The organism is Pseudomonas alkylphenolica (assembly GCF_004025535.1).
Taxonomy (GTDB): Bacteria; Pseudomonadota; Gammaproteobacteria; order Pseudomonadales; family Pseudomonadaceae; genus Aquipseudomonas; species Aquipseudomonas alkylphenolica_A.
In genome coordinates this window covers 226231-281661 of record NZ_QJRG01000034.1, presented here as the reverse complement: position 1 = coordinate 281661, position 55431 = coordinate 226231, and the positions used below count along the sequence as shown (strand labels likewise).

General features: G+C 60.2%; 57 protein-coding genes and 4 tRNA genes (2 of these 61 cut by a window edge). 38 read left to right on the top strand and 23 right to left on the bottom strand.

Features of this window, described 5'->3' with window-relative positions; all coding sequences use genetic code 11:
- Together erdR and DM813_RS05385 are read left to right on the top strand one after the other, a co-directional pair.
- Positions 1–573: the 3' portion of a response regulator transcription factor ErdR gene (gene erdR / locus DM813_RS05390; protein ID WP_128322388.1), read on the top strand. Its footprint begins 78 nt before the window's first position; 573 of the gene's 651 nt are visible here — the last part of the coding sequence; its start codon lies beyond the left edge, outside the window; its stop codon occupies positions 571–573.
- Positions 574–650: 77 nt separating this feature from the next.
- On the top strand, positions 651–1016 hold the full coding sequence (locus tag DM813_RS05385) for a diacylglycerol kinase (protein ID WP_128322387.1): 366 nt from the start codon (positions 651–653) through the stop codon (positions 1014–1016).
- Here DM813_RS05385 and DM813_RS05380 read toward each other — a convergent pair.
- Positions 1013–1939 (bottom strand): LysR family transcriptional regulator, encoded by a 927-nt coding sequence (locus tag DM813_RS05380; RefSeq protein WP_128322386.1) that lies wholly within the window; start codon positions 1937–1939, stop codon positions 1013–1015. The genes DM813_RS05385 and DM813_RS05380 overlap by 4 nt on opposite strands.
- A 119-nt stretch (positions 1940–2058) precedes the next feature.
- On the opposite strand from DM813_RS05380, the gene fpr reads away from it, so the two are divergent.
- The gene (fpr, locus tag DM813_RS05375) at positions 2059–2838 is read left to right on the top strand and encodes a ferredoxin-NADP reductase (protein ID WP_128322385.1); all 780 of its coding nucleotides are present in this window, start codon (positions 2059–2061) and stop codon (positions 2836–2838) included.
- A 66-nt stretch (positions 2839–2904) separates the two neighbouring features.
- Here the strand turns inward: fpr and tsaA are convergent, their stop codons facing one another.
- The 5 genes from tsaA to rimO all read right to left on the bottom strand — a co-directional run bounded on the left by tsaA (position 2905) and on the right by rimO (position 6859).
- Entirely contained in the window at positions 2905–3600 is a 696-nt protein-coding gene (gene tsaA / locus DM813_RS05370) for a tRNA (N6-threonylcarbamoyladenosine(37)-N6)-methyltransferase TrmO (RefSeq protein ID WP_128322384.1), read from the bottom strand.
- A 7-nt stretch (positions 3601–3607) separates the two neighbouring features.
- Positions 3608–4069: a DUF1456 family protein gene (locus DM813_RS05365; protein ID WP_128322383.1), complete on the bottom strand. Its 462-nt coding sequence runs from the start codon at positions 4067–4069 to the stop codon at positions 3608–3610.
- 50 nt (positions 4070–4119) lie between these two features.
- The gene (locus DM813_RS05360) at positions 4120–4830 is read right to left on the bottom strand and encodes an rRNA pseudouridine synthase (RefSeq protein WP_128322382.1); all 711 of its coding nucleotides are present in this window, start codon (positions 4828–4830) and stop codon (positions 4120–4122) included.
- A gap of 130 nt (positions 4831–4960) precedes the next feature.
- Entirely contained in the window at positions 4961–5431 is a 471-nt protein-coding gene (locus DM813_RS05355) for a GNAT family N-acetyltransferase (RefSeq protein WP_128322381.1), read from the bottom strand.
- A gap of 90 nt (positions 5432–5521) precedes the next feature.
- Positions 5522–6859 (bottom strand): 30S ribosomal protein S12 methylthiotransferase RimO, encoded by a 1338-nt coding sequence (gene rimO / locus DM813_RS05350; protein ID WP_128322380.1) that lies wholly within the window; start codon positions 6857–6859, stop codon positions 5522–5524.
- Positions 6860–7128: 269 nt separating this feature from the next.
- Between rimO and DM813_RS05345 the strand changes: the two genes are divergently transcribed.
- Positions 7129–9027, top strand: a complete 1899-nt coding sequence (locus DM813_RS05345) for a potassium transporter Kup (RefSeq protein WP_128322379.1) — start codon at positions 7129–7131, stop codon at positions 9025–9027.
- Between the two features lie 18 nt (positions 9028–9045).
- Here the strand turns inward: DM813_RS05345 and DM813_RS05340 are convergent, their stop codons facing one another.
- The 4 genes from DM813_RS05340 to DM813_RS05325 form a co-directional block, all read right to left on the bottom strand.
- Entirely contained in the window at positions 9046–10341 is a 1296-nt protein-coding gene (locus DM813_RS05340; RefSeq protein ID WP_128322378.1) for a virulence factor family protein, read from the bottom strand.
- The gene (gene mprF / locus DM813_RS05335) at positions 10341–12983 is read right to left on the bottom strand and encodes a bifunctional lysylphosphatidylglycerol flippase/synthetase MprF (protein ID WP_128322377.1); all 2643 of its coding nucleotides are present in this window, start codon (positions 12981–12983) and stop codon (positions 10341–10343) included. The genes DM813_RS05340 and mprF overlap by 1 nt, the downstream gene beginning before the upstream one ends.
- 212 nt (positions 12984–13195) lie before the next feature.
- Positions 13196–13272: transfer RNA gene (locus tag DM813_RS05330), tRNA-Met, on the bottom strand.
- Positions 13273–13403: 131 nt separating this feature from the next.
- A tRNA-Met gene (locus tag DM813_RS05325) sits at positions 13404–13480 on the bottom strand.
- A gap of 223 nt (positions 13481–13703) precedes the next feature.
- On the opposite strand from DM813_RS05325, the gene dinB reads away from it, so the two are divergent.
- Positions 13704–14768: a DNA polymerase IV gene (gene dinB, locus DM813_RS05320; protein WP_128322376.1), complete on the top strand. Its 1065-nt coding sequence runs from the start codon at positions 13704–13706 to the stop codon at positions 14766–14768.
- Between the two features lie 48 nt (positions 14769–14816).
- Here dinB and DM813_RS05315 read toward each other — a convergent pair whose 3' ends face one another.
- The 3 genes from DM813_RS05315 to DM813_RS05305 all read right to left on the bottom strand — a co-directional run bounded on the left by DM813_RS05315 (position 14817) and on the right by DM813_RS05305 (position 18982).
- Positions 14817–15770, bottom strand: a complete 954-nt coding sequence (locus tag DM813_RS05315; protein ID WP_128322375.1) for a hypothetical protein — start codon at positions 15768–15770, stop codon at positions 14817–14819.
- Positions 15771–15789: 19 nt separating this feature from the next.
- Positions 15790–17505, bottom strand: a complete 1716-nt coding sequence (locus tag DM813_RS05310) for a proline--tRNA ligase (protein WP_128322374.1) — start codon at positions 17503–17505, stop codon at positions 15790–15792.
- Between the two features lie 169 nt (positions 17506–17674).
- Complete coding sequence (locus DM813_RS05305; protein ID WP_128322373.1) at positions 17675–18982, bottom strand: OprD family porin; 1308 nt, start codon at positions 18980–18982, stop codon at positions 17675–17677.
- 815 nt (positions 18983–19797) lie between these two features.
- Between DM813_RS05305 and DM813_RS05300 the strand changes: the two genes are divergently transcribed.
- Together DM813_RS05300 and DM813_RS05295 are read left to right on the top strand one after the other, a co-directional pair.
- A complete protein-coding gene (locus DM813_RS05300; RefSeq protein ID WP_128322372.1) occupies positions 19798–20223 on the top strand; it encodes an HIT family protein in 426 nt (141 codons plus the stop codon).
- Between the two features lie 3 nt (positions 20224–20226).
- Entirely contained in the window at positions 20227–20433 is a 207-nt protein-coding gene (locus DM813_RS05295) for a SlyX family protein (RefSeq protein ID WP_128322371.1), read from the top strand.
- Between the two features lie 68 nt (positions 20434–20501).
- On the opposite strand, the gene DM813_RS28775 is transcribed toward DM813_RS05295, so the two are convergent.
- Positions 20502–21092, bottom strand: a complete 591-nt coding sequence (locus DM813_RS28775; protein WP_128322370.1) for a cold-shock protein — start codon at positions 21090–21092, stop codon at positions 20502–20504.
- A gap of 321 nt (positions 21093–21413) precedes the next feature.
- On the opposite strand from DM813_RS28775, the gene DM813_RS05285 reads away from it, so the two are divergent.
- The 19 genes from DM813_RS05285 to DM813_RS05195 all read left to right on the top strand — a co-directional run bounded on the left by DM813_RS05285 (position 21414) and on the right by DM813_RS05195 (position 35840).
- On the top strand, positions 21414–21887 hold the full coding sequence (locus DM813_RS05285) for a Dps family protein (RefSeq protein WP_128322369.1): 474 nt from the start codon (positions 21414–21416) through the stop codon (positions 21885–21887).
- A 244-nt stretch (positions 21888–22131) separates the two neighbouring features.
- Entirely contained in the window at positions 22132–22461 is a 330-nt protein-coding gene (locus DM813_RS05280) for a ribbon-helix-helix domain-containing protein (RefSeq protein WP_241653137.1), read from the top strand.
- Positions 22462–22554: 93 nt separating this feature from the next.
- Positions 22555–22776, top strand: a complete 222-nt coding sequence (locus DM813_RS05275) for an FmdB family zinc ribbon protein (RefSeq protein ID WP_128322368.1) — start codon at positions 22555–22557, stop codon at positions 22774–22776.
- A gap of 94 nt (positions 22777–22870) precedes the next feature.
- The gene (gene aspS / locus DM813_RS05270) at positions 22871–24646 is read left to right on the top strand and encodes an aspartate--tRNA ligase (RefSeq protein WP_128322901.1); all 1776 of its coding nucleotides are present in this window, start codon (positions 22871–22873) and stop codon (positions 24644–24646) included.
- A 120-nt stretch (positions 24647–24766) separates the two neighbouring features.
- The gene (locus tag DM813_RS05265; protein WP_128322367.1) at positions 24767–25513 is read left to right on the top strand and encodes a YebC/PmpR family DNA-binding transcriptional regulator; all 747 of its coding nucleotides are present in this window, start codon (positions 24767–24769) and stop codon (positions 25511–25513) included.
- 116 nt (positions 25514–25629) lie between these two features.
- Complete coding sequence (ruvC, locus tag DM813_RS05260; RefSeq protein WP_128322366.1) at positions 25630–26154, top strand: crossover junction endodeoxyribonuclease RuvC; 525 nt, start codon at positions 25630–25632, stop codon at positions 26152–26154.
- Between the two features lie 108 nt (positions 26155–26262).
- Positions 26263–26871: a Holliday junction branch migration protein RuvA gene (ruvA, locus tag DM813_RS05255; RefSeq protein WP_038613864.1), complete on the top strand. Its 609-nt coding sequence runs from the start codon at positions 26263–26265 to the stop codon at positions 26869–26871.
- Positions 26872–27927 carry a Holliday junction branch migration DNA helicase RuvB gene (gene ruvB, locus DM813_RS05250; protein WP_128322365.1) on the top strand — a complete coding sequence of 352 codons (1056 nt, stop codon included), beginning with the start codon at positions 26872–26874 and terminating at the stop codon, positions 27925–27927.
- Between the two features lie 126 nt (positions 27928–28053).
- Positions 28054–28509: a tol-pal system-associated acyl-CoA thioesterase gene (gene ybgC / locus DM813_RS05245; protein WP_128322364.1), complete on the top strand. Its 456-nt coding sequence runs from the start codon at positions 28054–28056 to the stop codon at positions 28507–28509.
- Between the two features lie 2 nt (positions 28510–28511).
- Complete coding sequence (gene tolQ, locus DM813_RS05240; RefSeq protein WP_128322363.1) at positions 28512–29207, top strand: protein TolQ; 696 nt, start codon at positions 28512–28514, stop codon at positions 29205–29207.
- 14 nt (positions 29208–29221) lie between these two features.
- On the top strand, positions 29222–29674 hold the full coding sequence (gene tolR, locus DM813_RS05235) for a protein TolR (RefSeq protein ID WP_065761580.1): 453 nt from the start codon (positions 29222–29224) through the stop codon (positions 29672–29674).
- Complete coding sequence (gene tolA, locus DM813_RS05230; RefSeq protein WP_128322362.1) at positions 29674–30750, top strand: cell envelope integrity protein TolA; 1077 nt, start codon at positions 29674–29676, stop codon at positions 30748–30750. Before tolR ends, tolA begins: the two co-directional genes overlap by 1 nt.
- 53 nt (positions 30751–30803) lie before the next feature.
- Entirely contained in the window at positions 30804–32048 is a 1245-nt protein-coding gene (gene tolB / locus DM813_RS05225; RefSeq protein WP_232239803.1) for a Tol-Pal system beta propeller repeat protein TolB, read from the top strand.
- 66 nt (positions 32049–32114) lie between these two features.
- Positions 32115–32612 (top strand): peptidoglycan-associated lipoprotein Pal, encoded by a 498-nt coding sequence (gene pal, locus DM813_RS05220; protein ID WP_028943075.1) that lies wholly within the window; start codon positions 32115–32117, stop codon positions 32610–32612.
- A 6-nt stretch (positions 32613–32618) separates the two neighbouring features.
- Positions 32619–33434 (top strand): tol-pal system protein YbgF, encoded by an 816-nt coding sequence (gene ybgF / locus DM813_RS05215; RefSeq protein WP_128322360.1) that lies wholly within the window; start codon positions 32619–32621, stop codon positions 33432–33434.
- A gap of 158 nt (positions 33435–33592) precedes the next feature.
- Positions 33593–34240, top strand: a complete 648-nt coding sequence (queE, locus tag DM813_RS05210) for a 7-carboxy-7-deazaguanine synthase QueE (RefSeq protein ID WP_128322359.1) — start codon at positions 33593–33595, stop codon at positions 34238–34240.
- A 14-nt stretch (positions 34241–34254) separates the two neighbouring features.
- Positions 34255–34929: a 7-cyano-7-deazaguanine synthase QueC gene (queC, locus tag DM813_RS05205; RefSeq protein WP_128322358.1), complete on the top strand. Its 675-nt coding sequence runs from the start codon at positions 34255–34257 to the stop codon at positions 34927–34929.
- Positions 34930–34990: 61 nt separating this feature from the next.
- Positions 34991–35066, top strand: a tRNA-Lys gene (locus DM813_RS05200).
- A gap of 87 nt (positions 35067–35153) precedes the next feature.
- On the top strand, positions 35154–35840 hold the full coding sequence (locus tag DM813_RS05195; protein ID WP_128322357.1) for a peptidoglycan DD-metalloendopeptidase family protein: 687 nt from the start codon (positions 35154–35156) through the stop codon (positions 35838–35840).
- 13 nt (positions 35841–35853) lie between these two features.
- On the opposite strand, the gene DM813_RS05190 is transcribed toward DM813_RS05195, so the two are convergent.
- The 5 genes from DM813_RS05190 to DM813_RS05170 all read right to left on the bottom strand — a co-directional run bounded on the left by DM813_RS05190 (position 35854) and on the right by DM813_RS05170 (position 41109).
- Positions 35854–36702, bottom strand: coding sequence for a transporter (locus tag DM813_RS05190; protein ID WP_241653149.1), 849 nt, complete (start codon positions 36700–36702; stop codon positions 35854–35856).
- Positions 36703–36785: 83 nt separating this feature from the next.
- Entirely contained in the window at positions 36786–37193 is a 408-nt protein-coding gene (locus DM813_RS05185) for a hypothetical protein (protein WP_128322355.1), read from the bottom strand.
- A 109-nt stretch (positions 37194–37302) separates the two neighbouring features.
- Positions 37303–38598, bottom strand: a complete 1296-nt coding sequence (locus tag DM813_RS05180) for an NAD(P)/FAD-dependent oxidoreductase (protein WP_128322354.1) — start codon at positions 38596–38598, stop codon at positions 37303–37305.
- A 14-nt stretch (positions 38599–38612) separates the two neighbouring features.
- A complete protein-coding gene (locus tag DM813_RS05175) occupies positions 38613–39701 on the bottom strand; it encodes a polyamine ABC transporter substrate-binding protein (protein ID WP_128322353.1) in 1089 nt (362 codons plus the stop codon).
- A 49-nt stretch (positions 39702–39750) separates the two neighbouring features.
- Positions 39751–41109: a glutamine synthetase family protein gene (locus DM813_RS05170; RefSeq protein ID WP_128322352.1), complete on the bottom strand. Its 1359-nt coding sequence runs from the start codon at positions 41107–41109 to the stop codon at positions 39751–39753.
- 173 nt (positions 41110–41282) lie between these two features.
- Between DM813_RS05170 and DM813_RS05165 the strand changes: the two genes are divergently transcribed.
- From DM813_RS05165 to nadA, 4 genes are all read left to right on the top strand, one after another.
- Positions 41283–42194 carry a helix-turn-helix domain-containing protein gene (locus DM813_RS05165; RefSeq protein WP_128322351.1) on the top strand — a complete coding sequence of 304 codons (912 nt, stop codon included), beginning with the start codon at positions 41283–41285 and terminating at the stop codon, positions 42192–42194.
- Positions 42195–42286: 92 nt separating this feature from the next.
- Positions 42287–43156 (top strand): isocitrate lyase/PEP mutase family protein, encoded by an 870-nt coding sequence (locus DM813_RS05160; protein ID WP_128322350.1) that lies wholly within the window; start codon positions 42287–42289, stop codon positions 43154–43156.
- A 52-nt stretch (positions 43157–43208) separates the two neighbouring features.
- The gene (locus tag DM813_RS05155; RefSeq protein WP_128322349.1) at positions 43209–44696 is read left to right on the top strand and encodes a YdgA family protein; all 1488 of its coding nucleotides are present in this window, start codon (positions 43209–43211) and stop codon (positions 44694–44696) included.
- Positions 44697–44932: 236 nt separating this feature from the next.
- Positions 44933–45991: a quinolinate synthase NadA gene (nadA, locus tag DM813_RS05150; protein ID WP_128322348.1), complete on the top strand. Its 1059-nt coding sequence runs from the start codon at positions 44933–44935 to the stop codon at positions 45989–45991.
- Between the two features lie 195 nt (positions 45992–46186).
- On the opposite strand, the gene DM813_RS05145 is transcribed toward nadA, so the two are convergent.
- Entirely contained in the window at positions 46187–47620 is a 1434-nt protein-coding gene (locus tag DM813_RS05145; protein WP_128322347.1) for a M48 family metalloprotease, read from the bottom strand.
- A 108-nt stretch (positions 47621–47728) separates the two neighbouring features.
- Here DM813_RS05145 and DM813_RS05140 point away from each other — a divergent pair, with 108 nt between their 5' ends.
- A complete protein-coding gene (locus tag DM813_RS05140; protein ID WP_128322346.1) occupies positions 47729–47968 on the top strand; it encodes a sulfurtransferase TusA family protein in 240 nt (79 codons plus the stop codon).
- 21 nt (positions 47969–47989) lie between these two features.
- Positions 47990–49060: an AI-2E family transporter gene (locus DM813_RS05135; RefSeq protein WP_128322345.1), complete on the top strand. Its 1071-nt coding sequence runs from the start codon at positions 47990–47992 to the stop codon at positions 49058–49060.
- A 54-nt stretch (positions 49061–49114) separates the two neighbouring features.
- Here DM813_RS05135 and DM813_RS05130 read toward each other — a convergent pair whose 3' ends face one another.
- Complete coding sequence (locus tag DM813_RS05130) at positions 49115–49588, bottom strand: peroxiredoxin (protein WP_128322344.1); 474 nt, start codon at positions 49586–49588, stop codon at positions 49115–49117.
- Positions 49589–49599: 11 nt separating this feature from the next.
- The gene (locus DM813_RS05125) at positions 49600–50160 is read right to left on the bottom strand and encodes a glycine cleavage system protein R (RefSeq protein ID WP_128322343.1); all 561 of its coding nucleotides are present in this window, start codon (positions 50158–50160) and stop codon (positions 49600–49602) included.
- Between the two features lie 260 nt (positions 50161–50420).
- Between DM813_RS05125 and dapA the strand changes: the two genes are divergently transcribed.
- The 5 genes from dapA (at position 50421) to DM813_RS05100 (ending at position 54114) form a co-directional block, all read left to right on the top strand.
- Positions 50421–51299, top strand: a complete 879-nt coding sequence (dapA, locus tag DM813_RS05120) for a 4-hydroxy-tetrahydrodipicolinate synthase (RefSeq protein ID WP_128322342.1) — start codon at positions 50421–50423, stop codon at positions 51297–51299.
- A gap of 17 nt (positions 51300–51316) precedes the next feature.
- Positions 51317–52432 (top strand): outer membrane protein assembly factor BamC, encoded by a 1116-nt coding sequence (gene bamC, locus DM813_RS05115; protein WP_128322341.1) that lies wholly within the window; start codon positions 51317–51319, stop codon positions 52430–52432.
- The gene (locus DM813_RS05110) at positions 52433–53191 is read left to right on the top strand and encodes an MBL fold metallo-hydrolase (protein ID WP_128322340.1); all 759 of its coding nucleotides are present in this window, start codon (positions 52433–52435) and stop codon (positions 53189–53191) included.
- Positions 53192–53220: 29 nt separating this feature from the next.
- Entirely contained in the window at positions 53221–53931 is a 711-nt protein-coding gene (gene purC / locus DM813_RS05105; protein ID WP_038613804.1) for a phosphoribosylaminoimidazolesuccinocarboxamide synthase, read from the top strand.
- Positions 53932–54024: 93 nt separating this feature from the next.
- A tRNA-Ser gene (locus DM813_RS05100) sits at positions 54025–54114 on the top strand.
- 75 nt (positions 54115–54189) lie between these two features.
- On the opposite strand, the gene DM813_RS05095 is transcribed toward DM813_RS05100, so the two are convergent.
- Entirely contained in the window at positions 54190–54870 is a 681-nt protein-coding gene (locus DM813_RS05095) for a TetR/AcrR family transcriptional regulator (RefSeq protein ID WP_128322339.1), read from the bottom strand.
- 212 nt (positions 54871–55082) lie between these two features.
- Between DM813_RS05095 and DM813_RS05090 the strand changes: the two genes are divergently transcribed.
- Positions 55083–55431 carry the start of a TauD/TfdA dioxygenase family protein gene (locus DM813_RS05090; protein ID WP_128322338.1) on the top strand. 491 nt of this gene lie beyond the right edge of the window, so 349 of the gene's 840 nt are visible here — the first part of the coding sequence; the start codon lies at positions 55083–55085; the stop codon falls past the right edge of the window.

The window sequence follows — 55431 nt, the reverse complement described above, 5'->3', positions numbered from 1 at the left end:
CTTGGCCCAGAGGTTCGCCTGGTAGAAGTCGCCAGTATTGCCGAGCTGGAAACCCGTCTTGCCGAGAAGGCCGACTGGGACCTGGTGTTGCTCGACCTGAACATGCCCGGCGCCTATGGCTTTTCGGGCCTGGTCCTGTTGCGTGGCCAGTACCCGCAGATTCCAGTGGTAATGGTGTCGGCTCAGGAAGAAGCCGCAGTGGTGGTGAAGTCGCGCGAGTTCGGTGCCAGTGGATTCATTCCCAAATCGAGCTCTCTGGAAGTGATTCAGGATGCTGTCAAGAAAGTGCTTGATGGTGATGTTTGGTGGCCACCGCAGGCCTTCGAGAAGGTCGATGTGTCAGCAGAAGCCAAGGCTGCCAGTGAGGGCTTGGCCAGCCTGACACCCCAGCAGTTCCGGGTATTGACCATGGTCTGTGAAGGCTTGTTGAACAAACAGATTGCCTATGAGCTGAACGTGTCGGAAGCGACCATCAAAGCGCATGTGACGGCGATTTTCCGCAAGCTTGGCGTGCGTACGCGAACCCAGGCTGCGCTGCTGCTGCAACAGTTGGAATCGGTTCCTGCGAGCTGAAGGCTTGGCCTTCACGCTTTTTTGACTGTACCTACATTAGGCTGCAGCGCATTTTTCAGTGGATGAAGTGATCTTTTATGTCATCGCCTTTCAAGGGTCAGACCGGCCTTAAACGTATTTTCAACGCAGCGGGCTATTCGTTTGACGGTCTGCGCGCAGCCTTTGCCGGTGAAGCCGCGTTCCGTCAGTTGGTGCTGCTCAATGTCGTGCTGATACCGGTGGCGTTGTGGCTGGATGTCAGCCGCGCCGAGCGCGCCATTCTGATTGCGGTGTGCCTGTTGGGCCTGATCGTCGAGCTGCTTAACTCGGCTATCGAGGCGGCGATTGACCGGATCTCCCTGGATCGCCACCCCCTCTCGAAGAATGCCAAGGACATGGGCAGCGCTGCCCAGTTCGTGGCGTTGTCGATGGTGGCGGTGATCTGGGCGGTGATTCTGCTCTAGGCGATAGTGGGCAGGACGATTTCGTCGCTGCGCTGCACGCCGGCGGTAAAGCTGCGGCACAGCTCGAGAAATTCGCGCATCGCTGAGGTCTGGTACTTCTGTTTGTGCCAGATGAAGTAAAACTGCCGGGCAAGGTCTAGCTCGGGTGTCTCTACCGCCACCAGGCTGCCGCGGCGAAAGGCGTCGCGCAATGCCAGGCGTGAGATGCAGCCGATACCCAGCCCGGACTCCACGGCGCGTTTGATCGCTTCGGTGTGTTCAAGCTCCAGGCGAATGTTCAGGTGGGAGCGGTGATGGCGCATGGCCTGATCAAAGGTCAGTCGCGTGCCTGAACCCTGTTCGCGCAGAATCCAGGCCTCATGGGTCAGCTCTTCAAGGCTGGCCTGGCCACGCTTGGCGAGCGGATGCTGCGGGGCGCAAAACACCACCAGTTCGTCTTCAACCCAGGGTTGCACCTCAAGGTCCGGGTGGTTGCAGTCGCCTTCGATTAGACCCAGATCAATTTCATAGTGGGCTACCTGTTGCACTATATGGGCAGTGTTCTGCACATGGAGCTTGACTTGGCTCTCCGGGTGGATCTGCATGAAACTGCCGATCAGCAGGGTAGCCAGGTAGTTGCCGATGGTCAGTGTGGCACCGACCGCCAGCGAGCCGAAACCGGACTTGCCGTTGAGCAGGTCTTCGATTTCCTTGGCCTGGTCAAGCAGCGCCACCGCTTGTGGCAGCAGTTGATGGCCCAAGGCGTTGAGGCTCAGGCGTTTCCCCGCGCGGTCGAACAGCTGGCAGCTGGACTGGCGCTCAAGTTCGGTGATCGAAGTACTGGCAGCCGACTGCGATAGCGCCAGTATGCCAGCGGCTCGCGAGACGCTTTGGTACTGGGCTACGGCAACGAACACCTGGAGCTGACGAAGTGTAAATCGCATATCTATATAACCGATAAGACATATCTTGATAATTCATTTAACAGATATTGTCGCTCGCACTAAACTATCGCGCAATCGCGCTCTAGGTTAGCGCTGCGTTTTATTTCAGGAGCCCGTACATGAGCAACATGAACCACGAACGTGTCCTCAGTGTTCACCACTGGAACGACACCCTGTTCAGCTTCAAGTGCACCCGTGATCCGGGGCTGCGCTTTGAGAACGGTCAGTTCGTGATGATCGGCCTGCAACAGGAAAACGGCCGCCCGCTCATGCGCGCCTACTCGATCGCCAGCCCGAACTGGGAAGAGCATCTGGAGTTCTTCAGCATCAAGGTGCCGGATGGCCCGCTGACCTCCCAGCTGCAGCACCTGAAGGAAGGCGATGAGATCATCATCAGCAAGAAGCCTACCGGCACGCTGGTGCTCGACGACCTGAACCCGGGCAAACACCTGTACCTGCTCAGCACTGGTACCGGCCTGGCGCCGTTCATGAGCGTCATCCAGGACCCGGAAACCTACGAGCGTTTCGAAAAAGTGATCCTGGTACACGGTGTTCGCTACGTCAACGAAGTGGCCTACCGCGAATTCATCACCGAGCACCTGCCGCAGAACGAGTTCTTTGGCGAGGCGCTGCGTGACAAGTTGATCTACTACCCGACCGTTACCCGTGAGCCGTTCGAGAATCAGGGGCGTCTGACCGACCTGATGCGCAGCGGTAAGCTGTTCAGCGACATCGGTCTGCCACCGATCAACCCGCAGGACGACCGTGCGATGATCTGCGGTAGCCCGAGCATGCTCGACGAAACCAGCGAAGTGCTCGACAGCTTCGGCCTGAAAATTTCGGCCCGTATGCGTGAGCCGGGTGATTACCTGATCGAGCGTGCATTCGTCGAGAAGTAAGCAGCGCTGAGCACAAGAAAGCAGGCCTCGGCCTGCTTTTTTTATGCCTGATACAAATCTGCAGGATTAAGCGTCTGCCACCACTTCCAGTACCCGGATCCGGTCCGGCTGGGGGTAGTGCCAGCGTACCTGAACATCCCAGAACCTGACTCCGTACACACGCTCGGGGGGCGGTACCTGGTAAGCCGGGCGCGGGTCCTGAGCCAGGCACTGCTCGATAAGCTCCGTGAGCGGCTCACCAAGGCGCAACGCGTGCTCATGGGCCTGGTGCAAGGCTCCGTCGCCCCAGGCGACCGGAATTGACGCTGGCGGGGCGCTGGCCATCTGGTTGGTTGCGCTGCTGACCGCATCGGCATACGGCACATAGGGCTTGATGTCGATCACCGGCGTGCCGTCGAGCAGGTCGATGCCCGACAGTATCAGCCGGCCCGGCTCAACCTTCTCCAGGCGCACCACCGATTGGCCAATGCCGTTGGGCCGGTGGGTCGCACGGGTGGCGAACACGCCCATGGACGTGTTGCCGCCCAGGCGTGGTGGGCGCACTTTGAGCCGCGGCTTGTCTTCCAGTGCCTGGTGGAACAGGAACAGCAGCCAGACATGGCTGACCTGCTCGAGCCCCGCCACCGCATCTGCACTGTCGAACGGCGGCGTCAACTCCAGCACGCCCCTGGCCGCAGGCGCCAGCTGCGGCTGGCGCGGGATCGCGAACTTTTCCTTGAAGCAGGAGCGGACGAAGCCGATCGGCGTGACGCTGTAGTTCATCGCCGGCTCAGCCACGGACCCGCAGGGTCAGGCCCTTGAGGAAGTTGCGCAGCAACTGGTCGCCGCAGGGGCGATAGTTGTTGTGGCCGACTTTACGGAACAGGGCGCTGAGCTCCGGCTTCGAGACCGGAAAGTCGGCGGCCTTGAGAATGGCGTGCAGGTCGTCTTCCTTCAGTTCGAAGGCCACGCGCAGCTTCTTCATGATGATGTTGTTGGTCACCGGCAGTTCGATCGGCAGCGGCGGGCGGCTGTCATCCTTGCCGCGCTTGTAGATCACCAGGCCATCGAGAAAGTGCGCAATGACTTCGTCGGGGCAGCGCTCGAAGCCTTCTTCGTCCTCTTTCTTGAGGTAGGCGACGATATCGTTTTTGGCGACTTCAAAACCGCTGAGCTTGATGATATCGGAGAGCTTGGCGTCGTTGACGTCGAGCAGGTAGCGCAGGCTACGCAGCACATCGTTGTGAATCATGGTGGCAAATCCTGTTCGGGAGGCGCTGCCCGGTTGGCGGCGCCTTGTTGCTAGAATCTTTCGCTGGTGGCCAGGTAGCGCCACTGGCCCAGGGGCAGCTTGCTCATCGACACGCCACCGAGGCGAATCCGGCGCATGCTCAGCGGGGTAACCCCGACGCTGCTGCACAGCAGGGCAATCAGGCCGGGCTGCGGGTTTTTCAGCACCATGCGCAGGCGGGTTTCGTTCTGCCAGCTGGCCTTGATCTTCGGTAGCTCGTTGCCTTTCCAGGTGAAGCCGCGGTTCAGCCGTTCCAGGCCGTGGGCGATCATGTCGCCGCTGACTTCAACCACGTACTCCTGTTCAAGCTTGGCCAGGTCGGCGTTGAGTTTGCGGGTGACCCGCCAGTCCTGGGTAAACACCTGCAGGCCGCTGGCACCCTGTTGCAACGGGGCCACGCAGCTCAGGCGGGCGAAGTGGCCCTTGAGTGGGCGACGGCCCTGGCTGTGGGCTTCGGACAGGCTGGCGGCGGTGATGCTGCTGCAGGCGCTGTCGAGGTCTTGTCCGGCCGGCTGGTGGAGCAGCAGCGTGACCGGTTCCAGAGCCTCGGCACGGGCGCCGCCCTGCAGTTCAACCTTCTGTTCGGTTACCTTGAATTGCGGCTCGTCGATGACCGTGCCGTCCACGGTGACCCAGCCGCCCTCGATGTACAGCTCGGCCTCCCGTCGGGAACAACCGACCAGTTCGATAAGGCGTTTGGAAAGACGAGTGGGTTCAGACATGACGACAGCCGTAGACGCAGGGAAAGGTTGTCATTGTAACCGCCCAGGCCGTCTCAGGTCCGGCAACATTCGGCCCTGGGGCAATTATTCTGCGATTTCGCTGCATTTCAGAAGGAACTGACGTTATCTGTCAGCCGATCTGCGCTGTCTTTGTCTGAATAAGCCTCAGGTGCAGTAAAGGATAGGGTTGGCCCATGCCGTCTGTTTCCGAGCGTCCGACAACTTCGAAGCCCTGTCGCAGGTAAAACCCAAGTGCCTGCGCATTCTGCTCGTTGACATCTAGCTGAACGGCGTTGAGTTCTTCAATGGCATAGTGCAACAGGCGTGTGCCCAGCCCCTGGCCACGCACGGCCGGATCGATGAAGAGCATCTCGACCCTGCCGGCTGCGACGCCGGCAAAGCCGGTAATGCGCTGCCTGGCGTCCTTGCAGCAGATCAGCATGACGGCATCCAGGTAGTGGCTCAGCAGCAATTCGCGTAGCAGGCTGATGTAGCTATCGGGCAAGAAATCATGGGTAGCGCGCACCGACGCCTCCCAGACCTGCGCCAGCTCTGGATAGTCGCTGAAACTGGGGGTTTGCACGCCATTGTGCCTGTACATCGCTCTGCTCTCCCTGGGCAACAGAGAAAACGATAGTTGCAAAAAAAAGCCCCGCCAGGGTTGGCAGGGCTATTTTTCAACGGGGATCGATCAGATCGGTTCGGCCCACATGTCGTACTCGTCGGCGTCGGTGACGCGGCAGCGTACGGTGTCACCCGGTTTGAAGCCGTGGTTGCCGTCGATGAAGACGTTACCGTCGATTTCCGGTGCGTCGAAGTAGCTGCGGCCAACCGAGCCTTCTTCTTCCACTTCATCGATCAACACGTCGATTTCACGGCCGATGCGCAGTTGCAGGCGGGCGCTGCTGATCGCCTGCTGGTGGGCCATGAAGCGGTCCCAGCGTTCCTGCTTGACGTCGTCTGGCACCACATCGAGCGCCAGGTCGTTGGCCGGAGCGCCTTCGACCGGGGAGTACTGGAAGCAGCCGACGCGATCGAGCTGGGCTTCGGTCAGCCAGTCGAGCAGGTACTGGAAGTCCTCTTCGGTCTCGCCCGGGAAGCCGACGATGAAGGTGGAGCGGATGATCAGCTCCGGGCACTGCTCGCGCCATTGCTTGATGCGCGCCAGGGTGCGGTCTTCGAAGGCCGGGCGTTTCATCGACTTGAGCACTTTCGGGCTGGCGTGCTGGAACGGAATGTCCAGGTACGGCAGGATCTTGCCGGCCGCCATCAGCGGGATTACGTCATCGACGTTCGGGTAAGGGTACACATAGTGCAGGCGCACCCAGGCGCCCAGGCTGCTCAGCGCTTCACACAACTCGAGCATGCGCGTCTTGACCGGGCGACCGTTCCAGAAGTCGGTCTTGTACTTGACGTCGACACCGTAGGCGCTGGTGTCCTGGGAGATCACCAGGATCTCCTTGACGCCGGCCTTGACCAGGCGCTCGGCTTCGCTGAGTACGTCGCCCACCGGGCGGCTGACCAGCTTGCCACGCATCGACGGGATGATGCAGAAGCTGCAGCTGTGGTTGCAGCCCTCGGAAATCTTCAGGTAGGCGTAGTGGCGCGGGGTCAGCTTGATGCCTTGCGGTGGCACCAGGTCGATCAGCGGGTTGTGATCCTGACGCGGTGGAACCACTTCGTGCACGGCGTTGACCACTTGCTCGTATTGCTGCGGGCCGGTGACGGCCAGCACGCTCGGGTGCACGTCACGGATATTGCCTTCTTCGACACCCATGCAGCCGGTGACGATGACCTTGCCGTTTTCCTTGATGGCTTCGCCGATCACTTCCAGGGACTCGGCCTTGGCGCTGTCGATAAAGCCACAGGTGTTGACCACCACCACATCGGCATCCTGATAGGTGGGCACGACTTCATAGCCTTCCATGCGCAGCTGGGTCAGGATGCGCTCGGAATCGACCAGGGCCTTGGGGCAACCCAGGGAAACGAAGCCGACCTTGGGCGTGGTGGGCGTAGGGGTGGTGGACATGACTAACCTCGGTATTGAAGAGCTTGCCGGGCGGACGGGCCGGGCAACCTTTGGCGGGCGTTGGGAGCGCCTCTGATCAAAAAGTGCGCAATTCTAGCGAGCGCAATGTCACTTGACCAGCAGAAAAGCGACGAACGCTCAGCTATGCTTCGCGGCGATATGCCTGCATTTCTATCGAATCCCCGTCACAGCAGTGATGAGGTAGTGGAAATCATAGTGACTGGCGTGAATTTAACCGACCACAAGGGTCTTGGTTGCGGGAGTGACGGATGGTTCAGGCAAGCAGTCAGGCGGATTCCGGGCAGTCAGTGGCGAAGTCGGCGAGTTTGCTGGTGGCGGCAGTCGGGGTGGTATTCGGTGATATCGGAACCAGCCCGTTGTACACCCTCAAGGAAGTGTTCTCCGGCGGTTATGGTGTACCGGTCAACCATGATGGGGTGCTGGGGATTCTGGCGTTGATCCTCTGGTCACTGATCTGGGTGGTGTCGATCAAGTACGTGGTGTTCATCCTGCGCGCCGACAACCAGGGCGAAGGCGGCACCATGGCCCTTACCGCGCTGGCGCGTCGCGCTTCGGCACCCTATCCAAAATTGCGCTCGATGATGGTGGTGTGCGGCCTGATCGGCGCTGCACTGTTTTATGGCGACAGCATGATCACCCCGGCGATTTCAGTGCTGTCGGCGGTCGAAGGCATGGAGCTGGCTTTCGACGGCATTGAGCATTGGGTGGTACCGGTGGCGCTGGTTGTGCTGGTGGCGTTGTTTTTGATCCAGAAGCACGGCACCGCACGGATCGGCATTCTGTTCGGGCCGGTGATGGTCACCTGGTTCGTGGTGCTGGGGGCACTGGGTGTGCACGGTATTTCCCAGAGCCCGGAGGTTCTCAAGGCGTTCAATCCGGTCTGGGCCGTGCGGTTCTTCATTGTCCATCCAGGCATGGGCGTGGCGATTCTCGGTGCGGTGGTACTGGCCTTGACCGGGGCTGAAGCGTTGTATGCCGACATGGGCCATTTTGGCCGCAAACCGATTGCCCGCGCCTGGTTTTTCCTGGTGTTGCCAGCGCTGGTGCTGAACTACTTCGGGCAGGGCGCCATGCTCCTGCAAAACCCCGAAGCTGCGCGCAACCCGTTCTATCTACTGGCGCCGGGTTGGGCCTTGATACCGTTGGTCGGGCTTTCTACGCTGGCCACGGTGATTGCCTCACAGGCGGTAATCTCCGGTGCGTTCTCCCTTACACGCCAGGCCATCCAGCTCGGTTATGTGCCACGCATGCAAATTCAGCACACTTCAAGTGACGAGCAGGGGCAGATCTACATCGGCGCAGTGAACTGGGCGTTGATGGTTGGAGTGATCTTGCTGGTGCTCGGTTTCGAGTCTTCCGGGGCGCTGGCCTCGGCCTACGGCGTGGCGGTGACGGGCACGATGCTGATGACCACCTTCCTGGTGTCCACCGTCATGCTGTTGTTGTGGAAGTGGCCGCCGGTGCTGGCCGTGCCGGTGTTGCTCGGCTTTCTGTTTGTAGACGGGCTGTTCTTTGCCGCCAACGTACCGAAGATCGTGCAGGGCGGGGCGTTTCCGGTACTCGCGGGGATTGCGCTGTTTGTCCTGATGACTACCTGGAAGCGTGGCAAGCAGATCCTGGTCGAGCGCCTGGATGAAGGAAGTCTGCCGTTACCGCTGTTCATCAGCAGTATCCGCGTGCAGCCACCGCATCGGGTGGAAGGGACCGCGGTGTTCCTGACCGCGCGGCAGGATGCCGTTCCCCATGCCTTGTTGCACAACATGTTGCACAACCAGGTACTGCACAACCAGGTGGTGCTGTTGACGGTGATCAGTGAGGACATGCCCCGGGTGCCGGCACAGCAACAGTTTGAAATCGAGGCCTATGGCGAGGGGTTTTATCGGGTGTTGCTGCACTTTGGCTTCATGGACGAGCCTGATGTACCCGGGGCGCTGAAGTTGTGCCATCTGGAGGGGGTGGATTTCAGTCCGATGCGCACCACCTTCTTCCTCAGCCGCGAGACGGTGATTCCTTCGCGTCTGGTGGGCATGTCGCGTTGGCGCGCGGTGCTGTTCGCGTTCTTGTTGAAGAACGCCAACGGCACCTTGAGGTTTTTCAACTTGCCGCTGAACCGGGTGATCGAGCTGGGTACGCAAGTTGAAATTTAAGTAGCGCCAAGGCGTGCGTCAATTCTGCTCGGCAACGCTGGTCTTGCCCTGGCGACTTTCGATATCGCCGATCAGGCGCTTGGCCAGCGCCGGGTAGTTTTCGTCGAAGTGGTGTCCACCGGGCAGCTTCAGGCGTTCGCCTACAGCAGTATGGTCGGTGCAGCCGCTCTCGTCGGCTTCTTCCTCGCCATAGATGCATATCACTTTCGCCGCCGGCAGCTTGGCCATTTCCGGTCCGGTAGGCGCTTCCTTGCCGGCATTGCCCAGCCAGCCTTCGACTTCGATCTCGAAACTGCCGCTGCGGGCAAACGCCAGCAGTATCACCGCATCGATGCGCTGCTGGTCTTCCGCCGGAAGGCGGTTGTAGATGGCCGGCAGCACGTCTGCACCGAAGGAGTAGCCGGTGAGCACGAAGCGCTTGGTACCCCATTTCTGCCGGTAGTGTTGCATCAGTTCCGACAGGTCGATGGCGCTCTGTTCAGGCGTTTTGTGCTGCCAGTAGTAGCGCAAGGTGTCGATACCGACTACCGGATAGCCCAGCTTGGCCATTTCGCCGGCGACATCACGGTCGAGGTCGCGCCAGCCGCCATCGCCAGACAGGAACAGGGTTACAGTGTCCGTGGTCTGGCCGGCGGGTACTTCCACCACCGGGATGCTCATGGCGTTGCCATCTTCGCCCACCAGGGCCTGGGTCAGCTGTGCCTTGAGCACCTGTGGCAGGTGAATGTCGTAATCGCTGATGCTGGTTTCGGCGTTGGGCTGGTCGCGCACGAAGGCTGCGCTGGCATCGTCCGGGTTGTCGTTCCAGGCCACGCTCCAGTGACCGTGCGCCGCTGATTTGGGCAGTGCGGTGTTGCAGCCGGGCCGCTCGACGCTGAAGTCGACGGAAATGGCCAGGGCTTTATCGTCGTTCTGATGGGCCAGCCAATCCCAGGCCTGGGCCGCGCCCGGTCCAATCCCGGCAACCAGCGTTGCAGGGCCTTGCAACTGTTGCAGTGCCTGTTGCACTGACGTTTGCTGCAGGGAACAGTCGGCCGGCGGCAGGATCACCTGGACCATCTGTGCCTGGCCACTTTGGCTCAGGTTCAGCAGCTGCTTGTCAGTGAGGGCCTGGTCCTGAGGTACGGCAATGGCCACCCGGGCCTTGGCGTGCACGCCGGGGGTGACCCGCGTCAGGCTGCTGCCATCGCCGAGGGTCAGGTGTTCAAGGCTCGGCTCGGGTGCCGGGCGGGTCCATAGCCAGAATACCGCTGCGGCGGCCAGCAAGCCTGCGGCCAATATGGCCAGCAGGTACAACCAGTAACGTCGAATCATCAGCGTTTCACCAATCCGGTCAGGCCGCCGGCGATCAGGGCGGCAGTATCGGCCAGTGCCACCAGCGGATCGAGTCCGGCAGGCACGGCCATATAACGAGGTTCCCAGTCAGGCTGGAATTTGTCCTTGAAGCGGCGCAGTCCCTGGAAGTTGTACAACTGTTCGCCGCGCTGGAACACCATCGAGCCCAGGCGCTGGGTCAGCGGTGCGCCACGGCGAGGTTGCAGGCCCGAAAGGGGCACCATGCCGAGGCTGAAGCGGGCGTAGTCATGACGCTTATAGTGTTGGATCAGGCCAATCATCATGAATTCCATGGTCAGCTTCGGCGCTTGGGGGTGTGCGCGCATCAAGTCGAGGCTGGCCAGTTCGCGGCTATGGGTTTCCAGCAGGTTGGCAAATGCCACCGGGCGGCCCTCGAAGCGAATCAGGGCAATGCGAAAATGCTGGAGGTACTCGGGGCTGAAGCGCCCCAGGGAAAAGCCTTTCTCGCGTACATTCTTGCCGGTCAACCAGGCGTCGGAGATAGCCTTGAGCTCCTCAAGCGGCGCTTGCCCCGGTTCGTGCACCTCCAGGCTCAAGCCATCCCGGCTGCCACGGTTCCAGGTGTAGCGCAGGTCTTTCATCTCTTTGCCCTTGGCGTCCAGGTCGAAGCGCTTGAGGTCGACACGCGCCTCTTCACCCAGCTTGATCGCGGTCAGGCCGATGTCCATATAGAAGGGCAGGTTCTCCGCGCGCACCTGGTAGAACACCGGGCGGGCGTGGTGCACGTCGCACAGGTCGCGGAACTGCCAGATCATTTCGGCACGCTTGTACGCCGGGCCGATGGGGTCGTACAGGGCCACCAGGCTGCGGCCGCGACGGGCATACATGAGGAAGGCATCGTCGTCGTTATGGAACAGCAAGGCCTTGTCACCGGTTAACGCCAGGCCACCATCGGGTTGGTCGGAGGCCTGCAAAATGCGGTTGGCGCGCTGCAACTCTTCAGGGTTGGGCAAATGTATGACCGGGCGGGCGGTGCGTAGCAACCAGGTCAGGGAGATTACCACCAGCAGTACTGCGCTACCCAGGAGCGAGCGCAGGCCACGCGGAGCATCGGCATCAAGGGTAAATTGCCACCATAGTTGATGGCTGTAGGGCACATCCTGATAGGCAAACAGCAGCAGCCAGATGGACGCCCCGAGTACACATGCGCTGGCGGCCAGATAGACCGGGGAGAAGGGCAGTTCCAGCAGGCGGCTCGGGCGGTAGAACGATCGCCGGAACAGGGCCAGCAAGCAGGCGGTCAGGGTCAGGATACTGGCTTCTTCCCAGTCAAAACCCTTGAGCAGCGAAAGCAGGGCGCCGACCAGCAGCAGTACCGTGGTCAGCATCCAGGCGGCGGACAGGCGCCGGCGAAGGCCCTGTGCCAGCAGCAGGCACAGTACACCGATCAGGCTTGCACCAAAATGTGAGGCATCGATCAGTCGATGGGGAATCAGGAAGCCCAGGTGTTCGAGGCGTTCATCGATCTCCGGGGTGGCGCCGGAAAACAGCAGCACCACACCGGAAAGAAACACCAGCACTGCCAAAACCGGCGCGGCAAGGCCGGATGCCGCCTTGATGGCCTGGCGCGTGAGCAGAAAGCGTCTCGCTTCACTGGCCAGCAGCAAGGCGCAGGCCAGCAACAGTGGCAGCACCACGTAGATCAGGCGATAGAGTACCAACGCTGCAGCCAGCGGTGCAGCGCCCAGTTGATCGGCGAAGGCAGCTAGCAGAATGGCTTCGAAAACCCCGACACCGCCTGGCACATGGCTCAACACGCCCGCCGCCAGTGCCAGCAGGTATACCAGCAGGAACGCACCGAAAGGCGGTGCTTCGGGAAGTAGCAAGTACAGTACGGTGGCTGCCGCTGCGACGTCCAGTGCAGTGATCAGCAATTGTAGAAGCGTCAGGCGCGCACCCGGCAGGCGCAGGGTTCTGCGGCCAACGCGCACCAACAGGTTGTCGGCCTGAGGTTGTTCCGGCAAACGCCGCCGGTACAGGCCGTACGCCAGCAGGGCGGTCAGTGCCAATACAGCCAGTGCAATACCTGCCAGCACCGCTTCCGGAAGATGCAGGGCGGTTGCGGCTGCGGGCAGGTTGCTCAACGTCGCCAGGGCGGCCAAAGGCGGAAGGGCACAGCCCAGTGACAGGCTGGCGAACAGCGTCATGCGCGCGACTTCGGCCGCGCCAACGCCCTGGCGTGCATAAAGTCGGTAGCGCACCGAACCACCGGAGAGCAGCGACAGACCTATGGCGTTGCCAATGGCGAAGGCGCTGAAGCCGCCCATCACCAGCGCTTGCGGTGGCAGCCGGACGCCAGCGTAGCGACTGGCCGACCATTCGTACCCCAGCAGAATGATAAACCCGGCCACGGTTGCCAGCAGCGCGCCGCCCAGGGCTGCGGGGGGCACGCTAAGCAGCGAGTCGTGCAGGGCATAGATGTCCAGCTCGCTGAGTAGATGGCGGCAAGCGATCAGGGCGATGGTGAACAGCAACAAGGTTACGACCAGGCCAATGGGCTGTCGGTAGCGGCTCAAGCGGTCGAGCCAGCGCAAGTGCTGGGCTGCATTGGGCAGGGCAGTAGTAACGGGTGCTTCGGAGTCAGGCGTCTGGCTGCGCATCAAATACCTCGCGGGTGGTGCACGCCAGGAGGAACGTATCCAGCCAAGGTACCAATCCCTATGGAAAGTAGTAGCGGCTATGATCGGGCCGCTACCTGTCCAGAGGATAGTTAAAGAAAATTTATTTTGCTGGCTGGGGGTAGTGCGAGGGCAGGGACTGAATCGCAGATGCAAAAAAGGCCACTTTTTTCAAAGTGGCCTTTTCTGTTGTATGGTTGCGGGAGCCGGATTTGAACCGACGACCTTCGGGTTATGAGCCCGACGAGCTACCAGGCTGCTCCATCCCGCGTCTGATGTGGCGGATTCTACAGCCTTTGGCCAGGCTGTCAACCTTAATTGTTGATTTACAATAAATTTCTGCCGATCCACTTTTTTCAGGCAAAGAAAAAGGCCACTCCGAAGAGTGGCCTTTCCTTAATCTGGTTGCGGGAGCCGGATTTGAACCGACGACCTTCGGGTTATGAGCCCGACGAGCTACCAGGCTGCTCCATCCCGCGCCTGTGAGATGAGATTCTACAGTTATGCGCCGGGGTGTCAAGCGTTCATTTGAAGAAATCCTTTTTTCTTCAAATGCTTAGCGCTCTCACTTGCGGCCGGGAGGCAGCCCGGCTGCGGATCCTGGGTTAGGTGTGTGTATGTTTATCCAGTATTCGAGGTGCCAAGGTTACGCGGTAGTGAGATACTGCCCACACGATCTTCTACCTTTACCTATAGCTGCCGATGTCCCAGCGCAAAATCATTCATATCGACTGTGACTGTTTCTACGCCGCCATTGAAATGCGCGACGACCCGCGCCTGGCTGGGCGGCCGCTGGCCGTGGGGGGCTCGGCTGAGCGGCGCGGGGTGATTGCCACCTGCAACTATGAGGCGCGAGCCTATGGCGTGCGTTCGGCAATGTCGTCCCGGCACGCCCTCAACCTGTGTCCCGATTTGTTGATCGTCAAACCACGCATGGATGCCTATAAAGAAGCATCGCGGGAAATTCACACCATCTTTCGCGACTACACCGAACTGATCGAGCCGTTGTCGCTGGACGAGGCCTATCTGGATGTCTCGGACAGCTCTTGGTTTGCCGGCAGTGCGACGCGAATTGCGGCCGATATCCGCCGGCGGGTTGCCCAGCAGTTGCACATTACGGTGTCGGCCGGGGTGGCGCCCAACAAGTTTCTGGCCAAGATCGCCAGTGACTGGCGTAAACCCAATGGTTTGTTTGTCATCACCCCTGATGAAGTCGAGGCATTCGTGGCGGCGTTACCGGTGAGCAAACTGCACGGCGTGGGTAAAGTCACAGCAGACAAGCTCGGGCGCCTGGGGATCAGCAGTTGCCTGGACTTGCGTGAATGGAGTCGAGTGGCGCTGGCGCGCGAGTTCGGCAGTTTCGGTGAGCGCCTGTGGGGGCTGTCGCGCGGTATCGATGATCGAGCGGTGCACAACGACAGTCGACGCCAGTCCGTCAGCGTGGAAAACACCTACGACGCCGACCTGCCTGACCTGGCCAGTTGCCTGGCCAAGCTGCCTGAACTGATGGAGACCCTGGCCGCGCGCATGGCTCGTATAGACGACAGCTACCGGCCGGGCAAACCCTTCGTCAAAGTGAAGTTCCATGATTTCACCCAGACAACCCTGGAGCAGTCCGGTGCCGGTCGTGATCTGGGCAGTTACCAGTTGCTGCTCAGCCAGGCTTTTGCCCGCGGTGGCAAGCCGGTGCGATTGCTGGGCATTGGCGTGCGACTGCAGGATTTGCGGGGTGGCCACGAGCAATTGGAGTTGTTCGGGCGCGATTGAATGAAAAACGCCAGCAAGCTGGCGTTTTTTCAAGGCAGGGCAGGGGCGTCAGTGCACGCCAGGGTCGGCGGCCAGGCGGCCGGCATCCTTGTTCAATGCCTGGAGAAACTCCTGTTGCAGCTCGGGGTCATTGCGCGTGAGCTCGATCAGGCTCTGTTCCAGCTCGCTGGCTTCCTCTTCCATGCCCAGTTCAGCCAGGCGCTTGACCCGATGCACCCATTGGCCGACGTCGTCGTCCTCAAGGTCATCGAAAATCAGCTCGTGAGCTTCGACCAGCTTGCCCCGCAAGGCGCTGCTGATGAGCAAGCTGGCATCGCCGCGCACCGTGTTGTCTTCGTCGGCGACTTGCAGGTGCAGGGTGCCGATATGCGTCAGGTTCTGCTCGGAAAACGGACTGTCGAGCAAGTTCAGGTGCAGGACGCCGTTACGGTCCGTGGTCAGCGTGTGGTTGACCTTGCCTGCTTTCACTTCAACCGGACGGTCGCTCCACGGCAGGCTGGTGTATTCCTGGCGTTTATCCTTCTGCACTTCGGTGATACCGGCAAGGTTCTGCTGGGAGCGGCCGTTGGATTGCGCATTCATGAAGGGGTTGAGGCCGTCGATGCCGTAGGTGAACCAGTCATGCGTGACGCTTTCGGGCAGGTTGCCCAAGGCGAAGATGTTCACCACATTGGCGCCAACGCCGGCGACCACTGCCACCGCACCCAGCGGAATCTCGTAGATTTCCCGCCAGGGCTGGTAGGGCGTGTAGCGGTCATATCGACGCGTCACTTCGAATTCAGTCACTTCGAAGTTCTTTTGCTCTTGAATGCGCACACGCCGCTGGGGCAGTTCGAGTACCTTGGGGTCCCCGACATCGATCTGCAGGCTGTGTTCGAGCAGCTTGCGCTCGATGCGTTCCTCATGCTCGCTGCGCTGGGACATCTGGTTGGCGCAGCCGCTGAGCAACAGGGCGCCGCACAGTGCGGCGCCCCCCTGGGTTAAGGTACTTCGCTTGAACATGATTACTCTTGTTTGACTATCAGCGGCGAATACGGGCCTGCAGGAACGACAGGACATCGGCTACCGGCAAGGACTGTGCCTCGCTTTCGGTACGTTGTTTGTACTCCAGCTTGCCTTCGGCCAGACCACGATCGCTGACGACGATGCGGTGCGGGATACCAATCAGCTCCATATCGGCGAACTTGATGCCGGGGCTGGTTTTCTTGTCGCGGTCGTCCAGCAGCACTTCGAAGCCTGCCGCAGTCAATTCGGCGTACAGCTTGTCAGTGGCCTGACGAACTTCCTCGGTTTCATAGCGCAGGGGCACCAGAGCGATCTGGAACGGCGCCAGGGTGTCACTCCAGATGATGCCCTTGTCGTCGTAGTTCTGCTCGATGGCAGCCGCCACCACGCGGGAAACGCCAATGCCATAGCAACCCATGCTCAGGGTGACCGGCTTGCCGTTTTCACCCAGTACCTGGCACTTGAGCGCTTCGCTGTACTTGGTGCCGAGCTGGAAGATGTGGCCGACTTCGATGCCGCGCTTGATCACCAGAGTACCCTGGCCATCCGGGCTTGGGTCGCCTTCGACGACGTTGCGCAGGTCGGCGACCTGAGGAACAGGCAGGTCGCGCTCCCAGTTGACACCGAAGTAGTGCTTGTCATCGATGTTGGCACCAATGCCGAAATCGCTCATCAACGCGACCGAGCGGTCGATGATGCAAGGCAGCGGCAGGTTCAGCGGGCCGAGAGAGCCGGCGCCGGCGCCAATGGCATCGCGCAGTTCGTCGTCGCTGGCCATGACCAGCGGGCTGGCGACTCCTTCCAGGTTGGCAGCCTTGATCTCGTTCAGTTCGTGGTCGCCACGAACGATCAGGGCAATCAGCTTGCCTTCTTCGGCGGCGTGGACGATCAGGGTCTTGACGGTCTTTTCGATCGCCAGGCCGTAGTTTTCTACCAACTGGGTGATGGTCTTGGCGTCTGGCGTGTCGACCAGGCGCAGCTCTTCAGTTGGCGCCGGGCGCACGGTTTCCCGTGGAATGGCCTCGGCCTTTTCAATGTTGGCGGCGTAGTCGGAGCTGTCGCTGAAGATCACATCGTCTTCACCGGACTCGGCCAGCACATGGAATTCGTGGGAGTAGCTACCCCCGATGGAGCCGGTGTCTGCCTGCACAGGGCGGAAGTCCAGGCCCAGGCGGGTAAAGATGTTGCTGTATGCCAGGTGCATGCGGTCATAGGTTTCCTGCAGGGAAGCCTGGTCGGCATGGAAGGAGTAGGCGTCCTTCATGATGAACTCGCGGCCACGCATCAGGCCGAAGCGCGGACGGATCTCGTCACGGAACTTGGTCTGGATCTGGTACATGTTCAATGGCAGCTGTTTGTAGCTGTTGAGTTCGTTGCGCGCGAGGTCGGTGATGACTTCTTCATGGGTCGGGCCCACGCAGAAGTCACGGCCATGGCGGTCTTTCAGGCGCAGCAGCTCTGGGCCGTACTGTTCCCAGCGGCCGGACTCCTGCCACAGCTCTGCAGGCTGGATGCTTGGCATCAGCACTTCCAGGGCGCCAGCGGCATTCATTTCCTCGCGGACCACGGTTTCAACCTTGCGCATCACCCGAAGGCCCATCGGCAGCCAGGTATAAAGGCCGGAAGCGAGCTTGCGGATCATGCCGGCGCGCAGCATGAGCTGGTGGCTGATGACGACTGCGTCGGACGGGGTTTCTTTCTGGGTAGCGAGCAAATATTGACTGGTGCGCATGGTAGGCCGTTGTCGGTTGCTTAAGACTTTAAATGACCCCGCATTGTACGGGGGCGATTCGATGGCGTACAGGATGCCGGAGCGTGAAGCCGTTGTCAGCCCGAATCGAGACAAGAAAAAGCCCGGCAGTGCCGGGCTTTTTGTACTGGGAATACTGAAAGCCCGGGGCTTACAGGATGCTCAGCGGGTATTCCACGATCAGGCGCAGTTCGTCGATCGATGGCGATCCGTAGTAAACGCCGTCGCCGGAACGGTAGGTCGCTTGACGAACGCGCAGGCTCAGGTCCTTGGCAGGGCCTTCTTGCAGCACGTACTTCACGTCGATGTCGCGTTCCCATTCCTTGCCGTCGTCGGTGGTACGGGTCTTGGCGTCGGTACCTTTGACGTAGCGGGTCATGAAGGTCAGGCCTGGCACGCCGAACTCGGCGAAGTTCAGGTCGTAACGCGCCTGGTAGGACTTCTCGTCTTCGGCGTTGAAGTCGGAACGGGCGATGGAGTTGGCCAGGAAGACGGAGCCGCCACCGTCGATGCCGTAGGCATAGTCGCCGTCGCCGCTCAGTGCCTGATAGGCCAGGGTGAAGGTGTGAGCGCCAATGTTGTAAGCGCCGGACAGGCTGAACGCGGTGTTGTCCAGTTCGCCACCGAAGGTGCGGTAGGCGCCGGTGCGGTTCTCGCCCTGGGACTTGGTGTCATAGATGTTGAAGTCGAACACCAGGCCCTGGTTGTCGTTGATCGGCAGTGCCCAGTTGATGTTGCCGTACCACTTGCGGAAGTGATCTTCGACGTGGGAGTAGTAGACGCTGGTGGTCAGGTTGTCGGTGAAGCCGTAGGTGCCACCGATGACGTCAGCCTGGGTCAGGCCAGGGTTTTTGTTGCGGTCGTCGTCCAGGCCGCCGATGCTGTCGTGGTAGGACTGAGCCTGGGCGTTCAGTGCGGTGAAGTGACCGGCGTTCAGCTCAAGACCTTTGATTTCCTTGCTGGTCAGCAAGAAGCCTTCAACGGTTTCAGGCAACAGGCGGCTGTCGTCGGTGGCCAGTACCGGCATGGCGGTGAACTGGGTACCGTATTTGAGTACGGTGTCGGAGATGCGCATCTTGACTGCGCCACCGCCTTCGGAGAAGGAGTCTTCGGAGCGACCGTCGGAGCCGGTAGGGAACTGGCCAGTACCAGCGCGACCTTTGCCGCTGTCCAGTTTCAGGCCGAGCATGCCGATGGCGTCTACACCGAAGCCTACAGTGCCTTGGGTGAAGCCGGACTCGTAAGTGCCGAGAAAGCCCAGGCCGGTTTCTTCAACGCGGCTTTGATCATCGTGGTCTACGTTACGGAAGTCGCGGCTGAAATACAGCATGCGGGTTTTAACATCGAGCTTGCTGTCTTCGAGAAACCCTTTGGACTCATCTTGAGACGAGGCCATTGCCATTTGCGAGGTGCCGGCGGCAACAGCCAGGGCGAGAACGCTCCACTTCATCACGCGCATCGTGATTTGCTCCTTTGGTTTTTAGGAAGAGTACTGCCGTCGTCGATTGGTTTTTTTATACGACGCGGCTCTTTCTTTTTGTGTCGGCGGAAATGTATATCACGCAGACTGTTGTTGGCGATATGGGGAAGTAGATCCTTTCGGTAACTTTACGGCCATGTCGCTAACGGTTAAATCCCTGTCGCAAATCACGTCCCGGTTTTATGCGGGTCGTACAACGCCAGCGCTGTTCTGGGCGGCTTAAGGGTAGGTGAAAAAAATCTAACCCCCGACACGCCGAACTCCCTGGTTCACCCATGCAGCTGTGTTATTTGTCGCACTTCACCGCAATGCAGGTGTCGTGCCGACTGTGGCAGAGGAGGATGCAACAAGCGTGCACAAACGCTAGACCAGTTCACGAAATTTTCACGTCGGGACCGATGAAAGGCACAAAACGCCGTAAATCCGGGGGGCTAAGATCGGTTGGTTTGCGCAGGCGGCGTGATTAGGAATAAGGGCAGAAGCTGTCTTTGCGGTCAAATCGTTACCGTGCAACCGCTCTGCTGGGTAGTTTCCGGATGTTTACGGGGCTGTCCGTGGTCGGTCAGCCTCATTTTGGTGCGAAAAGTAGCGTTTCATTTGCTGGCAAACCGTTACCTGCTCATTTAAAGGAAACGTTGGCGTAATAAGGTCGCCAAAGCGGTGCGTTTTTTCCTGTTTGTGCAGGCTTGGCAATGTGTCTGCGGGCGAACGGCGGTATCCTGATCACCTGTGCCCGGCCATGCGGGTTAAGCTGGTCGCGGGCAATGTACTAAATAGCTTCAGGAGAGCTCCCTGTGTTTGCTTTGGATCTGCGTCTTCAAGACGACACCTATGTGCTTGGGGATTTTCCTCTTTGCCGATTGCTACTGAGCAAGGATGCGAACTATCCCTGGTTCATTCTGGTGCCGCGTCGTGCTGATATCAGCGAGTTGTTTCAGTTGGATGATGCCGATCAGGCGCAACTCTGGAAAGAAACCACATTTCTGGCTGAAGTGCTGAAAGATGGTTTTGACGCTGACAAGATGAATGTCGCAACCCTGGGCAATGTTGTCGCGCAATTGCATATGCATGTCATTGTTCGTCGGCGTAACGATCCGGCCTGGCCGTCTCCGGTGTGGGGGCATACACCAGCCACTGTTTATTCTGCCGATCAGGTTGCGCAGTTGCGTCAGCGCCTGAAGGCATTACTCAATGATGACTTCACATTCGCCGAGGTGTGAGCAATGACACTTGAAGCGCGGGTAACAGAGTTGGAGAGTCGCCTGGCATTCCAGGACGATACGTTGCAGGCCCTCAACGATGTGTTGGTCGATCAGCAGCGCGTGGTTGAACGTTTACAGTTGCAGATGGCAGCTTTGCTCAAGCGTTACGAGGAAATGGTCGGCCAGTACCAGAGCAGCGAAGAAGAAGCACCGCCGCCTCATTATTGATCGGCGTGCTGTGCAGGTAATTAAAAACCGCGGTCGCCGAGGCGCCGCGGTTTTTAATTACCGCAGGATCAGCGGCGGGGTGCGGCAATCACGTCTTCGGCCTGCAGGCCTTTGTCGCGGTTCATCACCGAGAACTCGACGCGCTGGCCTTCGACCAGAACGCGATGACCTTCACCGCGGATGGCGCGGAAGTGAACGAAGATGTCATCACCTGAGTCGCGGGAGATGAAACCGAAACCCTTGGAGGTGTTGAACCACTTGACCGTGCCGGTATCGCGGTTGGTCATGTCGTACTGGGTGTGCTGCTGGTTGCGCGCGCTACCGGTTTTGAGGAAGCCGGCGATCAGGTGCAGGGCAACGGCCAGCAGAATGCAGCCCAGGGCGGGCAGGTTGCCCAGTTCCGGGCGCGCCAGCAGGGTCAGGGTCTGCAGCACCACCGCCGCTACCAGCAGAACACTGGCTGCGCGCTGCAGGTGCAGGCGTGCGCCTCTGTAGTGCAGCGGGACTACCGGGGCAAGTAGCAGGTTGAGCAACCCGAAAAGTGCCAGGTAAACGGCTTCCGGTTGCAGCAGCAGGGGCGTTGCGTCAGTGCGCAGACTGGGTATGAAGGACAGCAGCAAGGCTGCAACGCCCGTCAGCAAGTGGACGATCTTGAACATGTCGGTTGGCTCACATTAATAAGGCATATCACAGGAAGAGCTGGCATCACGGCGCGCATCGGCTTTAAAAGCGCAAAAACGTGAGAAAAGGCCAGCCTATGCGCCCCTGGTTTGACTATCGTCAGAGGCGGCACGCTGCCTATTTAACAGCAAAGCCCAAGGCATCTCAAATCAACGGCAAGCCGTGTGTCGATTGCCGCAGGTTTGGGCATTCGGTACCTGCAGCATTGTGTCGCGGCCATGAGGCTGCGGTAGCAGGAAAGTATTGATACAGTGAAACGGACCTGCTTGATGATCAAGCATCATGGAAAGGGGAATGGCATGGCTATTGATATCGGTATCAGCGAAGAAGATCGCAAGTCCATTGTCGATGGGCTGTCGCGACTGTTGTCGGATACTTACGTACTTTATCTGAAGACCCATAACTTTCACTGGAACGTGACAGGCCCTGCCTTTCGCACGTTGCACTTGATGTTCGAAGAGCAATACAACGAGCTGGCTCTGGCTGTGGACTCCATTGCCGAGCGCATTCGCGCACTGGGCTTCCCGGCGCCAGGTGCCTATTCAATTTACGCCCGGCTTTCTTCTATTAAGGAGGAAGAGGGGGTGCCGGCTGCCAACGAGATGATCAAGCAACTGGTCGAGGGGCAGGAGGCGGTTACCCGTACCGCCCGCAGTATCTTCCCATTGCTCGACAAGGTCAGTGACGAGCCGACGGCCGACCTGCTGACCCAGCGCATGCAGGTGCATGAGAAAACTGCCTGGATGCTGCGTTCTCTGCTGGAGGGCAAATAGCCCGAGCGCTTGCGGGCAGGACCGGAATAATTGCCCGGGTTACCCGTAAATTCGGGCAGTTATTGCTATCAGGGAATGCGTTCTACTGTTGTAATAAGTCTGGTCACTTGCCGAACAATCCTACAGGCAGAGTAAGCCGGTCTGCTGGAAGCCATAAATACGGCAGCGCTTTATTAGGGAACCTCCTGAGTGAAGGCAATCGCTCGGGGTTATTTCCCTGTTAGTCAGCGCGAGTGGTGTTTGTATGTCTTCATGGATGAATCGCGGTAGCCGGGTGGCGGGTAGGGCGGGCAAGGAAGGCGTCGATCCGTTCGACGCAGGCTTTAATATGGGCCTGGCCCAGCCGTTGTCGCGCTCGGTGCGCTTGAATGGGTTCGCTACCTGTTTGCGCCTGGAGGCTGTCTACTGGCGCATTCTTGAGCGGATCGCCGAGGCCAATCAGTGCTCGGTCAACGCGGTGCTGTCCTATGTTGATCGTGAGGTGCACCTGCGTCATGGCGGGGTTAAAAATTTCAGCGGCCTGATCCGGGTGGTCTGCGTGGTGTATTTGCTCGGCGGGCAGGTGACACGCTAGTCGGTTGCCGGGCTGCACAGCACTCCTTAACCATATATAATCCCGCTCTTTACTGCCTGAATCAGCCTGTGCTGTGGTTAACGAGACGCGCTTATGCCCCTGTACGACTATCAATGTGCTTCCTGTAATCACCAGATGGAAGTCCTCCAGAAGATCAGCGCCGCAGCGCTGACCGATTGCCCGGCGTGTCAGAAGCCCGAGCTGAAGAAGCTGATTTCCGCCCCGGGCTTCCGCCTGGGTGGTACCGGCTGGTACGAAACCGACTTCAAGACCGGTGCGAAAAAGAACCTTGCAGGCGGCGACAAAGCCGACTGAGTTGAATTGCACCGGCAGGGTCTTGCACTATTAGCCCTTTGTGGCGCCAAGGCCTCCACTGAACACACGAATGACGAGAAGCGAAACCACCATCATGATGCGCAGCCATTATTGCGGCCAACTGAACGAGAGCCTGGAAGGTCAGGAAATTACCCTTTGCGGATGGGTCCATCGTCGCCGCGACCACGGCGGGGTGATTTTCCTCGATATCCGTGACCGCGAAGGCATGGCTCAGGTCGTCTTCGACCCGGATCGCGCAGAAAGCTTTGCCGCCGCCGACCGCGTGCGCAGCGAGTACGTCGTGCAGATCACCGGTAAGGTGCGCCCGCGTCCGGCTGGCGCTGTGAACGCCAACATGGCCTCCGGTGCCATCGAGGTACTGGGTTACGAGCTGACCGTTCTCAACGAAGCCGAAACCCCGCCGTTCCCGCTGAACGAATTCTCCGATGTTGGTGAAGAAACCCGCCTGCGCTATCGCTTCATCGACCTGCGTCGCCCGGAAATGGCCGAGAAGCTGCGTCTGCGTTCGCGGATCACTTCCAGCATCCGTCGTTACCTCGACGAGAACGGCTTCCTCGACGTCGAAACGCCGATTCTCACCCGCGCCACCCCGGAAGGTGCGCGTGACTATCTGGTGCCAAGCCGTACTCACGCCGGCAGCTTCTTCGCCTTGCCGCAATCACCACAGCTGTTCAAGCAGCTGCTGATGGTCGCCGGTTTCGACCGCTACTATCAGATCGCCAAGTGCTTCCGTGACGAAGACCTGCGTGCCGACCGTCAGCCGGAATTCACCCAGATCGACATCGAGACCAGCTTCCTCGATGAGTCCGAGATCATGGGCATTACCGAGAAGATGATCCGCAAGCTGTTCAAGGAAGTGCTGGACCTGGAATTCGGTGAATTCCCGCACATGACCTTCGAAGAGGCCATGCGCCGCTACGGTTCCGACAAGCCGGACCTGCGTAACCCGCTGGAACTGGTTGACGTCGCCGACCAGCTCAAGGACGTCGAATTCAAGGTCTTCAGTGGCCCGGCCAACGATCCGAAATGCCGCGTTGCCGCACTGCGTGTACCGGGTGCTGCGAGCATGCCGCGTAGCCGCATCGACGAATACACCAAGTTTGTCGGCATCTACGGTGCCAAGGGCCTGGCGTACATCAAGGTCAATGAACGCGCCAAGGGCGTCGAGGGCCTGCAGTCGCCAATCGTCAAGAACATCCCTGAGGCCAACCTGAACGTGATCCTCGATCGCGTCGGTGCAGTCGATGGCGATATCGTGTTCTTCGGCGCCGACAAGGCCAAGATCGTCAGCGAAGCGCTGGGTGCGCTGCGCCTGAAGGTCGGCACCGACTTCAACCTGCTCACCTGCGAGTGGGCGCCGATGTGGGTTGTCGACTTCCCGATGTTCGAAGAGAACGACGACGGCAGCTTCACCGCGCTGCACCACCCGTTCACCGCACCGAAGTGCTCGCCTGAAGAGCTGGAAGCGAACCCGGCGACGGCGCTGTCGCGTGCCTACGACATGGTCCTCAACGGTACCGAGCTGGGTGGCGGTTCGATCCGTATCCACCGCAAGGAAATGCAACAGGCGGTCTTCCGTCTGCTGGGTATCGAGGCGGCCGAACAGGAAGAGAAGTTCGGCTTCCTGCTCGACGCCCTGAAGTTCGGCGCACCGCCGCACGGTGGCCTGGCCTTCGGCCTGGATCGCCTGGTCATGCTGATGACCGGCGCCCAGTCGATTCGTGAAGTCATCGCCTTCCCGAAAACCCAGAGCGCTGCATGCGTCATGACCCAGGCGCCTGGCCTGGTCGACGCCAAGGCCCTGCGTGAGCTGCATATCCGTCTGCGCGAACAGCCCAAGGCTGAGTAAGCGGACCCCGGGCGCATCCAAATGGATGCGCCTTTGCGTTAAGCAGTACTGATTTTATGGTTCCTGCCGGGTTTGTGCCGGGCAGGGGCATGGCATTGTTTCAAAGGATTCGGAGTCGTTATGGCTGGTCATTCCAAATGGGCAAACATCAAGCACCGCAAAGAGCGCCAGGACGCCAAGCGGGGCAAGATCTTCACCAAGTGGATTCGTGAACTGACCGTCGCCGCCAAGCAGGGCGGTGGCGATCCGGGCTCCAACCCGCGTCTGCGTCTGGCTCTGGACAAAGCCCTGGGGGCCAACATGAGCCGCGACATCATCGATCGCGCCATTGCCCGCGGTGCTGGTGCGACCGAAGCCGACAACGTTGAAGAGCTCAGCTACGAAGGTTACGGTCCGGGTGGTGTGGCGATCATGGTCGAGGCCATGACCGACAACCGCAACCGTACCGCTGCCGCCGTGCGTCATGCCTTCAGCAAATGCGGTGGCAATCTTGGCACCGACGGGTCCGTGGCTTATCTGTTCGAGCGCAAGGGGCAGATCAGTTTTGCGCCGGGTGTCGATGAAGATGCGCTGATGGAAGCGGCGATGGAGGCCGATGCTGACGACGTGGTCAGCAATGAAGACGGCTCCTTCGACGTGTTCACTTCGTTTGCCAGCTTCTATGCCGTGCGCAATGCGCTGGAAGAAGCGGGCTTCAAGGCGGCCGATGCGGAAATCGTCATGCAGCCGACCACCAGTGCCGAGCTGGATCTGGACGGCGCACAGAAGGTGCTCAAGCTGATCGACATGCTTGAAGACCTGGACGATGTACAGAACGTCTACTCCAATGCCGAGATTTCCGACGAAATCATGGAAAGTCTCGGCTAAAGTACTGCCCTGGCTGGTTGGAAGCCGGATCCGCCTGCAGTCGTGTTGCGACTGACGGCGGGTCCGGCTTCTGTCTTTACAACGACGCGACGCGCGTCAATGAATACGCAGGCGTTATGACTCTGATTCTTGGCATCGACCCTGGCTCGCGCATCACCGGCTACGGAGTGGTGCGCCAAGGGGCACGGGGCTGCGAATACGTGGCTTCCGGCTGTATTCGTACTGGCAGCGGCGAGTTGCCTGAGCGTTTGCAGATCGTATTTCGCGGTGTCCGCGAGATCATTAGCCAATACGGGCCGGTGACCATGGGCATCGAGCGGGTGTTCATGGCCCGTAATGCCGATTCGGCGCTGAAGCTGGGGCAGGCCCGTGGGGCGGCGATCGTCGCGGCGATTGAAGAAGGGCTGGAAATCGCCGAATACAGTGCAACTCAGGTCAAGCAGGCGGTTGCCGGTACCGGTGGAGCCAACAAGGAGCAAGTGCAGGTGATGGTCATGCACCTGCTCAAATTGACGCAAAAGCCCCAGATTGATGCCTCGGACGCACTGGCTATCGCGCTTTGCCATGCGCACACGCGTTCCAGTTTGCTGCCGCATGGCCTGGGCACTGCACGCAGTCGCAGTGGACGCCTGCGGCTCTGATAGCATCATGCGCTGAAACAAATTTTGACCGCGCAATGCCTTGGCGCATTGCATTTGCTGTTAGGGTTGACCGGTTGTTTGCTGGCGCCCATGAGGAAGGATTGCGACGTGATTGGACGTTTGCGCGGCACCCTGGCTGAAAAGCAGCCGCCGCACCTGATTGTTGATGTCAATGGCCTGGGCTACGAGCTCGAAGTGCCCATGACCACCCTGTACCGCCTTCCCAAGGTCGGCGAGGCGGTGACCTTGCACACCCATCTGGTGGTGCGCGAAGACGCTCATCTGCTTTATGGCTTCCATGAGAAGCGTGAGCGGGAACTGTTCCGCGAGCTGATTCGTCTCAACGGCGTCGGCCCCAAGCTGGCCCTGGCGTTGATGTCGGGCCTGGATGTCGACGAACTGGTACGCTGCGTCCAGGCCCAGGATGCCTCGGCACTGGTCAAGGTCCCCGGCGTCGGCAAGAAGACCGCAGAGCGCTTGCTGGTTGAGCTCAAGGACCGTTTCAAGGCTTGGGAAACCTCGCCGGCCATGTTCGCCCTGGTGCCCAACGGCCCTCTGCCGCTGGCGACCGTCTCCAGTGCCGAGGCCGATGCCGTCAGCGCCTTGATCTCCCTGGGCTACAAGCCCCAGGAAGCCAGCAAGGCAGTGGCCGCAGTCGATGCCAAGGGCCTGAGCAGCGAAGAGCTGATCCGTCGCAGCCTGAAGGGAATGATCTAAGTGATTGAAGCCGATCGATTGATAACCGCTACCGGGCGTGACCGTGAAGAGGTCCAGGACCGGGCTATTCGCCCGCTGCGCCTGGCCGAGTACATCGGTCAGCCGGTAGTGCGCGAGCAGATGGCCCTGTTTATCCAGGCTGCCCGCGGACGCAGCGAATCGCTGGATCACACCTTGATCTTCGGCCCGCCAGGGCTGGGAAAAACCACCCTGGCCAACATCATCGCCCAGGAAATGGGCGTGTCGATCAAGAGTACCTCGGGGCCGATTCTTGAGCGCCCGGGCGACCTGGCGGCGTTGCTGACCAATCTTGAGCCGCACGATGTGCTGTTCATCGACGAAATTCACCGGTTGTCGCCGGTTGTCGAAGAAGTGCTGTACCCGGCCATGGAAGATTTTCAGCTCGACATCATGATCGGTGAGGGGCCGGCAGCGCGCTCGATCAAGCTCGACCTGCCGCCGTTCACCCTGGTGGGCGCTACCACCCGCGCGGGCATGCTGACCAATCCGTTACGCGACCGCTTCGGCATCGTCCAGCGCCTGGAGTTCTACAACACGGAAGACCTGGCCACCATTGTCAGCCGTTCCGGTGGCATCCTCGGTTTGCCGATCGAAGACGAGGGGGCTTTCGAGATTGCCCGGCGCGCACGCGGTACGCCACGGATCGCCAACCGTCTGCTGCGGCGGGTACGGGATTTTGCCGAAGTGCGTGGCAAAGGCCATATCACCAAGTCGATTGCCGACCTGGCGTTGAACCTGCTGGATGTCGACGAGCGCGGCTTCGATCACCAGGACCGTCGCTTGCTGCTGACCATGATCGAGAAGTTCGATGGCGGGCCGGTGGGCGTCGACAGCCTGGCTGCAGCGATCAGCGAAGAGCGTCATACCATCGAGGATGTGCTCGAACCGTACCTGATCCAGCAGGGTTACATCATGCGTACGCCGCGGGGCAGGGTGGTAACGCGGCACGCCTATCTGCATTTTGGTCTGAATATTCCCAATCGCCTCGGTGAGTCGGTCAACGGCGAGGGTTTTTCTGCGCCGACCGATGAATGACAGATTTATCCGGCATTTTTGTGGTCCTATCGGCTGTCACGGAAGGACCACGCTGGCAATACGACATAATCGATGAAAAAACAGTTGCCGGGGCGGATTGGCAAGCTGAGGAGTAAGCACTAGAGTATGCGCGCGCAAAATGGGCTTGAGCCGTTCGCACACCGTTGTCGGGTCTATTACGAAGACACCGATGCGGGCGGCGTGGTGTATTACGTCAACTACCTGAAATTCATGGAGCGTGCCCGCACCGAGCGGTTACGTGCACTGGGCTTTGCCCAGTCGGCATTGGCGCAGGACAACCTGCTGTTCGTGGTCCACTCCAGCGAAGCGCGCTATCACGCGCCTGCGCGGCTGGACGATGAACTGCGGGTTACCGCACACGTGCTTGAATTGAACCGCGCCAGCCTGCGCTTCGTACAGCAGGTCTGGCGCGAAAGCGATGCAACGCTGCTCTGTGAGGGGCAGTTCCTGGTGGCCTGTGTGCGCGCCGATACTTTCAAACCCCGGGCCATCCCCCCAGCGCTGCGTACGGCATTTGCCGAGGCTGGCGATCCGGGTACTCATTCAAATGCAGGAGATTAAGCGTGGAAGCTAACGTCGTCGACCATACCTCCATGTGGAGCCTGGTCAGCAATGCCAGCATCGTGGTACAGCTGGTCATGCTGGTTCTGGTTGCCGCATCGGTAACGTCATGGATCATGATTTTCCAGCGCAGCACCATGCTGCGCGCCGGTCGTCGAGCCCTGGACAGCTTCGAAGAGCGCTTCTGGTCGGGTATCGACCTGTCCAAGCTGTACCGTCAGGCCGGTAGCAATCCGGACCCGGACTCGGGTGTCGAGCAAGTGTTCCGTGCCGGCTTCAAAGAGTTCTCGCGTCTGCGCCAGCAGCCAGGTGTTGATCCTGATGCGGTCATGGAAGGTGTCGGGCGTGCGATGCGCGTTGCGATCTCCCGTGAGGAAGAGAAGCTCGAGCAGAGCCTGCCGTTCCTGGCGACCGTGGGTTCCACCAGCCCGTACATCGGTCTGTTCGGTACCGTATGGGGCATCATGAACTCCTTCCGCGGTCTGGCCAGCGCCCAGCAGGCCACCCTGGCCACCGTCGCCCCGGGTATCGCCGAGGCGCTGATTGCCACCGCCATCGGCCTGTTCGCCGCGATTCCAGCGGTTATTGCCTACAACCGTTTCGCTGCCCGCAGTGAAGTCTTGATCGGCCGTTACTACACGTTCGCCGACGAGTTCCAGGCCATCCTGCACCGTAAAGTGCACACCAGCGAAGAGTGATCAGGTAAAAGCCCATGGCCCGAGTTCGCCACAAACGCAAGCCGGTCGCCGAGATGAACGTGGTGCCTTACATCGACGTGATGTTGGTACTGCTGGTCATCTTCATGGTGACTGCACCCATGCTCAACCAGGGCGTCAAGGTTGATCTGCCCAAGGTTTCCAGTGAAGCCTTGCCGCAGGACAACAATGTCCAGGTCCTGACCATTTCGATCAAGGCTGACAAGACCTATTACTGGAACCTTGGCAGCGAAGTCGACACCGACAAGCAGATGGACAAGGCCATGACCTTGCCGCAAATGACCGACGCCGTGACCAAGATCATTGCCGCCGGACGTGACCAGGGTAAACAGACCCAGGTCTTCATCCGTGGCGACAAGTCTGTCGATTACGGCGCGGTCATGGGTGCCATGGGCGGGTTGCAGAAGGCGGGTGTCGGTAACGTTGGCCTGATTACCGAGGCGCCCTGATGCAACAGCGAGAGCCATCCGCCTCGGAAAGCTATTTCTGGCCCAGTGTCTGGGCCATTGCGCTGCACGTTCTGGTGTTCGGCATGCTGTTCGTCAGTTTTGCCATGACCCCTGAATTGCCGCCGGCCAAGCCTATTGTCCAGGCAACCCTGTACCAGCTGAAATCGAAAAGTCAGGCGACCACCCAGACCAATCAGAAGATTGCGGGTGAAGCGAAGAAAACTGCATCGCGCCAGACCGAAGAAGAACAGATGGAGCAGAAGAAGGTCGAGCAGCAGGCAGTAAAAGCTGCGGAACAAAAGAAAGAAGAAGCTGCTCAAAAGGCCGAAGAGGCGCGCGCCGAGGCCGAAGCGAAGAAAGCCGAGGACGCCAAGAAGGCTGACGAAGCGAAGAAAACCGCCGAAGCCAAAAAGGCCGAAGAGGCGAAAAAGGCCGCCGAGAAGCAGCAGGCAGACATCGCCAAGAAGAAAGCCGAAGAGGAAGCCAAGAAAAAGGCTGAGGAAGAAGCCAAGAAAACGGCGGCAGAAGAAGCCAAGAAAAAAGCAGCCGAGGACGCCAAGAAGAAGGCGGCCGAAGATGCCAAGAAGAAAGCAGTGGCCGAAGAGGCGAAGAAAAAGGCTGCTGAAGACGCGAAGAAGAAAGCCGCAGCCGATGCGGCCAAGAAGAAGGCACAGGATGCAGCCCGCAAGGCGGCGGAAGACAAGAAAGCCCAGGCCCTGGCCGAGCTGCTGTCTGACACCACCGAACGGCAACAGGCATTGGCTGACGAGCAAGGCGACCAGGTGGCCGGCGATTTCGACGACCTGATCCGTGCACGTGCAGCTGAAGGCTGGGCACGTCCACCTTCTGCGCGCAAGAACATGACGGTGGTTCTGCAGATCGGCATGCTGCCAGATGGCACCATTACTTCGGTGAGCGTAGCCCGCTCCAGTGGTGACGGTCCATTCGACAGCTCGGCTGTGGCCGCAGTGAAGAACATTGGTCGCCTAACCGAAATGCAGGGCTTGAAACCGAGCGAATTCAATCCCTATCGTTCATTCAAGATGACATTCACACCTGAGGATCTAGCCTTGTGATTAAACTTCTTCGAGGACTGCTGGTCGCTCTCTGCTGCGTAGCAGGGATCGCCATGGCAGAAGAAAAGAACATTCTGGTCACCAGCGGCAGTGACCGCGCCACGCCGATCGCGGTCGTGCCGTTCGGTCTGCAGGGCGGCAGCGTGCTGCCGGAAGACATGGCTGATATCATCGGCAATGACCTGCGCAACTCCGGCTATTACTCGCCGATTCCGCGCCAGAACATGATCAGCCAGCCGAGCCAGGCCAGCGAAGTCATTTTCCGTGACTGGAAAGCGCTGGGTGCCCAGTACGTCATGGTCGGCAGCATCGTGCCGGCAGGCGGTCGCCTGCAGGTGCAGTACGCGCTGTTCAACGTCGCCACCGAGCAGCAAGTGCTGACCGGCAGCGTGTCGGGCAGTGTTGACCAGTTGCGCGACATGTCGCACTACATCGCCGACCAGTCGTTCGAGAAACTCACCGGTATCAAAGGTGCGTTCTCTACCCGCATGTTGTACGTGACGGCGGAGCGTTTCTCCACCAACAACACCCGCTACACCCTGCAGCGTTCGGACTACGACGGCGCGCGTGCGGTGACCCTGCTGCAATCGCGTGAGCCGATCCTGTCGCCACGTTTTGCGCCCGATGGCAAGCGCATTGCCTATGTGTCGTTCGAGCAGAAGCGTCCGCGCATTTTCGTACAGCACATCGACACCGGTCGTCGCGAGCAGATCACCAACTTCGAAGGCCTCAACGGTGCGCCGGCCTGGTCGCCGGATGGTTCGCGCCTGGCGTTCGTCCTGTCCAAGGACGGCAACCCGGACATCTATGTGATGAACATGGGGTCGCGTCAGCTGTCGCGCGTTACTGCAGGCCCGGGTATCAATACCGAGCCGTTCTGGGGTAAAGATGGTTCGACCATCTACTTCACTTCCGACCGCGGTGGTAAACCACAGATCTATAAAACCAGTGTTTCCGGTGGTGGTGCCGAACGTGTAACTTTTGTAGGTAACTACAACGCCAACCCTAAACTTTCGGCGGATGAAAAGACCCTGGTGATGATTCATCGTCAACAAGGTTTCACCAACTTCAAGGTGGCGGCGCAAGATTTGCAACGCGGTAGTGTAAAGATTCTCTCGGAGACAAGTCTTGATGAGTCTCCTACTGTTGCGCCCAACGGCACCATGCTAATCTACGCCACCCGCCAGCAGGGCCGGGGAGTCTTGATGCTCGTCTCTCTCAACGGACGCGTGAGGCTCCCGCTTCCTACCGCTCAAGGCGAAGTCAGAGAACCGTCCTGGTCCCCTTACCTGAACTGATGCGGCGCTTCACGCTTTACGCTTTACGTTGTACTTAACACATTGGGGTTCATTAGGAGTTTCACGATGGAAATGCTGAAGTTTGGTAAGTTTGCTGCGCTGGCTCTGGCCATGGCCGTAGCCGTAGGTTGCTCTTCGAAAGGCGGTGACGACGCAGGTCAAGGCGCTGTCGACCCTAACGCTGGTTACGGTGCCAACACTGGCGCTGTTGACGGCAGCCTGAGCGAAGAAGCTGCTCTGCGCGCAATCACCACCTTCTACTTCGAATACGACAGCTCGGACCTGAAGCCAGAAGCCATGCGCGCTCTGGACGTTCACGCCAAGGATCTGAAAGGCAACGGCGCTCGCGTCGTGCTGGAAGGCAACACCGACGAGCGCGGTACTCGCGAATACAACATGGCTCTGGGCGAGCGTCGTGCGAAAGCCGTTCAGCGCTACCTGGTACTGCAAGGCGTTTCTCCTGCCCAGCTGGAACTGGTTTCCTACGGCGAAGAGCGTCCAGTTGCCACCGGCAACGACGAGCAGTCCTGGGCTCAGAACCGTCGCGTCGAACTGCGTAAGTAATTCGATATGCGAATGTGCCGTCGTGCTGTAACCGTCCTGGCGCTCAGCCTGCCACTCGTGGCATGGGCTGAGGTTCCTGTTGTTGATGACAACGCTGGCTATAGCGGCGCAAGCAGCTATCCGCCATCGGGTTATGGTACGAACGGCGCCTACGCCGGGGGAGGGGTTACGGCCCCTGCCTCGGCGCAGGGTCAGCTGTTCATGCAGCTGCAGCAGATGCAAGATCAGTTGTCGCGTCAACAAGGCATCATCGAAGAGTTGCAAAACGATGTAGCACGCATGAAACAGGAGAGCCTGGAGCGTTACCAGGACCTGGATCGGCGTATTGGAAGCGGTGTTGCACCTGCCGCCACTCCTGATAATTCCGCTGCCGGTGGCGCTGCCGCCGGTGCTGCTGCAGGCGCTGCCAGCGCGCAAGCTCCTGCAGCCAGTAGCGAACCTGGCGATCCGGCCAAAGAGAAGCTCTATTACGACGCAGCCTTTGACCTGATCAAAGCCAAGGATTTCGACAAGGCCAGCCAGGCGTTCAACGCCTTTCTGCGCAAATACCCCAACAGTCAGTACGCGGGTAATGCCCAGTACTGGTTGGGTGAGGTGAACCTGGCCAAGGGCGACCTGCAAGCTGCAGGGCAAGCCTTCGCCAAGGTCAGCCAGCTGTACCCCAAGCACAACAAAGTGCCGGATTCCCTGTACAAGCTGGCTGATGTTGAGCGCCGCTTGGGGCACACCGACCGGGTCAAAGGCATCCTGCAACAAGTCGTGACCCAGTACCCGGGTACCTCGGCCGCTCAGTTGGCCCAGCGCGACCTGCAGAAGCTCTGATTCAAGCGTTTCAAAGAAACCCGCGCTCGCCGCGGGTTTTTTCGTTAGAATCTCTGCCCTTTTATTTGAATACGCTGCTGCGAACTGCGCGATGCCGGGTTCTCAGCAGTGCCTGACGGAGGCGGACAGCCTGTTTAGCTGTTACGCCCGTGGCGACTATGCAAGACACATTACGTATTACCGAAGTTTTTTACTCTTTGCAGGGTGAAACGCGTACCGCTGGCCTGCCTACGGTATTTGTCCGTCTCACCGGCTGCCCGCTGCGCTGCCAATACTGCGACAGCGAATACGCCTTCAGCGGCGGCAGCATTCGTACCCTCGATTCGATCCTTGAGCAGGTTGCCGGCTTCAAGCCGCGCTATGTCTGCGTCACCGGTGGTGAACCGTTGGCCCAGCCCAATGCCATTCCTTTGCTCAAACAGCTCTGTGATGCCGGCTATGACGTTTCGCTGGAAACCAGTGGTGCGCTGGATATTTCCAAGGTAGACGCGCGCGTCAGCCGGGTTGTCGACCTGAAAACCCCGGGTTCCGAGGAAGTGCACCGCAATCGTTACGAGAACATCGAGCTGCTGACCGCCAATGACCAGGTCAAGTTCGTCATCTGCTCTCGCGAGGACTACGACTGGGCGGTGTCAAAACTGATTCAGTACGGTCTGGAGAAGCGCGCGGGCGAGGTGCTGTTCTCGCCAAGCCACCATCAGGTGAGCGCCACGGACCTGGCGGACTGGATCGTGGCAGACAATTTGCCGGTTCGTTTTCAGATGCAGCTGCACAAGCTGCTGTGGAATGACGAGCCAGGGCGCTGACAGGAGTGAATGCAATGACTGAGAAACGTGCGGTAATCCTGCTTTCCGGTGGCCTGGATTCGGCCACTGTGGTGGCCATGGCCAAAGCCGAAGGCTATAAGTGCTACACCATGAGTTTTGACTACGGGCAGCGCCATCGTGCCGAGCTCAACGCTGCAGCGCGGGTAGCCCGCGACCTCGGCGTGGTCGAGCACAAGGTCATCGGTTTGAACCTGGACGGTATCGGCGGCTCGGCGCTGACCGACAGCAGCATCGATGTACCCGAGGCCCCGACTGAAGGCATACCGGTAACCTACGTGCCAGCACGCAACACGGTGTTCCTGTCCCTCGCCCTGGGTTGGGCCGAAGTGCTCGAGGCACGGGATATTTTCATCGGTGTGAACGCTGTGGACTATTCTGGTTATCCAGACTGCCGTCCGGAGTTTGTCGAGGCGTTCGAGCGCATGGCTAACCTGGCGACCAAGGCCGGTGTAGAGGGGCAGGGCTTTCGCATTCAGGCGCCGCTGCAGAACCTGAGCAAGGCGCAGATCGTTCAGGCCGGCATGGCCCGTGGCGTGGACTACAGCCTGACGGTTTCCTGCTACCAGGCGGACGATGAAGGCCGTGCCTGTGGCAAATGCGACAGCTGCCGCCTGCGTGCCGATGGCTTCAAAGCGGCCGGTGTAGAAGACCCAACACGATATTTTTAAACTTTTTTGCGATGGGGTGTTGATTTCCTGTTAGAAATCAGTATTATACGCGCCATCCAACGGGTCGTTAGCTCAGTTGGTAGAGCAGTTGGCTTTTAACCAATTGGTCGTAGGTTCGAATCCTACACGACCCACCATACGCTGTAAGAGAGAGCCCGCGTCCTGAGAAGGTCGCGGGCTTTTTCGTTTTCGGCCATTTTTCCTTACCAGTGGGTGCACGCGCCGTGTTGTTCAGATTAATTCTGGTCGCCATGTTGTTGGCGATTTCTGCATGCAGTTCTCAACCCACCGGCTCAGGTGGCGACACCGCCAAAGTGGTGGGCGGTGCCTACAAGGTCAAACGCGGCGATACGCTGTATTCGATCGCTACGCGCCATGGCTGGAATTTCAAGGAACTGGCGCGCTTCAACGGCATCAACCCGCCGTACGCGGTCAATGTCGGCCAGACCATCCGCTTTGGCGGCTCGAAAACCACTGCCACACGCAGCACGGCCAGCGCCAGCAAAGGCAAACCGGTCGCTGCGGCCACCAAGGTAACCTTGCGCGGCTGGGCCTGGCCGCTGCAGGGGCCGGTGATTGGCCGCTATTCTGCCGCCGACAAGCTCAACAAGGGCATTCGCATCGCCGCCACTGCCGGGCAGCCGGTGTTTGCCAGCCTGGATGGCAAGGTGGCATTTGCGGTGAACATCCGTGGCTACGGCAACCTGATCATCCTCCAGCACGGCACGTCTCACGCCAGCGTGTACGGCCACAACAGCAAAATGCTGGTCAAGGAAGGGCAGACAGTCAGCAAGGGCCAGAAGATCGCCGAAGCAGGGGACCTGGATACCGATCGGGTGCAGTTGTACTTCGAGATTCGCCAGAACGGCAAACCGATCGATCCGTTGAGCGTGTTGCCAGCAGCCAGCTGATCGGCTGCTGCACTTACCAAACGTAGTTCACGCGCAATGTCCAGGTGTTCACGTCAGGTGACTTGTCCCGCTCCGACACCGTGTCGGTATAGGCGATCATGCCGCCGAACTGCGGCGACAGCATAAAACCCATGCTGGCCCCCGCCAGCACGTTTTCCTGCTTGTTGTCCTGGTTGACGCCATCGACCTTGGTTTCGCCGCCGGTGCTGTAGGTGGCGTCCAGCGAGGCCCAGAGGGCACGGTTGATGGTGTAGCTGTAATGCCCCTCGATGGCGTACAGGGGCTTTTGCTCAAGCTTGCTGTCGCCCAGGTAGTCGTCGTTGTCGCCAAACAATGAGACCCAGGTGTTGACCTCCAGCCAGGTCGGGCCAAACGGCGTGCCAAAGCCGACTTCAGGTTTGAATACCCAACGGTTGGCACCGATGTTGATCACCCGGTCTTTATCGTAGTCGCCGTTGGGGATCGTCAGCCACATTGCACCGGTCATGAAGGTTTCCGGCGTCCAGGTGGCAAACTCTTCGGCGGTCAGTGCAGGGCCACCAAAAAAGTTGTGGGCGAAGACGATTTGCGTGTCACCCAGGCCACCGTTGTGTTTGGTGCCGCTGAAAAAGCGCGCATCGTCGAACGACGCCGCGACATCGGCATAGGGCTGGATCAGCTGGATAGCGCTGTTGCGTCCGGCAATGTCGAATGAGCGTGCCAGGCGCAGCAGGTACAGGTCGGCATCGAGCGACAGGCCGTCAATCGGCAGGGCGGTATCGATGGGGGTGTTGGTGTCGATGCGGTTGTAGTAGCCAAAAACCATGTTCAGGTCGATGGGAATGTTCTGCCAGTCGCGTGCGTTGTCTGCCTGGCCCTGCATCGAGATTGTGCCCAGTGCCAGCAGCGATACTGAAAAACTCACCCGTCTTAGATTCATCATGCTTTCCCGGCAGTGCAACGCGATCATTTGTATTTGATGACAATGCCTTTGAGCTTGCGCCCATCGATGGTTTGCACGTCACGGCTCCACAACGGTCCGCTGACGTACGCAGACACCGGCTGGATGCGATCGTAGACCACCACCACCGCGTCGCCACCGATACTGGCGGCCTGCTCACGCAGCTTCTGTTCGACGTCGGTAATCGGTGGGGCCGGTTCAATACTGGCGTCGATGACGATTTCACCGAGCCGTGTATGTGGGCGCAGCGGCTCGGTACGCAGTACCTGGACGCTGCTGGCGGAAGTCGGTGCGGCATGCGGCACGCCAACGTACTCGGTGGTGCGCGCGTCGATGCTGGTGCAGCCAGCAATGGCCAGCAGTACCGCGGCGAGAAGTGTGCTCCGGGCGAGGAGCCTGCTATCTGTGATCATCCTGCGATTCCCTCCGGGGGCGGTCATGCGTTCAGACAAAGACTTAACTGAAAGTAGCTGCAATTAAGGTGGTCGCAAGCACCCCGGAAAGAATCTCGGTTTTGTGGCGTCAGCCCAGTACCTCACGCAGCCGGTACCACAGCATGCCCAGCGCCAGCAGCGGCGAGCGCAGGGCCTTGCCTCCCGGGAAGGTCATGTGCGGCACGGCGCTGAACACATCCATGCCGTGGCTGTGACCGGCATCGATGGCCTCTGCCAGCAGGCGTGCGGTCCAGTGCGTAACATTCAGGCCGTGCCCGGAATAGCCCTGTGCATAGAACACATTGGGGTGCTGGGACAGACGGCCAACCTGTGGAAAGCGGTTGGCGGTAATGCCGATCTTGCCGCCCCACTGAAACGCGACGCGCGTCTCTGCCAGTTGCGGGAAGACCTTGAGCATCTTCGGTCGCATGTAGGCGGCAATGTCCAGCGGATCGCGTCCGGAGTAATGGCAGGCGCCGCCGAACAGCAGGCGCCGGTCTGCCGTGAGCCGGTAATAGTCCAGGCCGACTTTCTGGTCGCACAACGCCAGGTTCTGTGGGATCAGCGTGCTGGCCAGCGCCGGGGACAGCGGCTCGGTGGCGATGATGTAGCTGCCGGCCGGCAACACCTTGCCGCTCAGCCGGGGTTCTAGCTCGTCCAGGTGGGCGTTGCAGGCCAGCACCAGGCTGCCGGCGCGCACGCTGCCCTGAGCGCAGCGCACGTGCACGGTACTGCCGTGGTTGAGTTCGAGCACAGGGCTGTGTTCGAAAATCCTCACGCCCAGCGACTTCGCCACGCGCGCCTCGCCTAGCACCAGGTTAAGCGGGTGCAGATGGCCCGAGCCGCGGTCGATCAAACCACCGGCGTACACCGAAGAGGCGACCACTTCGTGCATGCGCTCCGGGCCGACCAGTTGCGTTTCGTGGCCGTAGTCCAGGGCGGCGAGGCTCTCTTGCTCGTCGCGAAACGCGGCGAACTGCGCCGGCGTGTTGGCCAGCTCGCAGAAACCCCAGCGCAGGTCGCACTCGATGCCGTGCTCGCGGATGCGGTTGGCGACCACCTCGACCGAGTCGATACCGGCGCGTTGCAGGTACTTCACACCGTCCTGGCCTACGTAGCGGGCAAAGCCATCAACTTCATGGCCAATACCGCGGATCAGCTGGCCGCCATTGCGACCGCTGGCGCCCCAGCCAATGCGCCGGGCTTCGAGCAAGATGACCGACAGGCCGCGCTGAGCCAGTTCGATGGCGGTGTTGACGCCGGTAAAACCGCCGCCGATAACGCACACATCGGCGCTCAGCTCACCTTCGAGCACCGGGTGTTCGGGCATGTCCGCGACCGTCGCCCGGTAATAGGAGCTGGCATGTTGTGCAGCAGGGTTCATAGAGGCTTCCCGGTTCATTTGTTCGACTTCACTTTGCTCCAGGAGCGGGTCATCAAGCGCATGATTGCCGGGGTCGGGGTGTTAGAGACATACAGCTTGTCCAGCACCGCCTGCGGTGGATACACCTCGGGGTTGTTGACCAGCTCGGCATCCATGTACTGCTTGGCTGGCGGGTTGGCGTTGGCGTAGCCGACGGTGGCGCTGACCTTGGCGATTACCTGCGGGTCCAGCAGGTAGTTGATAAAGGCGTAGGCCTGTTGCGGGTTGCTGGCGTCAGAAGGAATGGCCAGCAGGTCAAACCACAGGTTGGCACCTTCCTTGGGAATGGCGTAGGCAATGTTGACGCCGTTGTTGGCTTCCTTGGCGCGGTTGGCGGCCTGGAATACATCGCCGGAGTAACCGAAGGCCACGCAGATATCACCGTTGGCCAGGTCCGAGACGTACTTGGAGGAGTGGAAGTAAGTGATGTACGGGCGCAGGGTCAGCAGTTTGGCCTCGGCCTTTTTGTAATCCTCGACACTATTGCTGCGTGGGTCCATGCCCATGTAGTTGAGGATCGCCGGGAACAGTTCGTCCGCCGAATCCATAAAGGACACGCCGCATTTGCTGAGCTTCTTGAGATTCTCCGGTTCGAACATCACCGCCCACGAGTCGATGTGATCGATCCCCAGCACCTGCTTGACCTTGTCAACGTTGTAGCCGATGCCGTTGGTCCCCCACAGGTAAGGCACCGAATGCTGGTTGCCGGCGTCGTTTTCTTCCAGGGCCTTGAGCAGCACCGGGTCGAGGTTCTTCCAGTTGGGCAATTGCTCACGGTCGAGTTTCAGGAACGCGCCGGCTTTGACCTGGCGCGCCAGAAAGTGGTTGGAAGGCACGACGACGTCGTAGCCGGTGCGACCGGCCAGCAACTTGCCTTCCAGGGTTTCGTTGGAGTCGAACACGTCATAGATGACCTTGATACCGGTGCTGCCCTGAAAGTCCGTCAGGGTGGTATCACCGATGTAGTCGGTCCAGTTGTACACGCTGACACTGGGCTGGGCCTGGGCCGCGGCGCTGACCAGCAGCGCCAGGGTTGCACTTGCAACTGTTTTCAATGAACGCATATCGACGCCTCTTCGAATTGTTTTATCGATGTGTTGTACGCGACGCGGCTCAGACGCTGAGCAGCAGGAACTCCCGCTCCCAGGAGCTGATCACGCGCTTGAAGTTTTCATGTTCGGCGCGTTTCACCGCCACATAGCCACGCACGAACTTGCTGCCCAGGTGCTGCTCTACACTCGGGCAGTCTTCCATGTTGGCCAGGGCGTCTTCGATGGTGATCGGCAGGCGCAGGTTGCGCCGCTCATAGGCACGGCCCTGCACCGGGGCGCTGGGGTTGATCTTCTCGACCATGCCCAGGTAGCCGCACAGCAGGCTGGCGGCGATGGCCAGGTAAGGGTTGGCATCGGCGCCCGGCAGGCGGTTTTCAACACGCATGGCGTCCGGGCTCGAGGTTGGTACGCGCAGGCCTACGGTGCGGTTTTCTTCGCCCCACTCGACGTTCACCGGTGCCGAGGTATCGGGCAGGAAGCGGCGGAACGAGTTGACGTTCGGGGCGAACATCGGCAACACCTTGGGGATGTACTTTTGCAGGCCGCCGATGTGCTGCAGGAACAGCTCGCTCATCTGCCCGTCTTCGTTGACGAAGATCGGCTTGCCGGTGGCGATGTCGACCACGCTCTGGTGCAGGTGCATGGCGCTGCCAGGCTCGTCGCCCACCGGCTTGGCCATGAAGGTGGCGGTGACGTTGTGCTTGAGCGCCGCCTCGCGCATGGTGCGCTTGAACACAGTGATCTGGTCAGCCAGGTCCAGGGCGTCGCCGTGACGGAAGTTGATCTCCATCTGTGCCGGGCCGTCTTCGTGGATCAGGGTGTCGAGGTCCAGGCCCTGGGCTTCACACCAGTCGTAAACGTCTTCGAACAGCGGATCGAATTCGTTGGCGGCATCGATGGAGAACGACTGCCGGCCGCTTTCTGCGCGGCCTGAACGGCCCAAAGGCGCTTGCAGCGGCAGGTCGGGGTCTTCGCAGCGCTGGGTCAGGTAGAACTCCATCTCCGGCGCGACGATTGGCTGCCAGCCCTTGTCGGCGTACAGCTTCAGTACTTTTTTCAGGACGTTGCGCGGCGACAGTTCAATCGGGTTGCCTTGCTTGTCGAAGGTGTCGTGGATCACGATCGCGGTCGGCTCGATCGCCCATGGCACCACGTACACGGCGGCGGAGTCCGGACGGCAGACCATGTCGATGTCGGCCGGATCCAGCAGGTCGTAGTAGATGTCGTCGTCGACGAAATCCCCGGTTACCGTTTGCAACAACACACTTTCCGGCAGGCGCATGCCTCGCTCATGCAGGAACTTGTTGGTGGGTGCGATTTTGCCGCGGGCGATCCCGGTCAGGTCACTGACCACGCACTCGACTTCGGTAATCTTGTGTTCTTTCAGCCACGCAGACAGCTGATCGAAAGGGGCATTCATAAAGACCTCGTTATTGGTTTTATTCCGCGCCAGGACCAGCGATCAAGGCCGGTATGCCGTCTGGACGACTTCCCCTGCAGCGCGTTGAGGTCTATCTTGGGTGACGCTTGCGTATCGATCTATCCACTTTCTGCAGGACAAAACGCACCAAAAGAGTGCGTAAAGAGCGACTCATGACCGCGGTAAATCCGTTTCAGGTACAAGCTTTCAGCACCGCCGACGTCGGTGAACAGGTGCGTGCGACCCCCAGCTGGACCCAGCATTACCAGCAAATGTCCCCCGGGCATTTTGCCGGGCAGATCCGTTGCCTGGACCTGCAGGGCGTGGAGATTTACGAGGAGTCGATGAACACCCGGGTCGAGCAGAATTTCAGTGCGCCGGCGGGGGCGTTGGCCTTTTGTTTTGATCGCACGGACAACAGCCTGTACCTGCTCAACGGCGAAAGCCGCAACATCTGGATCACTCCAGAGAACTATCAGGAAGTGGCCGTGGTGTTCGGCCCGGAGTTCGTTCAACGTCATGGCCTCGACATCAATCGCCTTGAAGGGCTGTTCATGGCGCCGCTCAATTCGCTGCAGAATGCGCTGTTCAGCCGCTGGCTGAGCGGTACCCTGACGCGCCTGGGGCAGGCCGTTGATGTGCCGAGCCGCGACGCGCTGGCCGAGCAGTTGTTCGACGACTGCCTGTTCATTCTCGACAACGCCTCGGCGTGCCTTGATCGCGGCGCCCTGTGGCGACGTTCCGAGGAGCGCACGATCATGCGCCGGGTGGGCGAATGGGCCGCCGACTGTCCCGAAGAGACCCTCAACCTGCTGGAGCTGGCAGACGTCGCCGGGGTTTCCTTGCGCCAACTGCAACAAGCGTTCAAGGCCTTTACCGGCATGACCCCGGCGCACTGGTTGCGCCTGCGGCGGCTGAACAGTGCGCGCCGCGAGTTGCTCGGTTGCCGGGCGGGCGGCAGCACCGTGGCCGAAGTGGCCATGCACTGGTCGTTCTGGCACCTGGGGCGGTTCTCCAGCAGCTACCAGCAGTTGTTCAAAGAGTTGCCCAGCGAGACGCTCAAACGCGCGCAACAGCGCACCTGAACGGGTAAAAGCCGTGCATCTGATGCTGTCGGCGATAGCGCCCGGAGTGGTATGTTCTATCCAATAAATGAAGTCGATAGATTGGAAAGACCATGCCAAGAGCCTCCCACCAAGACCTGCGTCGCGCGTTTCGTAAACTCCTTGCTTCTCCTGCCTGCTACCACACGGCTTCCGTGTTCGATCCAATGTCAGCGCGTATCGCTGCCGACCTTGGCTTTGAGGTAGGCATCCTGGGTGGTTCGGTTGCTTCTCTGCAGGTGCTGGCTGCACCTGATTTTGCCTTGATCACCCTCAGCGAGTTCGCCGAACAGGCCACGCGTATCGGCCGGGTAGCGCAGCTGCCGGTGATTGCCGACGCCGACCATGGCTACGGCAACGCCCTGAACGTCATGCGTACGGTCACCGAACTTGAGCGTGCGGGCATCGCCGCGCTGACCATTGAAGACACCCTGTTGCCGGCTCAGTTCGGGCGCAAATCCACCGACCTGATCAGCATTGCCGAAGGCGTTGGCAAGATCCGTGCGGCGCTGGAAGCGCGTGTCGATCCGGAGCTGTCGATCATCGCCCGGACCAACGCTGCACTGATCCCGGTCGAGGAAGTCATCGCCCGTACCGTGGCCTACCAGAATGCCGGGGCCGATGCCCTGTGCATGGTTGGCATCCGCGACTTCGAGCACCTTGAGCAGATTGCCGCCCACCTGAGCGTGCCGCTGATGCTGGTGACCTACGGCAACCCGCAGCTGCACGACGACGCCCGCCTGGCGCAACTGGGCGTACGCATTGCCGTGGACGGCCATGGCGCGTATTTCGCCGCGATCAAGGCGACCTACGACTGCCTGCGCGAGCAACGCAAGATCACCAGCAGCGCGTCGGACCTGAGCGCCACCGAACTTACCCATACCTACACGGTGCCGAACGACTACATCGTCTGGGCCCGTGAGTTCATGGATGTCAACGAATAGGCCAAGTGCCTCTTAGCAACACCCTTTAAAAAATGGACGAACGGAACAATTCATGAAGAAGACAACAGGTGTACTAGGGCTCGTCGTTGTCGTGGCTGCAGCGTGCACGGCAGGCGCCTGGTACACCGGAAAGCAGTTGCCCGATGTGCTCAATCAGGCCGTGGCACAAGCCAATGCACAGCTCAAGCTGTCGGCCGGCGATGTCACGCTGGAGCTGGCGTCGGTGGAATCGCACCTGTATTCGAGCACCGTGCATTACCGCATCAAAGCCAACAACCTGATGGTCGGCGAGGAACTGCGCAGTTTCGAACTGGGCTTTGTCGATCGCGTCGAGCACGGCCCTTTGCCATGGTCGCGGGTCAAAGCGTTGAAGCTCATGCCGGTCATGGCGTACAGCAACTACGCCCTGGAAAAGGACGCGGTCACTGCGGACTGGTTCGCTGCCAGCGGCGATGTTCCGCCGATCTATGGCCACAACAGTCTGGGGTACGACGGTTCGACCGACGGCACGTTCATCATGCCGCCAATGGAATTGACCGAGTCGGGGCAATCGCTGGTGAAGTTCTCCGGGTTGAACGTGCAGGCGACGGGCACGCGCAATGCCGAGCAAGTCACCTTCAGCGGCAACTCGGCGAATGTGAACTTCAACCTGGTTGACCAGAGCGGTGCGCCAGTGAAGATCGCACTCAAGGACCTGAGCCTGGTCGGGACCATGAGCAAGGCAGCCTCGGGGTTCTATTTCGGCAAAACCAATATGGCCTTGGGTGAGGTCAGCGTGGCCACAGGAGCGCAGCAGAACGTACTGCTGATGAAGGGCCTGGAGCAAAACAGCCAATCCGAGGCGAACGGCGCGAAGTTGTCCGGCACCGTTGCCTACAAGGTGGCCGACATCAACGTTGATGGCCAGCCGGTCGGCTCCAGTGAAATGCTCTGGAGTTTGAAAAACCTTGATATGGACGCCCTGCAGGCGCTGGCTGCCTGGCACCAGAGCCGGCTGCCGGAGTTTCAGGCCGCGGCGGCGAAGGGTGAGGTCTTCCCGTCGTTGCCGATGACCGAGGCGGAAAAAACCCAGGTCTATGGCAACGTCCAGCAGGTGCTGGCGGCCAAGCCACAGATTGCCCTGGAAAATTTCTCCTTCAAGACGGCTAATGGCGAGAGCCGTTTCAGCCTGAGCGTCGACCTGGCCAAGCCAGCGTCTCTGGAGCTGCCACCGGCGGATCTGTACAAGCAGATGATCGCCCAGGTGCAAGGCTCGCTGCAGCTGTCCAAGCCAATGATCGGTGACCTGGCCGTGCTGCAGGCCCGGCTTGCAGGTCAGAGCGATGCGCAAGTGTTGTCTACCCAGGCATCGCAGGCCGGGGAAATGGTCGGCATGATGGCGGTGCAGAGCCAGATGGCCACGGTGCAGGGCAATGATATTGTCACCCGTTTGCACTACGTTGACGGCATGGTCGATTTCAACGGTCAGAAGTTGACGGTAGAGCAGTTCGCCAGTCTGATCATGGCGAATCTCGGGGCTGTGCGCCCGAGCGAAGGCTGAGGCGGGACTGCGGGGTGACAGGCAGTCGCCCCGCAGTCTGTTTCACTAAAAAAACCTTTTGAATTCATCCGATTATCTGTAGCCTTCGGCATCCCATAAAAACCCGAGGCCGCAGAAGGTCTTTGGTTCTGTCGACAATGCCATTGAGCGCCTTGCCTGCAGAGCCGCTAACCGATTTGCCAGGGCTCGGTGATACACTCGACTTACGCGCACAAGCGCCTGCAGGTCCAGCGATCATGACCCAGATTTCCGAACGCCTTTTGGTCCAAGCCCACCTCGACGCCAAGCAGCCCAAGCCGCTGACGCCCGAGCAAGAGGCCGACTACCGCGCCGCCATCGCCGCCGAACTCAAGGCGCAGAACGCGGTGCTGGTTGCCCATTACTACTGTGACCCGGTAATCCAGGCCCTGGCCGAGGAAACCGGTGGCTGCGTGTCCGACTCACTGGAAATGGCCCGCTTCGGCAACAAGCACGAAGCCAGCACGGTGATTGTCGCGGGTGTGCGCTTCATGGGCGAGACCGCAAAAATCCTCAATCCGGAAAAGCGCGTGCTCATGCCGACCCTGGAAGCGACCTGTTCGCTTGACCTGGGCTGCCCGGTGGAGGAGTTCTCGGCGTTCTGCGACAAGCACCCGGAGCGTACCGTGGTGGTCTATGCCAACACTTCGGCAGCGGTCAAGGCGCGTGCCGACTGGGTGGTGACGTCCAGCTGCGCGCTGGAAATTGTCGAGAGCCTGATGGATAACGGCGAAACCATCATCTGGGGCCCGGACCAGCACCTGGGCCGCTATATCCAGAAACAGACCGGTGCCGACATGCTGCTCTGGGACGGTGCCTGCATCGTTCATGAAGAGTTCAAGTCGCGCCAGTTGGCCGACATGAAGGCGCTGTACCCGGAAGCTGCGATCCTGGTGCACCCGGAGTCGCCGGAAGCGGTCATCGACCTTGCCGATGCAGTAGGCTCCACCAGCCAGCTGATTGCCGCCGCGCAAACTATGCCGAACAAGACCTTCATCGTTGCCACCGACCGCGGCATCTTCTACAAGATGCAGCAGTTGTGCCCCGACAAGGTCTTCATCGAAGCGCCTACCGCCGGCAACGGCGCGGCCTGCCGCAGTTGCGCACATTGCCCGTGGATGGCGATGAACACCCTTGAGCGCACCTTGCAGTGCCTGCGTGAAGGCAGCAACGAGATCTTCGTCGAGCCGGCGCTGATTCCCCAGGCGATCAAGCCACTCAAGCGCATGCTCGACTTTACCCAGGCAGCGCGGATGAAGTTGTCCGGTAACGCCTGACAACTGCGCAGCGCTCCGGCATCGCAGTGAGTCCGCTCGCACAGGTACATTGCAAGTCTCAAGAACTGCGCAGACCCTGTGGGAGCGGGTTTACCCGCGAAGGACTACTTAGCAGGCCCGGCTCGTCAGGCGTGGTGTCTTTTCGCGGGTAAACCCGCTCCCACAAAGACAGTTGTTCCTGCAGTTGCCTGTGTCTCAGCGCATCATTTCCTTGACCATCCGCTGCTGCTCCAGCAACTCGCGCTGGCGCGCATCGATTTTCGACGCCAGCACAAAGTTGTTGCCCGCCCGCTGTTTGGCGTAGTCAAGCTGCTGCAGGGCCTGGTCAAAGTCGCCCACCAGGGCAAAGTACTCGGCACGGGCCTGGTGCAGGCCGATGGTGTTGCCGGACAGCCCGCGAACCTCGGCCACGTCGTACCACACGTCCGGGTCCTCCGGACGGTTCTTGAGCAAGGCATCCAGGGCTTTCTCAGCCTCCGCCGGCCGGTTCTGCTTGAGCAACAGGTCAATGCGCGCCTGCTGCAGCGGGTAGTTGGCCGGGTACAGGGCACGCATGCGCTCGACCCGTTGCTGGGCATCGGCCAGGCGATTGTTGGTGATGTCCAGGTCGATCTGCGCCAGGTTGTAGGTGACGTCGTTGGGCGCCTTGTCCAGCAACGGCTTGAGCGCGTCACGGGCCTCGTTGAGGCGACCGCCCTTGATCAGCGCAAGCGCCAGGCCGTAGCGCGCCGAGTCGAGTTTCGGGTCTTCATCCAGCTGCGCGCGGAAGCGCTTGGCAGCGAGGCCCGGCGTACCTTCGTAGATCAACGCGACGCGGGCGCGGATCAGTTGATAGCGCGCGCTGTCTTCGGTACCGCCCTTGGGCGCCTGTTCGGCGCGGTTGCGGGTGTCGGCGATACGCGATTCGGTCACCGGGTGAGTCAGGAGAAATTCCGGCGGTTTGGCGTCGTAGCGGTACTGGCGCATCAGGCGCTCGAACATGCTCGGCATGTTGCGCGGGTCGTACCCTGCCTTTTCCAGGTTGAGGATACCGATACGGTCGGCTTCCTGTTCGTTCTGTCGGGAGAAGCGCCGTTGTTCCTGAATGGCGGCGGCCTGGGTACCGGCAATCGCGGCGATACCGGCATCGCCGGCACCGGCGGCGGCAGCGACGATACCGGCAAGCAGTGCCGCCATCATCGGCAACTGCATGCGTTGTTGGGCTTCAACGCCGCGGGCAAAGTGGCGTTGCGACAAGTGCGCCAGTTCGTGCGCCAGTACCGAGGCGTATTCGCCTTCGGTCTGGGCATTGAGGAACAGGCCACCGTTGACCCCGACAATCCCGCCGGGGGCGGCGAAGGCGTTGAGTTCGCGGCTGTCGATGAGGATGAATTCAAGGCGGCGGTCTTGCAGCTGGCTGGTTTCGGCCAGGCGGTAGACGCTGGTTTCGACATAATCCTTGAGCTGGGGATCGTTCAGTTGATTGACATTGCCCCGCAGCAAACTGAGCCAGGCGCGGCCCAGCTGGTGTTCCTGTTGCGGGGAGACAATGGCAGAACTGGCGTCGCCCAGTGACGGCAGGTCGTCGGCATGGCCAGGCAGCGCCATCAAACAGGCCAGCGTCAGCAGGGTAGGGCGCAGTAAATTCATGCACGAAGCTCTGGTCGACAAAGAACCTTACTGTAGCTGGCTCACACGTTGGCGACCAGTGGCGGTATTCTACCGGGCTTGATCGAGCATGCCTGACTGGAGCCCCTGATGAGCGATACCCCGACGTTTGACGCCGAACTCGATGCCTGCGGCCTGAACTGCCCGCTGCCATTGCTCAAGGCAAAGATGGAGCTCAATCGCCTGGCCAGTGGCGCGGTACTCAAGGTGCGGGCCACCGATGGCGGGTCGCAACGCGATTTTCGCACTTTTGCAAAACTGGCTGGTCATACACTGTTGCTCGAAACGGCCGAAGACGGTGTTTACACCTACTGGCTGCGCAAAGCCTGAGTTTTTCCCTAAGGATCATTAATGTTCAAGGTGCTTCGCGACTGGATGCATCGCTACTTCTCCGACGAAGAAGCAGTGGTGCTGGTGGTCTTGCTGTTTCTGGCCTTTACCGCCGTCCTGACCCTCGGTGGCATGCTCGCACCGGTATTGGCCGGTATGGTGCTGGCGTTTCTCATGCAGGGGCTGGTCAATGCCCTGGAGCGCCTGCGGGTGCCGACCCGCTATGCGGTAGGCGTGGTGTTCACCCTGTTCATGGGCGCCCTGGCGGTGTTTCTGCTGGTGCTGGTGCCGTTGCTGTGGCATCAGTTGATTACCTTGCTCAACGAGCTCCCCGGGATGCTGGGCAAGTGGCAGTCGTTGTTGCTGCTGTTGCCTGAGCGCTACCCGCACCTGGTCTCAGATGAGCAGGTGCTGCAGGCCATCGAGGCAATGCGTGGCGAGATCGGCAAGTTCGGGCAGTGGGCGTTGACGTTTTCGCTTTCCAGCCTGCCGCTGCTGGTCAACATCATGATTTACCTGGTGCTGGTGCCGATCCTGGTGTTCTTCTTCCTCAAGGACCGCGAGCTGATTGCGCGCTGGGTCAGTGGCTACCTGCCGCGCGAGCGCAAGCTGATGACCCGGGTGGCCGAGGAAATGAACCGGCAGATCGCCAACTACATTCGCGGCAAGGGCATCGAAATCCTCATCTGCGGGGTAGCGACCTATATCGCATTCATTGCCCTGGGGCTCAACTATGCGGCTTTGCTGGCCTTGCTGGTGGGGTTGTCGGTGGTGGTGCCGTACGTGGGGGCGGTGGTGGTCACCGTGCCGGTCACCCTGATTGCGCTGTTCCAGTGGGGCTGGGGCGATCAGTTCATCTACCTGATGGCGGTGTACGCGATCATCCAGGCGCTGGATGGCAACGTGCTGGTGCCGTTGCTGTTCTCCGAGGCGGTGAGTCTGCACCCGGTGGCAATCATCTGTGCGGTGCTGCTGTTCGGGGGCTTGTGGGGGTTCTGGGGAATCTTCTTTGCGATCCCGCTGGCGACGCTGTTCAAGGCAGTGCTGGATGCCTGGCCAAGGCAGGAGCCAGCAGTGGCGCCGTTACTGTAACCAGACTGCAGGAGCGGATGAGTCCGCTCCTGCAAAAGCCCTGAACGGTATGTTTCAGGCCTTGTTCAACGCCTGCGCTTCAGCCAGTACGGCGTCCACGTGTCCCGGAACCTTCACGCCGCGCCACGCCTTGCGCAGCACGCCGTGCTTGTCGATCAGGAAGGTGCTGCGGTCGACACCCATGTATTCCTTGCCATACAGCTTCTTCAGCTTGATCACATCGAACAGCTGGCACAGGGCTTCGTCCTTGTCACTGATCAGCTCGAACGGGAAACCTTGCTTGGCCTTGAAGTTCTCGTGCGACTTGAGGCCATCACGCGACACGCCGAACACTTCGGTGTTGGCCGCCTGGAACGCTGCGTACTGATCGCGAAAGCCCTGACCTTCGGTGGTGCAGCCCGGCGTGCTGTCCTTGGGGTAGAAGTAGATCACCACCTGTTTGCCGGCAAGACCGGACAGGCTGACGCTCTGGCCACTGGTGGCCTGCGCCTGGAAGTCGGCGACGGGTTGGTCGAGTTCAACGGCCATGGTGAGCTTCCTTACAGTGGGTTTTGTGGGCGCCAAGGTTCGATCAGTGCATCCAGGTTCAAGGCGTCGGAAAAGTCCAGGAACTGCTCGCGCAACCAGCTGATCTGGGTGCCGGCCGGCAGGGTCACGGTCAGCGTCGCATTGAGCATGGTGCCGCCGGTCTGCGGTGCCTGATAGGTGTCGCAGGTAAGGTTTTCCAGCTCGACATGGTGATCAATGAAGAACTGGCACAGCTCGTTGATGATGTCCGGGCGGTAGGCGGCGCTGACGTAGGCGACATACGGCAGCGACAACGGGCGTACTTCGAGCTCGGCGCTGCGCACCACGTTCACGGTGAAGGCGTGTTTCTTCGCCAGGCCCGGCAAGGCACCTTCGAAACGGGCGAGGGCGTCCCAGCTGCCAGCGACCTGCAGCACCAGCGCGCTGCATTCGCCATGACGGGTCAGGCGCGAGGTGACGACCGAGCAGCGATTATCGTTGCTGGCCCGGCACAGGATATTGGTCAGTTCCATCGGATTGGGGCCAAGGGCACTGATGACAAGGAATTGTTCGCGAACGGTGGGGGTGGACATGCAGCATTCCTAAAGCGATGAGCGGTCGGTACCTGACGGGTCAGAAAGGCGTGTGGGCGTGGTCCCGGGGCTCAGGATCGAGGCTTTGGGCACTGCCTGCGCAGGTTGTCGGCAGCCCGGCGGGCCGCTGTGTACCGATCAAAGACAGAAGGGTAGCGAAAATGGCCGCCGAGGGGAATGCTCCAGCCGCCTGCTTCGCTTGTGCAAGGCCGATGGCGCCAGTACCATTACCGCTCTCTTTTTCCGGCAGGAGCAGTTTCATGATTGCGGGCAGTATGGTGGCATTGGTCACACCCATGGATGCACAAGGGCGTCTTGATTGGGACAGCCTACGCAAACTCGTGGACTTCCACCTGGAAAATGGCACCCACGCCATTGTTGCCGTCGGTACCACCGGCGAGTCGGCGACCCTGGATGTCAAAGAGCACATCGAAGTCATCAAGGCTGTAGTCAAGCAGGTCAATGGCCGTATTCCGGTGATCGCCGGTACGGGTGCCAACTCCACCAGCGAAGCGGTGCACCTGACCCAGAACGCCAAAGACGCCGGCGCCGACGCCTGCCTGCTGGTGGTGCCGTACTACAACAAGCCGACCCAGGAAGGCCTGTACCAGCACTTCAAGCACATTGCCGAAGCCGTGGACATCCCGCAGATCCTCTACAACGTACCCGGCCGCACCTCCTGCGACATGCAGGCCGAGACCGTGATCCGCCTGTCCAGCGTGCCGAACATCATCGGCATCAAGGAAGCCACTGGCGACCTGAAGCGCGCCAAGGCCATTCTCGACGGCGTGAGCAGCGACTTCATCGTGCTGTCCGGTGATGACCCGACTGCCGTCGAACTGATCCTGCTGGGCGGCAAGGGCAACATCTCGGTTACCGCCAACGTCGCCCCGCGCGAAATGGCCGACCTGTGCGAAGCCGCCCTTGAAGGCAAGGCCGAAGAGGCCCGTGCCATCAACGAAAAACTCATGCCGCTGCACAAGCACCTGTTCTGCGAGGCCAACCCGATTCCGGTGAAGTGGGCGCTCGTTGAAATGGGCCTGATGCAACAAGGCATCCGCCTGCCACTGACCTGGCTGAGCGAATCCTGTCACGACATCGTCCGCCAGGCCCTGCGCCAGTCGGGCGTGCTGGTTTAATTGAGGAAGTACACCGCATGAAGCGATTGGCTGGTCTGTCCGCCCTTGCATTGATCATCTCCAGCACCAGCGGTTGCGGCTGGCTGTGGGGTGAAGAGGGTTACTTCCGTGACCGTGGTAGCGATTATCTGGAGGCCACCCAAAAGGCGCCGATGCAGCTGCCACCTGATGTCAGCAGCGCCAAGCGCCTTGATCCACTGCTGCCGATTCCACGCAATGTCGCCGATGACAACGTCAAGGGCGAGTTCGAGGTGCCGCGTCCGCTGCCGTTGAGCGCCGGTTCCGACATCAGTGATTTCAGCCTGCAGAAAAGCGGTAGTGCCCGTTGGGTCCTGGCCCAGCGCGCGCCGGCCGAAGTCTGGCCGGTTGCCCGTCAGTTCTTTGAAGACAACGGCTTCCGTATTGCCGAAGAACGCCCGCAGACCGGTGAGTTCAACACCACCTGGCAGCGTTTCGACGAGCTCTCCACGTCCATGGCCAAGCGCCTGGCCAGTGCCTCGAGCAGCAGCGACAACGAAGTTCGTGCGCGTATCCGCATCGAGCCGGGCGTGCAGCGCAACACCAGTGAAGTCTACATCGTGACCGTCGAGCGTCCGGCTGGCAGCACTGCCGACCAGGCGTTCCCTGCGTCTTCCGACAACACCGGTGTCGATGCCATCCTGGTCGATGAAATGCTCGCCAGCATGACCCGTAGCGCCGAGAAGGGCGGTTCGGTGTCGTTGCTCGCTGCCCGTGATTTCGACGCCCCGAGCCGTGTCAGCCTGAGCGAAGATGGTAGCGGCAACCCGGTATTGAACCTGGGCGCCGATCTCGATCGCGCCTGGTCCAGCGTCGGCCGTGCCCTGGAACAGGGCGAGTGGCGTGTCGAAGACATCAACCGCAGCCTGGGCCTGTACTACATCAACCTGGCTGAAAAGGCCGATGCCAAGGACCAGGAGCCTGGTTTCTTCAGCCGCCTGTTCGGCAGCGCGCCGAGCAAGGAAGAGCGTGAAGCCCGTGCCGAGCGTTATCAGGTTCGCCTGAGCAAGGTCGGCGACAGCGTTCAGGTTACCGTCGAGAAGAACATCAACACCGTGGCACCGGCTGACGTCGCCCGCCGCGTGCTGAGCGTGATTCAGGACAACCTGGGTTAAGTGCGCTTCGCCGTACTTGGAAGTGGAAGCCAGGGAAATGGCACGCTGATCGCCAGTGGCAACACGCTTGTCCTGGTCGATTGCGGCTTTTCCCTGCGCGAGACCGAGCGGCGCCTGGCGCTGCTCGGCGTTCATGCCCAGCAATTGAGTGCCGTGCTGGTCACCCACGAACATGCCGACCACGTGCATGGGGTCGGGTTGCTGTCGCGGCGCTACAATGTACCGGTCTACCTCAGCCAGGGCACCTTGCGCGGCATGCGCAAGCCGGTCGAGGCGGCAGGCTTTCTGGCGGCAAACGAGCAATTGCAGATCGGCGGCCTGACCGTTCGCGCCGTGGGCGTGAGCCACGACGCGCTGGAGCCGTTGCAGTATGTGTTTGACGACGGTAGTCGACGCTTCGGCGTGCTGACCGACCTTGGGTCCTACGATACAACCGTGCTGGAGCATTACCGCGGCCTGAATGCCTTGCTGATCGAGGCCAACCATTGTCGCGACCTGCTCGGACGCGGGCCTTACCCGATGTTTCTCAAACAGCGGGTGGGTGGCGACTACGGACATTTGAATAACCATCAGGCCGCGCGCCTGGTGTCGGAGCTGGACTGGCAGAACCTGCAGCATCTGGTGCTGGCCCATCTCAGTAGCAAGAACAACCAGCCACAGCTGGCCCGGCAATGTTTCGTCGACACCCTCGGGTGCGACCCGGACTGGCTGCAAGTGGCCAACCAGGATTGCGGGCTCGACTGGCGTGATATCGCCTAGCCCATCTTATTTAGCAAGCGGAGCCCATCATGGAAAAACGTGAAGAACTCTACCGCGGCAAAGCCAAGTCGGTTTACAAGACCGACGACGCTGACCGCTTGATCCTGCTGTTTCGCAACGACACCTCGGCGTTCGACGGCAAGCGCATCGAACAGCTCGATCGCAAGGGCATGGTGAACAACAAGTTCAACGCCTTCATCATGCAGAAGCTTGAAGAAGCCGGCATTCCTACCCAGTTCGACAAGCTGCTGGGCGACAACGAGTGCCTGGTCAAGAAGCTCGACATGATCCCGGTTGAATGTGTAGTGCGTAACTACGCAGCCGGCAGCCTGGTCAAGCGCCTGGGCGTGGAAGAGGGCATCAAGCTCGAGCCTTCCACTTTCGAACTGTTCCTCAAGAACGACGAAAAAGGCGACCCGTTCATCAATGAATCGCACGTGGTTGCGTTCGGCTGGGGTACCGCCGAGCAGCTGGTGAAGATGAAGGCCCTGTCGCTCAAGGTCAACGAAGTGCTGAACAAGCTGTTCGACGACGCCGGCCTGCTGCTGGTCGACTTCAAGCTCGAGTTCGGCGTGTTCCACGGCGAAATCGTCCTGGGTGACGAGTTCAGCCCGGACGGTTGCCGTCTGTGGGACAAAGAAACCCGCAAGAAAATGGACAAGGACCGCTTCCGCCAGGGTCTGGGCGACGTAATCGAAGCCTACGAAGAAGTTGCCAAACGCCTGGGCGTGCCGCTGTAAGCGGCAAGTTCACGCAAGCGCCTGATACCACGCGAATTTTTTTCGCAAACAGGCTTTGCCTTTCGGCAAACTGCTGGTATCATGCGCGCCACTGGAGAGATGCCGGAGTGGCCGAACGGGACGGATTCGAAATCCGTTGTACTGGCAACAGTACCTAGGGTTCAAATCCCTATCTCTCCGCCATACATCGAAAAGCCCCTGAATCGAAAGATTCAGGGGCTTTTTGTTTTCCTCCAGATCAATCGCTGTGACCATTTTTCAGTCAACTGCAGAAGGTCGCAGGCACCCCATCGCCATGGCCACCAGGCTATCGAGCAACGCTGAAGATTCGAGCTGCGTCGGCATGTCTTCCAGCACCGAGCGGATCACACTGCGCAGGCCCTGCCCGAGCAAGTAGGCCGACAGGGCGTGGTGTTCCGTAGTGATCTCATGCGCGTACATGTTCAACAGCGGTAGCCACGTCGCTTCGATGAACTCCCCCGTTGTGCGGTAGGGCGCGCGCCACCTGCCCAGGTGCAGGGCGGAGTGATAGCGCAGGTGAAAGGCCCGGTTCAGCTTGAACAGCCGTGTTTCGACACGAATGATGTTGGCCAGAATATCTCGCAGCGCCGCCTGCAAGGGCATACCTACCAGGCGTTCACGCACCCTCAGCAGCTCTTCTGCTTCCTCGTCCAGCACGCGCTCGTACAACAAGGCAACGATGGCATCCTTGTTGGGAAAGTACTGATAGATCGAGCCAACCGCGACCCCCGACAGTTCCGCAATGCGGTTGACGCTGAGCGCCTCCTCGCCGGCCTCATCGAGGATCTGCAGGCACGCCTGCTCGACGGCCTCGACCAGTGCCCGCGAGCGTGATTGCATCGGGCGTTTGCGCAACGAAGGGAGTTGCTCCGGCGAGGGCGGGACGTCCGTTGTCGGTCCGCTGTTTTTCTTGTTCATACAAATCCGAGTGTTGTTTTCGAGGGTGGCTCGCCATCAATTTATTTTTATAAAAATCAAATAGTTATATGTGATTCAGGGCGCGGGGAAATGCGAATATCTGAGCACCGGTACCTGTGAGTATGATCGTTCCCGTCGACCGGACGACCACTCACTGCGCAGTCAATGCGCCTAACACGATCTGATGTTGCAACCCTACCGGGAGATTGCCCATGTCGTCATCCTTCATCGTTCGGCCCCTTGGCCCCAGCCTCGGCGCCGAAGTGCTTGATCTGGACCCTGCCTCCGTCGCGCTGCCACAAACGCTGGCAGCCATCGAGGCGGCATTGGTTAAACACGAAGCCCTCGTGCTTCACGTTCCTGGGCTGACACCCGAACAACACCTGGCGATTGCACGGTATTTTGGTGAGCCCGAAGTGCACACGTTCTATCCCAATCTGGGCGAGGGCTTTGAGCAGATCACGGTCATCGATTCCAAGCTGGGCGACCGGGCCGATATGTGGCACCACGACGAGAGCTTTTTGCCCAGCCCGCCGATTGTCACCATGACCCACGCGCAGA

Coding starts and splice junctions, on each gene's coding strand:
- DM813_RS05385 (WP_128322387.1), top strand. CDS start 651: ATGTCATCGCCTTTCAAGGGTCAGACCGGCCTTAAACGTATTTTCAAC.
- DM813_RS05380 (WP_128322386.1), bottom strand. CDS start 1,939: ATGCGATTTACACTTCGTCAGCTCCAGGTGTTCGTTGCCGTAGCCCAG.
- fpr (WP_128322385.1), top strand. CDS start 2,059: ATGAGCAACATGAACCACGAACGTGTCCTCAGTGTTCACCACTGGAAC.
- tsaA (WP_128322384.1), bottom strand. CDS start 3,600: ATGAACTACAGCGTCACGCCGATCGGCTTCGTCCGCTCCTGCTTCAAG.
- DM813_RS05365 (WP_128322383.1), bottom strand. CDS start 4,069: ATGATTCACAACGATGTGCTGCGTAGCCTGCGCTACCTGCTCGACGTC.
- DM813_RS05360 (WP_128322382.1), bottom strand. CDS start 4,830: ATGTCTGAACCCACTCGTCTTTCCAAACGCCTTATCGAACTGGTCGGT.
- DM813_RS05355 (WP_128322381.1), bottom strand. CDS start 5,431: ATGTACAGGCACAATGGCGTGCAAACCCCCAGTTTCAGCGACTATCCA.
- rimO (WP_128322380.1), bottom strand. CDS start 6,859: ATGTCCACCACCCCTACGCCCACCACGCCCAAGGTCGGCTTCGTTTCC.
- DM813_RS05345 (WP_128322379.1), top strand. CDS start 7,129: ATGGTTCAGGCAAGCAGTCAGGCGGATTCCGGGCAGTCAGTGGCGAAG.
- DM813_RS05340 (WP_128322378.1), bottom strand. CDS start 10,341: ATGATTCGACGTTACTGGTTGTACCTGCTGGCCATATTGGCCGCAGGC.
- mprF (WP_128322377.1), bottom strand. CDS start 12,983: ATGCGCAGCCAGACGCCTGACTCCGAAGCACCCGTTACTACTGCCCTG.
- dinB (WP_128322376.1), top strand. CDS start 13,704: ATGTCCCAGCGCAAAATCATTCATATCGACTGTGACTGTTTCTACGCC.
- DM813_RS05315 (WP_128322375.1), bottom strand. CDS start 15,770: ATGTTCAAGCGAAGTACCTTAACCCAGGGGGGCGCCGCACTGTGCGGC.
- DM813_RS05310 (WP_128322374.1), bottom strand. CDS start 17,505: ATGCGCACCAGTCAATATTTGCTCGCTACCCAGAAAGAAACCCCGTCC.
- DM813_RS05305 (WP_128322373.1), bottom strand. CDS start 18,982: ATGCGCGTGATGAAGTGGAGCGTTCTCGCCCTGGCTGTTGCCGCCGGC.
- DM813_RS05295 (WP_128322371.1), top strand. CDS start 20,227: ATGACACTTGAAGCGCGGGTAACAGAGTTGGAGAGTCGCCTGGCATTC.
- DM813_RS28775 (WP_128322370.1), bottom strand. CDS start 21,092: ATGTTCAAGATCGTCCACTTGCTGACGGGCGTTGCAGCCTTGCTGCTG.
- DM813_RS05285 (WP_128322369.1), top strand. CDS start 21,414: ATGGCTATTGATATCGGTATCAGCGAAGAAGATCGCAAGTCCATTGTC.
- DM813_RS05280 (WP_241653137.1), top strand. CDS start 22,132: ATGTCTTCATGGATGAATCGCGGTAGCCGGGTGGCGGGTAGGGCGGGC.
- DM813_RS05275 (WP_128322368.1), top strand. CDS start 22,555: ATGCCCCTGTACGACTATCAATGTGCTTCCTGTAATCACCAGATGGAA.
- aspS (WP_128322901.1), top strand. CDS start 22,871: ATGATGCGCAGCCATTATTGCGGCCAACTGAACGAGAGCCTGGAAGGT.
- DM813_RS05265 (WP_128322367.1), top strand. CDS start 24,767: ATGGCTGGTCATTCCAAATGGGCAAACATCAAGCACCGCAAAGAGCGC.
- ruvC (WP_128322366.1), top strand. CDS start 25,630: ATGACTCTGATTCTTGGCATCGACCCTGGCTCGCGCATCACCGGCTAC.
- ybgC (WP_128322364.1), top strand. CDS start 28,054: ATGCGCGCGCAAAATGGGCTTGAGCCGTTCGCACACCGTTGTCGGGTC.
- tolR (WP_065761580.1), top strand. CDS start 29,222: ATGGCCCGAGTTCGCCACAAACGCAAGCCGGTCGCCGAGATGAACGTG.
- tolA (WP_128322362.1), top strand. CDS start 29,674: ATGCAACAGCGAGAGCCATCCGCCTCGGAAAGCTATTTCTGGCCCAGT.
- tolB (WP_232239803.1), top strand. CDS start 30,804: ATGGCAGAAGAAAAGAACATTCTGGTCACCAGCGGCAGTGACCGCGCC.
- pal (WP_028943075.1), top strand. CDS start 32,115: ATGGAAATGCTGAAGTTTGGTAAGTTTGCTGCGCTGGCTCTGGCCATG.
- ybgF (WP_128322360.1), top strand. CDS start 32,619: ATGCGAATGTGCCGTCGTGCTGTAACCGTCCTGGCGCTCAGCCTGCCA.
- queE (WP_128322359.1), top strand. CDS start 33,593: ATGCAAGACACATTACGTATTACCGAAGTTTTTTACTCTTTGCAGGGT.
- queC (WP_128322358.1), top strand. CDS start 34,255: ATGACTGAGAAACGTGCGGTAATCCTGCTTTCCGGTGGCCTGGATTCG.
- DM813_RS05190 (WP_241653149.1), bottom strand. CDS start 36,702: ATGCAGGGCCAGGCAGACAACGCACGCGACTGGCAGAACATTCCCATC.
- DM813_RS05185 (WP_128322355.1), bottom strand. CDS start 37,193: ATGATCACAGATAGCAGGCTCCTCGCCCGGAGCACACTTCTCGCCGCG.
- DM813_RS05180 (WP_128322354.1), bottom strand. CDS start 38,598: ATGAACCCTGCTGCACAACATGCCAGCTCCTATTACCGGGCGACGGTC.
- DM813_RS05175 (WP_128322353.1), bottom strand. CDS start 39,701: ATGCGTTCATTGAAAACAGTTGCAAGTGCAACCCTGGCGCTGCTGGTC.
- DM813_RS05170 (WP_128322352.1), bottom strand. CDS start 41,109: ATGAATGCCCCTTTCGATCAGCTGTCTGCGTGGCTGAAAGAACACAAG.
- DM813_RS05165 (WP_128322351.1), top strand. CDS start 41,283: ATGACCGCGGTAAATCCGTTTCAGGTACAAGCTTTCAGCACCGCCGAC.
- DM813_RS05160 (WP_128322350.1), top strand. CDS start 42,287: ATGCCAAGAGCCTCCCACCAAGACCTGCGTCGCGCGTTTCGTAAACTC.
- DM813_RS05155 (WP_128322349.1), top strand. CDS start 43,209: ATGAAGAAGACAACAGGTGTACTAGGGCTCGTCGTTGTCGTGGCTGCA.
- nadA (WP_128322348.1), top strand. CDS start 44,933: ATGACCCAGATTTCCGAACGCCTTTTGGTCCAAGCCCACCTCGACGCC.
- DM813_RS05145 (WP_128322347.1), bottom strand. CDS start 47,620: ATGAATTTACTGCGCCCTACCCTGCTGACGCTGGCCTGTTTGATGGCG.
- DM813_RS05140 (WP_128322346.1), top strand. CDS start 47,729: ATGAGCGATACCCCGACGTTTGACGCCGAACTCGATGCCTGCGGCCTG.
- DM813_RS05135 (WP_128322345.1), top strand. CDS start 47,990: ATGTTCAAGGTGCTTCGCGACTGGATGCATCGCTACTTCTCCGACGAA.
- DM813_RS05130 (WP_128322344.1), bottom strand. CDS start 49,588: ATGGCCGTTGAACTCGACCAACCCGTCGCCGACTTCCAGGCGCAGGCC.
- DM813_RS05125 (WP_128322343.1), bottom strand. CDS start 50,160: ATGTCCACCCCCACCGTTCGCGAACAATTCCTTGTCATCAGTGCCCTT.
- dapA (WP_128322342.1), top strand. CDS start 50,421: ATGATTGCGGGCAGTATGGTGGCATTGGTCACACCCATGGATGCACAA.
- bamC (WP_128322341.1), top strand. CDS start 51,317: ATGAAGCGATTGGCTGGTCTGTCCGCCCTTGCATTGATCATCTCCAGC.
- purC (WP_038613804.1), top strand. CDS start 53,221: ATGGAAAAACGTGAAGAACTCTACCGCGGCAAAGCCAAGTCGGTTTAC.
- DM813_RS05095 (WP_128322339.1), bottom strand. CDS start 54,870: ATGAACAAGAAAAACAGCGGACCGACAACGGACGTCCCGCCCTCGCCG.